A 56,269-nucleotide genomic window follows, 5' to 3' on the forward strand; every position below is an offset into this window, starting at 1 on the left:
AGCGTTCGTTCTGAGCCAGGATCAAACTCTCAGGTTGAAACCGAGCCGAAGCTCAGTCCATCTGACGTCTTGGACCTGCATGTCATTACTTACTGGCGACCAATCCCCAACGCCGAAGCGTCGAAGTTGGCCACGTAGTACCTGCTTCATCGTCCACCAGGAGCGTACCCCCGGCTTCCTCAGCAGGCGACATGCAGACCTCAAACCGTCAGGAATATCCCAACAACCCGAACCGTCCGCACGTCCCTTCCAGAACCCGCAATGTCAAAGAGCCCGGCGACAACCCATCCCCCCGTTCCTTTCGGAACGTCCAGGACGCTCGCGGCTGCCGCTGAACCGTCCGAGAAGCGCAGCCCCTCGTCGGTGAGCGGGTATCTAGGGGGTTTCGGAGAGGGCGTCAACAGCCCCTCGTCAGAAAAGTGTCACGGCCGCCCGTTTCACGCCAAGATGCTGCGTGCGTTGCGTCAATCGCTTCGGCGCCTGCTCAGGAGCCCCCCGAATCCGGGCGTGAACGGCGGTTTTCGAAGCCCTGAAAGGCGAATCCGGGCCTCCAGGCGACGTAAAATCCCGAATATGACGTGGCGGCGCCTCCGCTTGAGGCGCCCGGACGGGCCCTGAAGGCCCGATTCCGCCCCATTCTGACGTTGCGTCGCGACAAAGGTGACGTGGCGGACCCCGCCGAATCCGGTCCGGAAACGAGTCGGGGGCGAGTCGGTCGCCCGACTCGCCCCCGGTTTCCGCCGCCCGAGGCGCGATCAGTGCAGGGTCGCCCCCGCCTCGGCCGAGGCGCCGCGCGCGCGGTCGCCGATCAGCAGGCCGTCGGGACCGCAGCCCACCGGCACCTCCTCGCCGTCGCGGATCGTGCCGGCCAGCAGACGCTCGGCCAGCGGGTCCTGCAGGGCCCTCTGGATCACCCGCTTCAGCGGGCGCGCGCCATAGACCGGGTCGTAGCCGCGATCCGCCAGCCAGGTCCGGGCCTCGGGCGCGAGCTCGAGGTGGATCTTGCGATCCGCCAGCCGCGCCTCCAGCCCCTTGAGCTGGATGGTGACGATGCCGTCCATATGCTCCCGGCTCAGCCGCTCGAAGAGGACGATCTCGTCGAGACGGTTCAGGAACTCCGGCCGGAAGTGCGCGCGCACCGCGCCCATCACCGCGTCCCGCGCATCCGAGGCGGCCGCGCCGTCGGGAAGCGAGGTCAGGAACTCGGCCCCCAGGTTCGAGGTCAGGATCACCAGCGTGTTGCGGAAATCCACCGTGCGGCCCTGGCCGTCGGTCAGCCGACCCTCGTCCAGCACCTGCAGGAGGACGTTGAACACGTCCGGATGCGCCTTCTCGACCTCGTCGAAGAGGACCACCTGGTAGGGACGCCGACGCACCGCCTCGGTCAGGACGCCGCCCTCGTCATAGCCGACGTAGCCCGGCGGGGCGCCGATCAGGCGGCTGACGGCGTGCTTCTCCATGAACTCGGACATGTCGATGCGCACCATCGCCTGGTCGTCGTCGAACAGGAACTCGGCCAGCGCCTTGGTGAGCTCCGTCTTGCCCACGCCGGTCGGGCCGAGGAACAGGAACGAGCCGATCGGCCGGTTGGGGTCGTTCAGACCCGCCCGGGCGCGCCGGACCGCGTTGGAGACGGCGCGCACCGCCTCCTCCTGGCCGACCACGCGGGCGCCGATGACCTCCTCCATCCGCAGGAGCTTGTCGCGCTCGCCCTCCAGCATCTTGTCCACCGGCACGCCGGTCCAGCGGGAGACGACGGCGGCGACGTGCTCGGGCAGCACGGCCTCCTCGACCATGACGTCCTTGGACTCCTGGCTCTCGGCTTCCGCCAGGCGCTTCTCGAGATCCGGGATCACGCCGTAGGCGAGCTCGCCGGCCTTGGCGAGGTCGCCGCGGCGCTTGGCGTTCTCCAGCTCCACCCGGGCGCCGTCCAGCTGCTCCTTCAGGTCGCGCGAGCCCTGCAGCTTGTCGCGCTCCGCCTGCCAGCGGGCGGTCATCGCGGCGGACTGCTCCTGCAGCTGGGCGAGATCCTGGGTGATCTTCGCCAGCCGGTCCTGGGAGGCCTGGTCGGTCTCCTTCTTCAGAGCCTCGGCCTCGATCTGCTTCTGGAGGATGTCGCGGTCGAGCTGGTCGAGCTCCTCGGGCTTGCTGTCCACCTCCATGCGCAGGCGCGAGGCGGCCTCGTCCATCAGGTCGATGGCCTTGTCGGGCAGGAAGCGGTCGGAGATGTAGCGGTTCGACAGCGTCGCCGCCGCCACCAGCGCGGCGTCGGAGATCCGCACGCCGTGGTGCACCTCGTACTTCTCCTTGATGCCGCGCAGGATCGAGATCGCGTCCTCGACCGAGGGCTCGGTCACGAAGACGGGCTGGAAGCGGCGGGCGAGGGCGGCGTCCTTCTCCACATGCTTGCGGTATTCATCCAGCGTGGTGGCGCCGACGCAGTGAAGCTCCCCGCGCGCGAGGGCGGGCTTCAGGAGGTTGGAGGCGTCCATCGCGCCGTCGCCCTTCCCGGCGCCGACCAGCGTGTGCATCTCGTCGATGAACAGGATGATCTCGCCGTCCGAGGAGGTGACCTCGTTCAGCACGCCCTTCAGCCGCTCCTCGAACTCGCCGCGATACTTCGCGCCGGCGATGAGCGAGCCCATGTCGAGGCTGAGCAGCTTCTTGTCCTGCAGGCTCTCGGGCACGTCGCCGTTGACGATGCGCATCGCGAGGCCCTCGGCGATGGCGGTCTTGCCGACGCCGGGCTCGCCGATCAGGACGGGGTTGTTCTTGGTGCGGCGGGAGAGGACCTGCACGCAGCGGCGGATCTCCTCGTCGCGGCCGATGACCGGGTCGATCTTGCCCTCGCGGGCCGCCTCGGTCAGGTCGCGGGCGTATTTCTTGAGGGCCTCGAACTGGTCCTCGGCGCCGGCGCTGTCGGCGGTGCGTCCCTTGCGCATGTCCTCGATGGCCTTGTTGAGGGCCTGGGCGGTGACGCCGCCGTCGGCCAGCGCCTTGGAGGCGTCGGATTTCTGGATGGCGAGCGCGGTCAGCAGGCGCTCGACGGTGACGAAGCTGTCGGAGGCCTTCTTGGCCAGCTGCTCGGCCTGGTCGACCACCTGGGCGAAGGACTGGTCGAGATAGACCTGCCCGCCCTGCACCTTGGGCAGCTTGGCGACCGAGAGGTCGTTCGCCGCGCGCACCTTCTGCGCGTCGCCGCCCGCGCGCCCGATCAGGGCGGTGGCGAAGCCCTGGTCGTCGTCGAGCAGGGCCTTGAGAAGGTGGTCGGGGGTGAGCCGCTGATGGCTCTCGCGCATCGCGATGGTCTGGGCCGCCTGGACGAACCCGCGTGCGCGGTCGGTGAACTTTTCCAAGTTCATGCTCGCTCTCCTTTCAGCGCCGCGTCAGGGCGCCCTCGGAGAGGCCCGCCCGGCCCGGCCTGTGATATGGATCGGACCGCCCGCAAGGCACGCCCCGATTTCGGTTTCGATATGGGCGGCGCCGGGGGGCCTCACAAGACCTTGAGCTTGCGGTTTCGCGCCGGCGCGCGTATCGCCGGGGAACCCCGTCAGACCGATGATCCAAGGAGCCGCGCCATGTCCGTCGCCCCCTTCCCCGCGCGCAAACCCGCGACCGGCGCGGACCCGCGCGACCGCCTGATCGTAGCGCTCGACGTGTCCGACGGGGCGACCGCCATGCAGCTCGCCGAGCGGCTGGGCGAGAACGTGACCTTCTACAAGATCGGGCTGGGAATGCTGACCACCGGCGGGCTGGCGGCGGCGATGGAGCTCAAGGACCAGGGCAAGCGCGTGTTCCTGGACATGAAGCTCTTCGACATCCCCGCCACGATCGAGCACGCGGTGAGGCGGCTGGCGGCCTTCGACCTCGATTTCCTGACCGTGCATGGCGACCCCAGCGTGGTGAAGGCCGCCGCCGCCGGCGCCGCGGGCACGGGGATGAAGATCCTGGGCGTCACGGTGCTGACCTCGTCCGACCGCGGCGACCTCGACGCGGCGCTGATCCGGGCGGGCGACGTCTCCGAGCTGGTGGCCGAGCGCGCGGCCCGGGCCTGGGAGGCGGGGGCCGACGGGGTCATCGCCTCGGCCCAGGAGGCGGCGGCGCTGCGGGCCCTGCCCGAGAGCATGGGAAAACTGATCGTGACGCCGGGAATCCGGCCGGCGGGGGCGTCGGTCGACGACCAGAAGCGGATCTCGACGCCGGGCGCGGCGGTCGGCGCGGGGGCGGATCATATCGTCGTCGGCCGGCCCGTGTGGCAGGCGAGCGACCCGGCCGCGGCCGCGCGCGCCATCCAGGCGGAACTGCCCTGAGGCGAGCGGAGCCTCGCGAGACGGGGCTCGCTCGGGGCTGCGCTTCGCGCGGAAGGCCGCTCCGGACTCACCAGGGAACAAGGCCGCGCCTGTTCCCCGGATCCGTCCATCGCTGAAGATGCCTGAGCGACTCGGCCGGAGGGGTCAAGGACAAGCCGCGCTTTGCGCGGTCGCTTCGCGATCCTTGACCCCTCCGGCCGAGTCGCTCTGATCGGCATCAGCGATGGACGGCTCCGGGGAACAGGCGCTCCGCGGGCGTGGTCGGCGTCGCGCCGGGCGCTCAGCCGGCCAGGGCGGCCTGGAATTCGCGCCATTCGCCCGCAGACATGCCGCTGTTCTCCTGGGTGACCGTCTCTCCGGCCAGCATCCGGCGCAGGCAGGACATCGCCGAGGAGGAGAACTGCACGGCCCCGAGGCGGTATTCCTCGAAGGCCTCGTAGGCCGCGGGGACCCAGGCCTTGGCGATCTCGCACATCGCGTCCGCGTAGACGCGGATCTCGTACTGCGCGTGCGGGTCGGCGCGCAGGCGCAGGAAGTGGAAGAGGTTGTGCAGGTCGATCTTCCAGTACCACTGCGTGTAGACGTTCGAGGTCAGGTTCATCCGCGCGAGCTCGCGCGCGAGGCCGGCGCGGCCCTCGTCCGCCGGCGCGCCGTCCGGCCCCTCGTTCAGCATCCACTGGTAGTTGTCGTAGCCGCGGGTCGAATCCTCGCGCAGCAGGCGCAGCACCGTCTCAGCCTCCTCCCCCTGCAGGACCGAGCCGCGGCCCTGGCGGTTGGACCGGCTCTGGGCGGCGAGCTGCTCGGGCTGGGGGATGTAGAACTCCCGGTCCAGGATCGAGTAGCGGGCGGAGTATTCGTTCACGTTCGCGGTGCGGTGACGGATCCACTGGCGGGCCACGAAGATCGGCAGCTTCACGTGCAGCTTGATCTCGCACATCTCGAACGGCGTGGAGTGCCAGTGGCGCATCAGGTAGCGGATCAGCCCGCGGTCGTCGCGCGCCTTGCGGGTGCCGGCGCCGTAGCTGACGCGCGCCGCCTGGACGATGGCCGCGTCGTCGCCCATGTAGTCGACCACCCGCACGAAGCCGTGGTCCAGCACCGGGATCGCGGAATAGAGCAGCGCCTCGATCCCCTCGGACACCGGGCGCAGCGTCGGGCGGGTTTCGGCCCGCGCGGCGTCGATTTCGGCCTGTTGTTCCGGGCTGAGCGTCATAAGTTGTCCCCGAGGCATAACGAGCGGCGCTCGGCGCGAGCCGAGTCGCAACCATCCATATCTGGTGCCCAAGACAGAAGGAACCCCCAGATGCAGATCAAATACCTCCACACCATGGTCCGCGTTAAGGATATAGAAGCCTCGAAGGCGTTCTACTGCGACCTGCTGGGCCTGACGGAGGTGCGCCGCATCGACAACGAGGCCGGCAAGTTCACCCTCGTGTTCCTGGCCGCCCCGGGGCAGGAGGACGTCGCGGTCGAACTGACCTACAACTGGGGATCGGACGAGGATTACGGCTCCGGCCGCAACTTCGGCCACCTCGCCTACGAGGTCGAGGACATCTACGCCATGTGCGAGAAACTGCAGGCCGCCGGCGTGACCATCAACCGCCCCCCGCGCGAGGGTCGGATGGCCTTCGTCAAAAGCCCCGACGGCGTCTCCATCGAGCTGCTGCAGATGGGCGACGCCAAGCCGGTCCAGGAGCCCTGGGCCAGCATGGAGAACACCGGAACCTGGTGACCTGCCGATGACATGCGCGCCCCTTCGCCTCGCCGCCCTCCGCCCCGTCGCCAGACGGGGGACGCCGCTCGGCCGCGGACCCGGGCGGGCGAGGCGAAGAAGGGGCGCCGCGGCGCTCGCGGCGCTCGCCGCGGGCGCCTGGATGTTCGGGGCGGGGCCGGCCTCGGCCGCGTGCGCGCTGGGGCTGGCGCTGGCGCTGGACGTCTCCTCCTCGGTGGACGAGGGGGAATATGCGCTGCAGTCCCAGGGCCTCGCCGACGCGCTGGAGGATCCGGACGTCAAGGAGGCGCTGCTCGACCCCGGCACGGGGGAGGTGCGGATCGCCGTCTACGAATGGTCCGGGCGCTGGCAGCACGCGCTGGTCGCCGACTGGCGGCCGATGACCAGCCCGCAGGCCATCGACGCGCTGGCGGCCCGGGTGCGGACCGCGGCGCGCAGCCACTCCGACTATCCCACCGCGCTCGGCCACGCGATCGGCTTCGCCGCCCGCCTGCTGGAGGACGTGCGGGATTGCGAGCGGCGGGTGCTCGACGTCTCCGGCGACGGCGCCAACAACGACGGCTACGAGCCGACGACCGCCTATTCCAGCTTCCCGATGGACGACGTGACGGTGAACGCGCTGGTCGTCGGCGGCGTCGCCCGCCCGCAGCTGGTGCGCTATTTCGAGACGATGGTGATCCGCGGCGTCGGCGCCTTCACCGAGGTCGCCGAGGACTACGGCGACTACGCCCGCGCCATGAAGCGCAAGCTGCTGCGCGAGATCCGCCCCCCCATGGCGATCGGCGCGCTGGAAGCCCCGACGCCCGAGATGCAACCGCCCGGCTGAGGCGGAACAAGAGACCCGAGGGAGAGCCCATGCAGGACGCGCCCCCCGCGCCCGACGCCCCGCCGCGGACCGGCGAGTCCTTTCATCTCCACGGACTGCACGTGGACCTGCACGGCCCGCGGGAGGAGACGCAGGCGCCGCCCCTCCTCCTGATCCACGGCTTCATGGCGAGCCGCGCCCAGTGGCATGGCAACGTCGAGCGCCTCTCGCGCCGGCGCCGGGTGGCGGTGGTGGAGCTGCTGGGCCACGGCCGCGCCCACGCCCCCGCCGACCCCGAGGCCTATACGATCCCGCGCTACGTCGAGACGCTGGAGGCGCTGCGCGAACGGCTGGGCGTGCGCCGCTGGCATGTCTGCGGGCAGAGCCTGGGGGCCGGGATCTCGGTCGCCTACGTGCTGGCGAAGCCCGGGGCGGCGATCGCGCAGGCCTTCACCAACTCCGGCGCGGTGATGACCCGCCCCGACGACGCGGCGAAGGTGCGGGAGCGGCGCGCGACCGCCGCCCAGATCCGCGCCGGCGGCCGCGCGAAGCTGCCGGAGGCGCGCGTCCATCCCGCCCGGGCCACCCGCTACCCGCCCGAGACCAAGGCCCGGCTGATGGCCGACGCCGCGCTGCTGGACCCCGAGGCGATGGCCCGCGCCATGGAGATCACCGTGGCCGGAACCGCCGCCATGCACCGGCTGCACGAGCTGCGCCTGCCCACGCTGCTGATCAACGGCCGCTGGGAGAAGCGCTTCCAGGCCCACCTGCCCGCGCTCCGCGCCGGCATCCCGCACCTGGAGGTGGTGGACCTGGAGGGCGGCCACTCGATCAACGCCGAGCAGCCGGAGGGGTTCGACAACGCCCTCGAGGCGTTCCTCGACCGTCACCCGGGGCCCTGATGCGGCTCGGCGACGACGACCTCGCCCGCCTGCGCGCGGCCCTGGCCGGCCGGCCGCCCGGAGAGTTCCACCTGCCCGAGATCTGGGGCGAGGACTGGGGCCGGCTGTGGATCGGGGAGCGGGTGCAGGCGGGCCACGCCTTCCTCGACGCGGTGCGCGCCGGGCGGCTGGCGGGGGTCGAGGACACGGGGCGCAAGGCCGGGGGCGGGCGGGTCTACGCCTGGCGGGGCGGGTAGCGCCCCCCTCCCGCGGCGCGCGGCCGGCCGGCGGCGGGAGGCCCCGGGTCGAGCCCGGGGCGCCTGCGGGGCCGGCCGGGCCGCCGGAAAGACCCGTCGTCGCGCCGGCCCCATATCTCGCGGTTTTTGCGCTGCACCCGTCCAGATGCGGGCCATGCCGCCACGCCGCCCATTGAATTCCCGCCCCGGCGCGCGCGATACTGCGCGCTCAACGAACACGAACCGAGCAGGACCCCCGCCATGGCCGAGCCCGCGCGCAAGACCGCCGGCAAGACTGCGGGCGAAGATCTCTTCGCCTCCAACGACGCCGCCGAGTCCTACGACGCCTCCTCGATCGAGGTGCTCGAGGGGCTGGAGCCGGTCCGCAAGCGCCCCGGCATGTATGTGGGCGGCACCGACGAGCGCGCGCTGCACCACCTGGTCGCCGAGGTGCTGGACAACTCGATGGACGAGGCGGTGGCCGGCCACGCCTCCCGGATCGAGATGGAGCTCGCCGCCGACGGGACCTGCACCATCCGCGACAACGGCCGCGGCATCCCCGTTGACCCCCACCCCCGCTTCCCCGACAAGTCGGCGCTGGAGGTGATCCTGTGCACGCTCCACGCCGGCGGCAAGTTCGGCGGCAAGGCCTACCAGACCTCGGGCGGTCTGCACGGGGTGGGCATCTCGGTGGTGAACGCGCTGTCGGACGCGGTGACGGTCGAGGTGGCGCGCAACAAGATCCTGTGGCGGCAGTCCTTCTCGAAGGGCAAGCCGCTGGGCCCGGTGGAGCAGGCCGGCCAGGCCCCCAACCGCCGCGGCACCACCGTCAGCTTCCACCCGGACCCCGAGATCTTCGGCCCCCGCGCCATGCTGAAACCGGCGCGGCTGATGAAGATGGCGCGCTCGAAGGCCTATCTGTTCTCCGGCGTCGAGATCCGCTGGAAATGCGATCCCGCCCTGCTGAAGGACGGCGACGACACGCCGGCGGAGGCCACGTTCCACTTCCCCGGCGGCCTCGCCGACTACCTCGCCGAAAGCCTCGCGGGCGCGCCCTGCTGCGCCGACCAGCCTTTCGCGGGCAAGGTGGATTTCGTCGAGAAATACGGCGCGGACACCGCCGGCTCCGTCGAATGGGCGGTGAACTGGACGCCGGCGCGCGACGGCTTCGTCTCCTCCTACTGCAACACGGTCCCCACGCCCGAGGGCGGCACCCATGAGCAGGGCTTCTGGGCCGCCGTGCTCAAGGGCCTGCGCGCCTATGGCGAGCTCGCCTCGGTGAAGAAGGCCGCGATGCTGACGCGCGAGGACGTGCAGGGCGCCGCCTGCGCGATGATCTCGATCTTCATCCGGGAACCCGAGTTCGTCGGCCAGACCAAGGACCGCCTCGCCACCACCGAAGCGGCCCGCCTCGCCGAGGGCGCCGTGCGCGACCGCTTCGACACCTGGCTCGCCGCCGACCCCAAGCGGGCCGGCGCGATCCTCGACTTCGCCCTGCTGCGCGCCGAGGAGCGCGTGCGCCGCCGGCAGGAGAAGGAGACGCAGCGCAAGACCGCCACCAAGAAGCTGCGCCTTCCGGGCAAGCTCGCGGACTGTTCCGACAGCGCGCGCAACAACTCCGAGATCTTCCTGGTGGAGGGCGACAGCGCGGGCGGCTCGGCCAAGCAGGCGCGCAACCGCAAGACCCAGGCCGTGCTGCCGCTGCGGGGCAAGATCCTCAACGTGGCCAACGCCTCCGTCGAGAAGCTGGCCCAGAACCAGGAGCTCCAGGACCTCTGCCAGGCGCTCGGCGTCAACCCGGGCTCGCGCTTCAACCTCGAGGATCTGCGCTACGAGCGGGTCATCATCATGACCGACGCCGACGTCGACGGCGCGCATATCGCGTCTCTGCTGATGACCTTCTTCTTCCGCCAGATGCGCCCGCTGGTCGATGCGGGCAGGCTGTTCCTGGCCGCGCCGCCCCTCTACCGGATGACGCAGGGTGGCCGCACCCTCTACGCCCGCGACGACGCCCACCGCGAGGAGCTGATCGAGACGGTCTTCTCCAAGGGCCGCGGCAAGGTCGAGGTCGGCCGCTTCAAGGGCCTGGGCGAGATGATGCCGCGGCAGCTGAAGGAGACCACGATGGACCCGACCACCCGGACCCTGATCCGGGTGACCATCGACGAGGACGAGCCCGGCGAGCAGGGCGAGACCTCGGCCCTGGTGGAACGCCTGATGGGCCGCAAGGCCGAGCTGCGCTTCCAGTTCATCCAGGAGAACGCCCGCTTCGCGGAAGACCTGGATGTCTGATCCCCGCCCCGCCCCGCGCCGCCGGCGGCGCAGGCTGGCCGCCGCGCTGCTGGCGACGGCGGCGATGGGCGGGGCGACGGCGGCCTGCGACGGCGAATCGGGCGACGTCGCGGTGTTCGGCATCGAGCTGAGCCCGGAATACGACCCCTCGCTGCTCCGCCCCGGGCGGGTGGCGGTCGAGGCGCACAACGCGCCCCTGCCCGAAATGACCCCCGCCGAGGTGGCGGGCCTGTTCCGCCTCCCCGAGGGCCTGCCCGAGGCGCTGGACCTGCCGGCCGTCGCGCCCGGCGGCTGGGCGCGCTCGGAGCACGGGCGCCTGCTCCGGCTCGCGATCGTGTTCAACGCCGACCCGCCGCCCGAGGGGAACGCGCTCTGCGCCGCCGAGGCGCCGATCGCCGCGCCCCCGCCGCTCGACGACCGATACGAGGCGATGCTGGCCCTGTGCCTGCGCGACCAGGCGCTGGCCGAGGGGCGGATCCGCGCCCGTCGCTCGGGCGCGCTCGATGCGGAATGGGCGGCGCAGACCCTGGCCGAGCTGCTGGCCGCCGTGCTGCGCCCCGACGGCGCCGCGCCCGAGACGCCGGGCGGCGCATCCCCCCGGCCTCCGCAGGAAGGAGATCCCGACGATGCCCCGACGTGAGGCCCGCACCCTGGCGCCCGTCGCCCTCGCCGCGCTGCTGGCCCTGGCCGGCTGCGCCGGACAGCCCGGCGCGGAGGGCTACACCTCGGTCACCACGCCGATGCACGACACCGCCTACGACCCGCGGCAGATCTTCAACGGCGTGCCGATGCCGCTCGAGGTGCACGGGACCCCGCCGGACGGCGCCTCGCCCGCGCAGGTCGCCGCCGGCATGACCCTGCCCGCGCGCTTCGGCTCCAGCCCCTTCGAGCTGGGCGAGAACCTGCGCGAGGAGACGCGGGTGGTGATCGCCTTCGCCCCGGCCAACAGGCTCGACGGCTGCCGGGGCCCGGCCTCGACCGGGGCCGGGCGCGCCGACGGGGCGCTGGAGGCGCTGATCGCCTACTGCCGCGGCCGGCGCGAGCTGAGCTCGGTCCTGGTGCGCAGCACCGCCACCCGCGGACCCGGCGACGCCGGCTTCGCGAAGGCGATGAACCAGGCCTTCCTCACCCTGCTGCCCAACCGCGGCCCCGACGAGCAGGGCGAGCGCCGCCGCCGCCGCTGAGCCCCGCCACCTCCCCCGACGGGCGGCGGCGCCCGGTCGAGACCCGGCAAGGCGTGGCGAATTGCCACTGTAGAGTTGCCGTAGGGGCGAAACCGACCGATCATCTCCCCGGACCGTGCCGTCGGCGAGCGCGAAGACCCATTCGCCCGCCGCGCCCCTTCCTCGGCCTGGTCGCACAGGGTCGCCGCTCGGCGACCTCCTGAGGGATCAGGTCGTCCCGAAGGCGGCTTCAACTCGCCAATACCCGCAGGGCGTCGGCCGGGCGCCCCGACGTGCACGCATGATCGACCCGAAGCGAAATCCAGGCGCGCGCCGCGACGGGGGACCCGCCCAGCCGGCTCCGCCCCCGCGCCCGGCGCGCCTCCGCGCCCCCGAGGCGCGGTCATGAGCGACGGCGCCGGCATCGGCGACGTGGGAGACGGCGGCGGCGGCGGCGGCGGGCGCGCGCTCGCCCAGGCGGCCGCGGCTCTGCTGGGGGCGCGGGCCGTGCGCTGGCGGCGGCTGCCGGGGGGCGACCTCAGCCGCGTGGTGTTCGCCGAGCTCGACGACGGACGCGAGATCGTGGCCAAGACCGGCCCCGCCCCCCCGACCGAGGCGCGGATGCTCGACGCCCTGCGCGCCGCCGGCGCGCCGACGCCGCGGGTGCTCGCCGCTTCCGCGGCGGTGCTGGCGCTGGAGAGCCTGCCGGAGTCGGGCGCCATCTCCGCCGCCGGCTGGCGGGAGCTGGGCGAGATCCTGCGCCGGGTGCACGAGACGCCCGGCCCCGCCTACGGCTGGCCCGAGCCCTACGCCTTCGGCGACGTCGCGATCCCCGGCAACGCCGACCCCGCGCTCGACTGGCCGGGGTTCTGGGGGGAGCTGCGGCTGCTCTCGGAGGTCGACCGCCTGCCCGCCGCCCTCGCCCGGCGGCTGGAGCGGCTGGCCGCCGACCTGCCCAACCGCCTGCCCGCCCGTCCCCTGCCCGGCCTGCGCCACGGCGACCTGTGGAGCGGCAACCTGCTGATCCACGGCGGCCGGCCGGTCGGGCTGGTCGACCCCGCCTGCGCCTATGGCGACGGCGAGGCGGACCTGGCGATGCTGACCCTGTTCGGCGCCCCCGGCCCCAGCTTCGTCGAGGGCTACGGCCCGCTGGAGCCCGGCGCCGCGGCGCGCCGGCCGATCTACCAGCTCTGGCCCGCCATCGTGCACCTGCGCCTGTTCGGCGGCGGCTACCGCGGCCTGGTCGAGGGGCTGCTCGACCAGGCGGGCGCCTAGCGCATCCGCCGCTTGATCGCGCGCATCAGCAGCCAGACCCCCGCGAAGACCGCGAGCGCGAGGCCGGAGAAGAGCCACCCCTTCTCCACCCCCGCGGCGCTCGCGGCCGGGGTCAGCAGGTAGCCCAGCAGGCTGACCGCGTAATAGGCGATGGCCACCACCGACAGCCCCTCGACCGTGTGCTGCAGGCGCAGCTGCAGGTCCGCCCGCCGGTCCATCGAGGCGAGCAGCGCCTGGTTCTGGGCGGATCGCTCGACGTCCACCCGGGTGCGCAGCAGCTCGGCGGCGCGGGCGGCGCGGCCGGCCATCTGCTCGATCCGGCGGTCGGCGGAATGGGCGGTGCGCATGGCCGGGTCGAAGCGGCGCTGCATGAATTCGCCGAACGTCTGGCGGCCGCGGAAGCGATCCTCGCGCAGCGCCTCGATGCGCTGGGCCACGATCGCCTCGTAGGCCCAGGTGGCGCCGAAACGAAACGAGTGGCGGGCGGCCAGCGCCTCCAGCTCCGCCGAGATGCCCAGCAGGTCGTGCAGCGTCTCCTCGGCGCCCTTGCCGTCCTGGGACATCGAGGCGACCAGCGCCGACAGCCGCGGATCCAGCGCGTTCAGCGTCGCCGTCAGCTCCCGCGCCCGGGCGAGGCCGAGCATGGCCATGGCGCGGTAGATCTCGATCTCGACGACCTGATGGACGATGCGGCCCACCCGCCGCTCGCCCACCCCTTCGCGCACGAAGACCGCGACGCGCATGAAGCCGGCGGGGTCGAGACGAAAGTCGCTCGCCACCGCCGCGTCCCCGCCCAGCGCCCAGGAGACGGCGAGGCTGTCGGGGCTGAGCCAGTCCTCGAGCCGCGCGACCACGCCCGCCTCGCCGTCCTCGGGCAGCGCCTCGACGCGCACCTGCACGGCGGCGATGCGCCGGCCGGGGGCGGCCTCCTGCCAGGCGGTCGGAAAGACCTCGGCGTCGGCGGGGTCGAAGGCGCGGGCGGAGGGGCCGTCGGTGAAGGCGGCGTAGGTGACGAACTCGGTATGGCTCTCCCATTTCAGGGTGGCGCGGCCCATCTGCGTCGTGAAATGCCCCACCCCGTCGGCCGGCGACTGGCCGCCCTGGGCCGCCACCAGCGCGCGCAGCTGGGCGATGTCGCCCGCCCGGTCGCGCTGCGCCGCGTCCGCCGGCGGCAGCAGCGCCAGATACACGGCCCGGCAGGGCGCGCGCAGCGTCGGGAACGGGCGCGCGTGCAGCTCGTTCACCATCTCCTGGCGTCTCGGGTGATCCTCGGCCATCGCTGCCTCCGGTCGGCTCGCACTCTCGCGCAATAATCTTGCGCAAACGCCGCTGCGCAATGAGGCGAATTGCGCGCACCTGCTGCCGCTTCCCCGCGGAGCCAGCCGGCGCTAGGGTCTGGGCCGAGGAGGATCGCCATGGCCAGCGCGACGCCCAAGGGCCCGGAGCCGGTCGCCGGCGGACTGACGGACGCGGCCTGGATGGACGTGCTCCACGCCGTCGACCGCACCTACGCCGAACTCGTCGACTACCAGGAGCAGCTCGAGCGCCAGAACGCCGAGACCGCGATGCTGCGCCGGTTCATGGAATCGGTGCTGGGCTCCGTCTCCGACGCGCTGATCGTGGTGGACCGCCAGGGCCGGGTGGAGGAGGCGAGCCGCTCGCTCTCCGTCCTGCTGGGCCGCGAGCGGGCCGAGACCCTGGGCCGGCCCCTCGCCGACCTGCTGCCGCAGGCGAGCCGCGCCCCGCTGGCGGAGGTGGTCGAGCGGGTGATCGCCGCCCGCCGCCCCGACACGGCGGAGGCGGACCTGCTGACCTCGGACGGGCCCGCGCCCTTCGAATTCTCGGTCACCCCGCGCCTCGACGAGCGCGGCCGCGGCGTCGGCGCGGTGCTGACCGGCCGCCCGCTGGGCGAGCTGCGCCGGGCCTATGCGGAGCTGGAGGAGTCCCACCGCCAGATGCAGCTCACCCAGGCCCACCTGGTGCGCTCGGAGAAGCTGGCGTCGCTCGGCCGCCTGCTGGCCGGGGTGGCGCATGAGCTCAACAACCCCATCAGCTTCGTCTACGCCAACGCCCATGCCCTGGAAAAATACGCCACCCGCTTCGAGACCTATTTCGAGCGCGTGCAGGCCGGCGCCGGGCGCGAGGAGCTGATCGCGCTGCGCGCCGAACTCAGGCTCGACCGGGAGCTGCGCAACCTGCGCTCCGCCATCCAGGGCGCGCGCGACGGGGCCGAGCGGGTGCGCGACATCGTGGCGGACCTGCGCCGCCTGTCGGCCGACGGAGCCGGCGAGCGCACGCTCTTCGACCTCGCCGACACCGCGCGCACCGCCGTCGCCTGGGTCGAGCGCGGCGTGCGCCCGGGCGCGGCCGCGGTGTTCGAGGCCGACGGGCCGGTCCCGGCGCTCGGCCGCGCCGGCCACATCCAGCAGGTGGTGATGAACCTCGTGCAGAACGCCTTCGACGCGGCCGGCTCGGGCGCGGTGCGGGTGCGCGTCCGCGCCGAGGGCGACCGCGCGGTCCTCGAGGTCTCCGACGACGGCCCCGGCGTGCCCGCGGAGCTCCAGCACGCCATCTTCGACCCGTTCTTCACCACCAAGGCGGTGGGCAAGGGCACGGGCCTCGGCCTCGCGATCTCCGCCAAGATCGCCGAGGAGCATGGGGGGCGCCTGTCGCTGGAGCCGTCCGAGCATGGCGCCCGCTTCCGCCTCGACCTGCCCGCCCGCGCCGACGTCGCCGGAGACGCCCCATGAACCTCCTCTGGCTCCAGTCCGCCGGCTGCGGCGGCTGCACCATGTCGCTGCTCTGCGCCGAGGGGCCCAACGCGCTGGAGCTGCTGGAGGGGGCGGGGATCGACCTTCTCTGGCACCCCACCGTCAGCCAGGCCTCCGGCCACGAGGTGCGCGAGCTGCTCGCGAAGATCCTGGCCGAAGACGTCCCGCTGGACCTCCTCTGCGTCGAGGGCGCCATTCCGCGGGGGCCGCGGGGCACCGGGCGCTATCACATGCTGGCGGGCACCGGCCGGCCGATGCTGGACTGGGTGCGCGACCTCTCGGCCGTCGCCCGCCACGTGGTGGCCGTGGGGACCTGCGCGACCTACGGGGGCATGACCACGGCGGGCGAGAACCCCTCCGACTCCGCCGGGCTGCAATACGAGGGGCGCCTGAGGGGCGGCATTCTGCCCGCCGATTTCCGCGGCCGCGGCGGCCTGCCGGTGATCAACGTCGCCGGCTGCCCCACCCATCCCGACTGGGTGACCGAGACCCTGCTGATGCTGGCCCAGGACGCGCTGGGCGAGGCCGACCTCGACGCCCTCGCCCGCCCCCTGTTCTATGCCGAGCACCTGGTCCACCACGGCTGCTCGCGCAACGAGTTCTACGAATACAAGGCCAGCGCCGAGCGGCTCTCCGACCTCGGCTGCATGATGGAGCATCTGGGCTGCGTCGGCACCCAGGCCGTGGGCGACTGCAACATCCGCCCCTGGAACGGGCTGGGCTCCTGCACCTCCGGCGGCTATCCCTGCATCGCCTGCACCGCGCCGGAGTTCGAGGAACCCCGCCACGCCTTCACCGAGACCCCGAAAGTGGCCGGCATCCCCGTCGGCCTGCCCTCGGACATGCCGAAAGCCTGGTTCATGGCGCTGGCCTCGCTCTCCAAGGCCGCGACGCCGAAGCGGATCGCCGCCAACGCCACCGCCGACCGCATCGCCGTGCCGCCGACCCTGCGGGGCCGCAAGCCGTGACCACGCTGCTCGCCGGACCGTTCAACCGGGTCGAGGGCGACCTGGAGATATGGCTCGACATCGCCGACGGCCGGGTGACGGCGGCCCGGGTGAACTCGCCCCTCTACCGCGGGTTCGAGCGGATGCTGATCGGCAAGGACCCGCGCGACGCGCTGACCATCACGCCGCGGATCTGCGGGATCTGCTCGATCAGCCAGTCCGCCGCCGCCGCCCTGGCGCTGGCGGATCTGGCGGGGGCCGAGCCCGCCCCGATGGGCGCCCAGGCCGCCCGCCTGCTGCACGCGGTCGAGAACGTCTCCGACCACCTGACCCATTTCAACGTCTTCTTCATGCCGGACTTCGCCCGGCCCGACTACGACGCCCGCCCCTGGCATCCGCGAGCGGTCGAGCGCTTCACGGCCGCCCAGGGGGGGGCCGTGCGCGCGGCGATCGAGGCCCGCGCCCGCCTCATCCACATCGTCGGCCTGCTGGGCGGCAAGTGGCCCCACACGCTCGCCATCCAGCCCGGCGGCGTCACCCGCGCGCCGACGCTGCGCGACCGCATCCGCATCGAGGCCGACCTGCGCGCCTTCCGCCGATACCTCGAAACCCAGCTCTTCGGCGCCGAGATCGAGGCTTTCGCCGCCCTCTCCACGCCGGACGAGCTTGCCGACTGGTCCACCGGCGACGCCGCCCTGTTCCTGGAGATCGCCGAGGATCTGGCGCTGGCCGACCTCGGCCGCGGCGGGGGCCGGTTCCTCTCCTTCGGCGCCTACCCCGGCCCCGACGGCCCGGCCTTCGCCCGCGGAACCTGGACGCCCGAGGGTCCGGCCCCCCTGGACCCCTCCCGGATCGTCGAGGACGTGTCCCACGCCTGGATGCTCGGCCCCGCCGCCCACCCCTCCGCCGGCGAGACCACCCCCGACGAGGAGATGCGCGCCTCCGCCTATTCCTGGTGCAAGGCCCCCCGCCTCGCCGGCCGGCCCTACGAGACCGGCGCCCTCGCCCGCCAGGCCGTCCACGGCCACCCGCTGGCCCGCGCCCTCGCGGCCCAAGGCGGAGACGTCCACGCCCGCGTCGCCGGCCGCCTGCTGGAGATCGCCCTCACCCAGCTGCTGATGGAGGACTGGGCCCGCCGCCTCGACCCCGCCGCCCCCTGCATGCGCGCCGTCCGCCTGCCGGACGAGGGCGAGGGCGCGGGCCTTCTCGAGGCCGCCCGCGGCGCGCTCGGCCACTGGATCCGCGTCGAGGGCGGCCGCATCGCCGGCTACCAGATCGTCGCCCCGACCACCTGGAATTTCTCGCCGCGCGACGCCTCCGGCGCCCCCGGCCCCTGCGAGGCCGCCCTCGTCGGCGCCCCGGCGCCCGCGGACCAGCCCACGCCGCTCGCCGTCCAGCACGTGGTCCGCAGCTTCGACCCCTGCATGGTCTGCACGGTCCACTAGGGTGGAGAGCCGCCGCATCCGCGTCCGCGGCCAGGTGCAGGGCGTCGGCTTCCGCCCGTTCGTCTGGCAGCTCGCCCGCCGGCACGGCGTCTCCGGCGAGGTGCTCAACGACCCCGAGGGCGTGCTGATCCTCGCCGCCGGCCCCGCCCTCGACGCCTTCGAGGCCGCCCTGCGCGCCGAGGCCCCGCCGCTCGCCCGCGTCGACGCCATCGAAAGCGCCCCGCACGGCTTCGCCGCCCCTCCCGAGGGCTTCCGCATCGCCCCCAGCCGCGGCGCCGGGGCCGAGACCCGCGTCGCCCCCGACGCCGCAACCTGCCCGGCGTGCCTTGCGGAAATCCGCTCCCCCGGACGCCGGCAGGGCTACGCCTTCGCCAACTGCACCCACTGCGGCCCGCGCTTCACGATCCTGCGCGCGCTGCCCTACGATCGCGCGAAGACCACCATGGCGGCCTTCCCGATGTGCCCCGCCTGCCGGGCCGAATACGAAGACCCCGCCGACCGCCGCTTCCACGCCCAACCCATCGCCTGCCCCGACTGCGGCCCCCGCCTGACGCTGGAGGTCGAGGGCCGCCCTCTCCCCGGCGACCCCATCGCCGAAACCGCCCGCCTTCTTCGCGAGGGCCGCATCGTCGCCATCAAGGCGTTGGGAGGCTTCCACCTGGCCTGCGACGCCGCCAACCCGGCCGCCCTCCGCACCCTGCGGGAGCGCAAACGCCGCCCTGCAAAACCCTTCGCCCTGATGGGCCCGCTGGAGACCATCCGCCGCCACGCGCATGTCTCCGAGGCCGAGGCGGAGCTGCTGATGGACCCGGCCGCGCCCGTGGTCCTGCTCTCGACCCTGGGCGACGGCCTCGCCCCCCTGCCGGCGGCGGTCGCGCCCGGCATGTCGAGCCTCGGCTGGATGCTGCCCGCGACGCCGCTGCACCACCTGCTGCTGGACGCCTTCGGGGGCCCGCTGGTGATGACCTCCGGCAATCTCTCGGGCGAGCCGCAGGCGATCGGCGACGCCGAGGCGCGCGAGACGCTGGGCGCCATCGCCGACGCCTTCCTGCTGCATGACCGCGAGATCGCGCGCCGCCTCGACGACGGGGTGGAGCGGATGACGGCGCTCGGCCCCATGACCCTGCGCCGCGCCCGCGGCCGGGCGCCCGGCACGCTGCCGCTGCCGCCGGGGTTCGAGGGGACGCCCCAGGTCCTCGCCTGCGGCGGCCAGCTGAAGTCCGCGATCTGCCTGACCAAGAACGGCCAGGCGCTGCTGAGCCACCATCTCGGCGACCTCGACGACGCGCTGACCTGGGATGAGTTCCGCAGGGCCGACGCCGACATGGCGGCGCTCTTCGACCACCGCCCCGCCGCCATCGGCTGCGACCTGCACCCGGACTTCCGCGCCTCGCGCCACGCCGCGGCGCGGGCGGAGGCGGCGGCGCTCCCCCTGCTCCCCATCCAGCACCACCACGCCCACCTCGCCGCCTGCCTGGGCGAGAACGCGCACCCGCTGGAGGGCGCGCCGGTGGCCGGCATCGTCCTCGACGGCCTGGGGCTGGGCGATGACGGCACGGTCTGGGGCGGGGAACTGCTGCTGGGCGATTACCGGGGCTTCGAGCGCGCAGCCCACCTGCGACCCGCCCCCCTGCCCGGCGGCGACGGCGCGCAGCGGGAGCCGTGGCGCAACCTGCTGGTGCGGCTCGACCAGGCGGGGATGGAGGGGGCGGCGGACGAGATGCTCTCCGCCCACCCCCTCGCGCTGCTGCGCCAGGCGGCTGCGAGGGGCGTGAACGCGCCGCTCTCCTCCTCCGCCGGCCGGCTCTTCGACGCCTTCGCCTCGGCGCTGGAGCTTGTCGAAGGGGCGCAATCCTACGAGGGGGAGGCGGCGATGCGGCTCGAGGCGCTGGCGCTCCGCGCCCCCGCCGAGGCCGCCCGCCCCTACCCGTTCGGCCGGATTGACGACCAGATCGACCCCGCGCCGATGTTCGAGGCCTGGCTGGGGGACCGGGAAACCGGCGCCTCGCCGGCCGCCATGGCGATGCGCTTCCATGCCGGCTTGGCGAGGGCCTTCGCGACGCCCGCCCGCGCGCTGGTGGAAAGCGGCCGCGCCTGCGCCGTGGCGCTGACCGGCGGCTGCTTCCAGAACGCCCTGCTGCTGGAGCTGACGGCGGCGGCGCTGGAGGGGCTCCCGCTGATGGTCCATCGCGCCGTGCCGGCCAACGACGGGGGACTCGCTTTCGGGCAGGCGCTGGTCGCGGCGGCGCGGGCGTTGGGCGGCGGAGCGGAAAGCGGCTGACCACCCGCCGCAGCCGGCCGGTCGCGCCGTGACCGGGCCCGCCGCCGCCGCCACCCGCCGACCCGCAGCCATCCCCCTGATCTCAATAAGAAAACCGCCCCTCCGACGCCATCGCACAAAGCGGCGCGCATCGCGTTGAACCGCCCCCTTCCGCCGCTGCATTCCACGGCATGCGAAACCGCGGCCAGCGCGGGAGTCAGCCAGGGAGGGCGTCTTGGAACCGATCGAGACCTTCTACGAGGTCATGCGCAAGCAGGGGATCACCCGGCGCAGCTTCATCAAGTACTGCTCGCTGACCGCCTCGGCGCTCGGCCTCGGGCCGGCCTTCGTGCCCAGGATCGCCCACGCGATGGAGACCAAGCCCCGCACCCCGGTGATCTGGGTGAACGGGCTGGAGTGCACCTGCTGCTCGGAGTCGTTCATCCGCGGCGCGCATCCGCTGGCGAAAGACGTGGTCCTGTCGATGATCTCGCTGGACTACTCCCACACGCTGATGGCCGCCGCCGGCCACCACGCCGAGGCGGCGCTGGAAGAGACCATCCAGAAATACAAGGGCGAGTACATCCTTGCCGTGGAGGGCAACCCGCCGCTGAACGAGGACGGGATGTTCTGCATCGTCGGCGGCAAGCCCTTCGTCGAGCAGCTGAGGCATGCCGCGAAGGACGCCAAGGCGATCATCTCCTGGGGGGCCTGCGCCTCCTACGGCTGCGTGCAGGCGGCGAAGCCCAACCCCACCCAGGCGACGCCGGTGCACAAGGTCATCACCGACAAGCCGATCATCAAGGTCCCCGGCTGCCCGCCCATCGCCGAGGTGATGACCGGCGTGATCACCTACATGCTGACCTTCGACCGGCTGCCCGAGCTCGACCGCCAGGGGCGGCCCGCGATGTTCTACGGCCAGCGCATCCACGACAAATGCTACCGCCGCCCCCATTTCGACGCCGGCCAGTTCGTCGAGGCCTGGGACGACGAGAACGCGCGCAAGGGCTACTGCCTCTACAAGATGGGCTGCAAGGGCCCGACCACCTACAACGCCTGCTCGACCGTGCGCTGGAACGAGGGGCTGAGCTTCCCGATCCAGGCCGGCCACGGCTGCATCGGCTGCTCGGAGGACGGGTTCTGGGACCAGGGCTCGTTCTATGACCGGGTGACGGACCTGACCCAGTTCGGGGTGGAATCGAACGCCGACCAGGTGGGGATGGCCGCCGCCGGCGTGGTGGGCGCGAGCGTCGCGGTCCATGCCGCCGTCTCCGCCCTCAAGGCCGCCCAGAAGAAAAGCCAGACGAAGCCTAGTGCATCTGGGCCCACCCAGCCCGTGCGGGAGGACGCGTAAGCCATGAACATGACCCCCAACGGCTTCGACCTCGACGCCTCCGGCCGCCGCATCGTCGTGGACCCCGTGACCCGGATCGAGGGCCACATGCGCTGCGAGGTGAACGTCGACGACCAGGGCGTGATCCGCAACGCCGTCTCCACCGGCACCATGTGGCGGGGACTGGAGGTGATCCTCAAGGGCCGCGACCCCCGCGACGCCTGGGCCTTCACCGAGCGGATCTGCGGCGTGTGCACCGGCACCCACGCGCTGACGAGCGTGAGGGCGGTCGAGGATGCGCTGGGGATCACGATCCCCGACAACGCCAACTCGATCCGCAACCTGATGCAGCTGGCGCTGGAGATCCACGACCACGTCGTCCACTTCTACCACCTGCACGCGCTGGACTGGGTGAACCCGGTCAACGCGCTGAAGGCCGACCCCAAGGCGACCTCCGAGCTGCAGCAGAGGGTCGGGCCGAACCACCCGATGTCCTCGCCCGGCTATTTCCGGGACGTGCAGAACCGCCTGAAGAAGTTCGTGGACTCCGGCCAGCTGGGCATCTTCGCCAACGGCTACTGGTCGAACCCCGCCTACCGTCTGCCGCCCGAGGCGGACCTGATGGCGACGACCCACTACCTCGAGGCGCTGGACCTCCAGAAGGAGATCGTGAAGATCCACACGATCTTCGGGGGCAAGAACCCGCACCCGAACTGGCTGGTGGGCGGCGTGCCCTGCCCGATCAACGTCCACTCGACGGGTGCGGTCGGCGCGATCAACATGACCCAGCTGAACCATGTCGGGTCGATCATCGACCAGACCTACGACTTCGTGCAGAACGTCTACATCCCGGACGTCATCGCCATCGGCTCGTTCTACAAGACCTGGCTCTATGGCGGCGGGCTCTCGGGCCAGGCGGTGATGGCCTACGGGGACATCCCCGAGCACGCCAACGATTTTTCCCCCGGCCAGCTGCACCTTCCGCGGGGCGCGATCATCAACGGGAACCTCAACGAGGTCCATGACGTCGACGTCCGCGACCCCGAGCAGGTGCAGGAGTTCGTCGACCACTCCTGGTACGAATACGCCGAGACGGGCCGCGGCCTGCATCCCTGGGACGGCGAGACCTCCCCGAAATACGAGCTGGGGCCGAACGCCAAGGGCACGCGCACCTCGATCGAGGAGATCGACGAGGCCGCCAAGTATTCCTGGATCAAGGCCCCCCGCTGGCGGGGTCACGCGATGGAGGTGGGCCCGCTCGCCCGCTACGTCGTCGGCTACGCCCAGGGGCACGAGGACATCAAGGGCCAGGTCGACGGGCTGCTGCGCGCGCTCGACCTGCCGTTCGAGGCGATCTTCTCCACGCTCGGCCGCACCGCGGCCCGCGCGCTGGAGTCGGAATACTGCGGCCGGCTGCAGAAGCACTTCCTGCAGAAGCTGATCGCCAACATCAGGAACGGCGACGAGAGCACCGCGAACATCGCCAAGTGGGATCCCTCGACCTGGCCGAAGGAGGCCAGGGGCGTGGGCATGACCGAGGCGCCGCGCGGCGCGCTGGGCCACTGGATCAAGGTGAAGGACGGGCGGATCGAGAACTACCAGTGCGTGGTCCCCACCACCTGGAACGGCTCTCCGCGGGACGCCCAGGGCAACATCGGCGCCTTCGAGGCCAGCCTGATGAACACGAAGATGGAACGGCCCGAGGAGCCGGTCGAGATCCTGCGCACCCTGCACAGCTTCGACCCCTGCCTCGCCTGCTCGACCCATGTGATGAGCCCCGAGGGCCAGGAACTGACCACCGTCAAGGTGCGCTGAGGGAGGATGCCCGGATGAAGATCACCAGGACCACGGCCGCCGTCTGGGGTGCGGCCGTCGCCGGGGCGACGGCGGGGGGGCTGTTCCCCGCGTCCGCCGTCGCCCACCCCGGCCACGACGCCGCCTGGGACCACTTCCACGGCCCCGAGGCGCTGCTCTGGCTGGCGCTGGCCGCGGCGCTCGTCGGCGCGGCGGCGCTGCTGGCGCGTCGGGGATGAGGGCGGGACCATGCAGGACCACGTCTCGGCCCACGGCCTTCACGACCTGAGCGAGACCGAGGCGCACGCCGCCTCGGTCCAGACCAGCGTCTACGTCTACGAGGCGCCGGTGCGGATCTGGCACTGGATCAACGCCGCGGCGATCCTGACGCTGTGCCTGACGGGCTATTTCATCGGCTCGCCCCCGCCGTCGATGCAGATCGCCGAGGCGACGCACCAGTTCGTCTTCGGCTACATCCGCTTCGCCCATTTCGCCGCCGGCCTGGTGCTGACGGTGGGCTTCCTGGGCCGGATCTACTGGGCGATCTTCGGCAACCACCATGCCCGGCAGCTGTTCTACGTGCCGGTCTGGAGCGGCCGCTGGTGGCGCGAGGTCGTCTTCGAGATCCGCTGGTATCTGTTCCTCGCCCGCGAGCCGAAGAAATACGTGGGCCACAACCCGCTGGCCCAGCTCGCGATGTTCTTCTTCATCACGCTGGGCGTCAGCTTCATGATCGTCACCGGCCTCGCCCTCTATTCCGAGGGGCTGGGACACGGCTCGATCCTCTACGCGATGTTCGGCTGGGTGTTCGACCTGGCGGGCGGGAACTCCCACGTGGTGCACACCGTCCACCACCTGGGCATGTGGTGGATCGTGATCTTCATGATCGTCCACATCTACGTGGCGATCCGCGAGGACATCATGAGCCGGCAGTCCATCGTCTCGACGATGATTTCGGGCCACCGGACCTTCAAGGACGACCGTCCCGACTGACCTTTCCCTTTCGGCGTCGAAACGGCCCCGCGGGGCCCGGAGCGATCCGGGCCCCGCGTTCGCTTTCCGCTCCGACGGGGAAGCGGCAGGTTCCCTTGCGGACCGCGCGATTCGCCGATCCACGCGCGGGGACGGCGATGGACATCAACTTTCCAACTCATCGCCGAACCGGAAAGAATCCGCACATGCCACCCTCGCCCTCTCAGCCGTTTTCACCATATTTTTCAGTCCGGTAATCCCGTTTCATCGAAACCCTTCCGGAACGGACATTCGGCGGACGACCGTCCCCTCCATCGGTATCTTTCCTTCCAGCCAGATCGGGGAGCGGGAGCCCCGGCAGCCGAGGGAGGAAGAGCGAATGGCGCCGCGAACGCTGGTTCTGGGCATCGGCAACGTGCTCTGGGCCGACGAGGGTTTCGGCGTGCGCTGCGTCGAGCGCCTGGCCGGGCTGTGGTCCTTCGGGCCCGAGGTTCAGCTGCTCGACGGCGGCACCCAGGGCCTCTACCTGCTCCACCACGTCCAGGACGCGCAGGCGCTGATCGTCTTCGACGCCGTGGACTACGGGCTCGCGCCCGGAACCCTGAAGGTGGTCGAGGGCGACGAGGTCCCCGCCTTCATGGGCGCCAAGAAGATGTCCCTCCACCAGACCGGCTTCCAGGAGGTGCTCGCCGCCGCCCAGCTGACCGGCCGCCATCCCGAGACGGTTGTCCTGATCGGCTGCCAGCCCGAGGAGCTGGAGGACTACGGCGGCGGCCTGCGCGCCCCCGTCGCCGCCCAGATCCCCGCTGCGCTGGACGTGGCGCTGGCCTGGCTGCGCCAGCTCGGCCACGACCCGCGCGCGGAGGCCATGCCCGAAAAGGCCCGCGCCGACGCCCTCGCCGCCCCCGCCCTGCGCATGGACGCCTACGAGGGCGGCCGCCCCTCGGCCGAGGCCGCCTGCCGGATTGGGGACGAGCGCTTCCTGCCTTCCCAGGCGCCGCACCCAGCTCTGAAGGCGACCGCCTGATGTGCGTCGGCGTGCCCATGCGGATCCTGTCGCGCGAGGGCCTCGTCGCCCGCGCCGTCGACGCCGAGGGCCGCGAGGAGACCCTCGACCTCGCCCTCACCGGCCCCATCGAGCCGGGCGAGTGGGCGCTGACCTTCCTCGGCGCCGCGCGCGGGGCGATCTCGGCCGAGCAGGCCGCGCGGACCTCCGCCGCGCTCGCCGCCCTCCGCTCCGCCATGCTGGGCGGGGGGCTGGGCGACGCCTTCGCGGACCTCGAGGCCTCCGGCCCCTCGCTTCCCCCCCATCTCGCCGCTGCCGCCGCGGCCGGCCGCGACATCGCCTGAGGACGCCACATGACCCTCGCCGCCCCCGTGATCCCCGCCGGCATCGGGCATCCGCTGGTCGCGCGCCTGATCTCCGACCTGCGCTGGCCCCTGCTGGCCGACGAGGCCGCGCTGGCCGCCTTCGCCGCCCGCCCCGGCGCCCATTGCGTGTTCCTGCCCGGCGCCGACCGGCCGAACCCCGAGACGCCGGATGTGGCCGTGATCCTCCCCGAGCTCGCCCAGGCCTTCCAGGGCGCCTTCGACTGCGCCGTCGCCGGCCCCGCCGCCGAGGCCGCCGCGAAGCTCGCGGTCGAGGTCCACAAGACCCCCAACCTCGCCTTCTGGCGGGACGGGGCGGTGGTGGGCTGCCTGCCTCGGGTCCGCGACTGGTCCGACTACATGGCCGCGATCCCGCGCCTGCTGGCCGCCGCGACGGCGCTCTGAACGGGGAAACCTGATGTCCAACAGCATCTTCACTCTGCCCCCGACGGGTTTCGGCCCCGGCTCGCAGCCCCTGCAGGCCGACGACGAGCTCGACTACATGTCCATGCCCCAGGGCATGCGCACCTATTCCCAGCACACGCCCGAGATCGACGACCTCGCCCGCGTCCCCCAGGGCGCCGCCCTGATGCGCGCCGTCGCCGAGGCCTGCGGGCGGGTGGCCAGGGGCGGCGCAGGCGAGCAGTTCGACCTCTCCCCCCTCCCCCCCGCCGATCGCGCCTTCGTGGTGGACGTGCTGGGCGAGGGCGAGGTCTCGATCCGCATCCGCGGCGTCCCGGCCGTGGCGGTGCAGGAGAGCGTCTTCGCCGGCGTCTGGGCCCTGAAGGGCGTCGGGGTCGACGCGATCGAGGTGGCCCCGATCCCCGCCCTCGCCGTCTCCCGCGCCGCCCAGCCCGTGCGCCCTGCGCTGGGGCTGAAGGCTGCGAAGCCCGCGGACCTGGCCAACGCTCCCTCGATGCTGACGGAATTGCAGGACCTCTCCGCCCGCCCCCGCGCGCCCGGCGACCTGCCTCAGGTCATCAACCTCTCGCTCCTGCCCCACACCGAGGGCGACCTCGCCTTCCTCGCCGAGGCGGTCGGCGAGGGCGCGACCACGATCCTGTCCCGCGGCTACGGCGCCTGCCGCATCGAGGCGACGGCGCTCCCCAACATCTGGCGGGTGCGCTTTTTCAACGCCATGGACACGCTGATCCTCGACACGTTCGAGGCCACCGTGACCCCCGAGGCGGCGCTGGCCGCCCCCGAGGACCTGGCCGACTCCGCCGAGCGCATCCTCGACGTGCTGGAGACCCTGCGATGACCGGTTTCGAAGGCTCGTATCTCGGCGCGGCGGACAAGATCTCCGCCCGCGCGATCATGGAATGCAAGGTCTGCTGGACCCCCTACGACCCCGCCGACGGCGACGAGACCCGGATGATCGACCCCGGGACCTCCTTCCTCGCCCTGCCCGAGGACTGGGTCTGTCCCAACTGCTCCGCCCCCAAGGCGCAGTTCCTGGTGCAGTCCGATCCGGGCTCGGAGGAGGCCGCCACCCGCGCCTGGCTCGACGCCCGCGCCGCCGACCTGGAGGCGGACTTCCGCGAGATCTGGCACTCCCGCATGCGCGACGTGCCGCTGGTCAACGCCGCCCTGCATATCGAGGCGATCGGCTTCGCCCTCCACGACGGCCGCCCGCTGGGCGTGCTGATCTCGCCCTGGTTCATGAACCTCATCGAGCTGCCGGGCCGCGACGAGGACTGGTCCGCCTTCAAACCCGGCGAGAAGGAGGACCGCGCCTTCGCCTCCGGCGACTACGAGTTCACCCGCAACGCCCGCCCCCAGACCGGTCCCTACCGCGCCTGCTCGCTGTTCTCGCCGATGGGCGATTTCTCCACCCAGGACCAGGCCCGCGAGGTGGCCCGCGCCGTCCTGCTGGCGATCCACGACCCCGCCAACCGGGCCGAGACCGACCGCGCCGCCGACATCCGCGCCACCCGCGAGGCGGAAGCCGAGGCCGCCGCCCAGGCCGAAGCCGAGGCCGATGCCCGCGCCGAGGACCTCGCCGCCCCCTCTCGCCGCGGCCTGATCACCGGCGGCCTGGGTTGAGACCATGCTGGCCGCGCGTCCCCAGCTCCGCGCCCGCCCCACCCGGCTGCTGCCGGTCGAACCCCTGCTGCTCGGCCGCGCGCCGGAGGAGGCGGCGCGCGTGCTGGCCGACGTCATCGCCCTTTGCGGCGGCGCCCAGGCCTGCGCCGCCCGCGCAGCCTTCGGCCTGCCCGCGCGCCCCGAGGACGAGGCGACGCGGCGCGCCGAGATCCGCCGCGACCACCTCGCCCGCCTGCTGGTCCTGTGGCCCGCCCGCCTCGGCCTCCCGCCCTGCCCCCTCCCCGCCGACCGGCTGGAGGGCGGCCCGCTGACCCGCCAGGCCCTGTTCGGCGGCCCGCCCCCCGCGACGGAGGCAGAGATGCTCGACTTCCTCGCCTCTCCGCGCGGCGTCGCCCCGGTCTTCGCGGCCCTCGCCGCCCGCTTCGCCGCGGGCGAAGCCGCCGTGCACCTGCCGCTGGTCTGCCCGTCCTCCGCCTTCCAACGCGAGGCCCGCGTCGAGAACTCCGTCGCCGCCCGCCGCGCCGCCGACCCCGCCTTGCAGGCCGTCGAATTCCGCCACGGCCGCGGCCCCCTGTGGCGCGCCGCCGCCCGCCTGGTCGACCTGGCCGCCGAGCTCGACCTCCCCGCCGGCCGCCCTGCGCCGCCGCCGGAGGGGCGCCCGGATCCCGGGCCGGGCGGGGTGGGTGGGCGGGAGCCCGGCCCGGGATCCGGGCGCCTGCCCCACGTCCGACCCCATGGAGGTTCCGCGCTGGTCGAGGCCGCCCGGGGCCTGTATGCCGTAAGGGCGCGCGTCGAGGACGGCCGCGTCGCCGCCTTCGAGCGCGTGACCCCCACCGACCACCTGACCGCCCCCGGCGGCGTGCTGGAGCGCAGCCTCGCCACCCTCGGACCGGATGCCGAGACCAGGGCGGAGCTGCTGCTCGCCATCCTCGACCCCTGCGCGCCGGTCGCGCTGGAGCCGACCGGACCGGAGGCCGCGTGATGCACGAAATGTCCCTCTGCGAAGGCATCCGCGAAGTGATCGTAGGCGAGGCCACCCGCCATTCGGTCGCGCGCATCTCCCGCGTGCGCCTCGAGATCGGCCGCTTCTCGGGCGTCGAGAAGCCGGCGCTCGAATTCGCCTTCGACGTGGTCATGCGCGGCACGCCGGCCGAGGGCGCGGCGCTGGAATTCATCGACATTCCCGGCCGCGGCTGGTGCTACGACTGCATGAAGGACGTGACGATAGACGACCGGCTCTCCCCCTGCCCCGAGTGCGGCGGCGGGAAAGTCCTCGCCACCGGCGGGGACGAGCTGAGGATCAAGGACATGGAGGCGCAGTGATGTGCACCGTCTGCGGCTGCGGCGACGCGAAACTGGAAGGTCATTCCCACGCCCACGGGCATGACCACCCCCACGGGCACGACCACGTCCACGGCCCCGACTGCGGCTGCGGGACCGAGGTCCACGTGCACCGCCCCGACCCTGCCGCGGGCCGCGACGGCGGCGCCCTGCATTTCGGCCAGGGTTCCGCGGGGGTCGAGGTCGCGGGCATGTCCCAGGCCCGCCTGATCGAGATCGAGACCGACGTGCTCGCCAAGAACGACGGCTACGCCGCCGTCAACCGCCGCCTGCTCAAGGCGCTGGGGGTGCTGGCGCTGAACCTCGTCTCCTCGCCCGGCTCGGGCAAGACCACGCTGCTGGTGAAAACCATCGAAGCGCTGACCGCCCGCGAGACCGCCCGCTCCGTGACCGTCATCGAGGGCGACCAGCAGACCTCCAACGACGCCGACCGGATCCGCGCGACCGGCGCGCCGGCGGTGCAGGTGAACACCGGCAAGGGCTGCCACCTCGACGCCCACATGGTCCAGCACGCGCTGGAGCGGCTGCCGCTGGCCCCCGGCGGCGTGCTCTTCATCGAGAACGTCGGCAACCTCGTCTGCCCGGCGGCCTTCGACCTCGGCGAGGCCGCCAAGGTCGCCATCCTCTCGGTCACCGAGGGCGAGGACAAGCCGCTGAAATACCCCGACATGTTCGCCGCCGCCCGGCTGGCGATCGTCAACAAGACCGACCTCGCCCCCCATTGCGACGTCGACCTCGACCTGATCGAGACGAACCTGCGCCGGGTGAACCCCGCCATCGAGGTCCTCCGCCTCTCCGCCCGCACCGGCGAGGGGATGGAGGCCTGGCTCGCCTGGCTCGACGCCGAGGCCGAGCGCGCCTCGCCGCTGGCCGCGGAATGACCCCATGACCTCCGCGCCCCTGCCCACCCTGCTGCTGGTCGACGACGAGCCTCACTCGCTCGCCGCCATGCGCATGGCGCTGGAGGACGAGTTCGACTGCCTCGAGGCCGCGGACGCCGAGCAGGCGATGGCCTGCATGCAGGACAACTACGTCCAGGCGATCTTCTGCGACCAGCGGATGCCCGGGCGCACGGGCGCGGAGTTCCTGGCCGAATGCCGCGAGCGCTGGCCGGAGACGGTGCGCATCATCATCACCGGCTACACCGAGACCTCGGACATGATCTCGGCGATCAACGAGGCCGGCATCTACCAGTTCATCCCCAAGCCCTGGCACCCGGATCAACTGCTGATGGCGGCCCGCAACGCCGTCCACCTGTTCCGCCTCTCCCGCGATCACGAGCGCATGTCGCTGGAGATGCGATACCTTTCCTCGGCCGCGGACTCGAAACTCGAAAAACGCCGCAAGGCCCTGCGCGAGGGGCTCGGCTTCGACCACATCCTGCGCGCACCGAATTCCCCCCTGAACGCCGTCATCGGCGCCGCGCGGCGCCACGCCAGCTTCGACATCCCCGTTCTGCTGACCGGCGAGCCCGGCGTCGGCAAGGCCGAGATCGCGCGGGCGATGCACTACGCCTCGCTCCGCTCCGACCGCCCGTTCTTCGCGCTGAACTGCGCCGGGATGACGGACGAGATGCTGGAGGCGGAGCTCTTCGGCATCCGCCGCGGCGCCGCCGCCGGCGTGCAGTCCACCCGCATCGGCCTCTTCCAGAAAGCCGACCGCGGCACGCTGTTCCTCAACGGCGTCGACAGCCTCAGTCCCCGGATGCAGATCGCCCTCCTGCGCGTCGCCGCCGAAGGGGCCTTCGCCCAGGTCGGCGCGATGGAGACGCAGACCACCCGCCTTCGCCTGATCTGCGGCGCCCATCGCGATCTGAAGACGATGGTGGCCGAGGGCGCCTTCCGCTCCGACCTCTACTTCGCCCTGGCGGTCGCCGAGATCGCGGTCCCGCCCCTGCGCGCCCGCCCCGGCGACGTCTCGGTCCTGGCGCAGAGCCTGCTGGCGGACCTCTCCGCCCGCCACGGCAAGCCGGTTCGCGGGATTTCCGACGCCGCGCTGGAGTTCCTCGAGGGCTACGACTGGCCCGGCAACCTGCGCGAGCTGGAAAACGAGATCACCCGGATGCTGGTGGCAGCCCAAGGCCCGGTGCTGGGCCCCGAGCTGATCTCCCGCCCCATCCTGCAGGCCGAGCCCGGCCAGGACCCCGACGACCGCCGCGCCTCGGAGGTGATGGTCGCCGAGGGCGCCCTGAAGGACCGCATCGAGCTGATGGAGATGCGCATCCTGCGCGAGACCCTGACCCGCCTGCGCTGGAACAAGAGCCGGGCGGCGGCGGAGCTGGGCCTTTCCCGCGTCGGCCTGCGCGCGAAGCTCGACCGCTACGGGCTGGCGCCGCCCGCCCCCGTCGGCGCCGAAGAGGAGGACTGACCCCATGTGTCTCGGCATCCCCGGCCGCATCGTCGCGATCACCGACGAGGCCCGCCAGATGGCCATGGCCGACGTCTCGGGCGTGCGCCGCGAGGTCTCGGTCGCCTGCGTGGTGGACGGGCCGCTCGACGCCCTCGTCGGCGAATGGGTCCTGATCCACGTCGGCTTCGCCATGTCCCGGATCAACGAGGACGAGGCCGCCCGCACCCTCGACGCCCTGCGCGAGCTGGGCGAGGCGCAGGAGGCGCTCGACGCCATGGCCGAGGGCGCGAAGTCCCTGGAGGGGATGTCATGAGGTATGTGGAAGAGTTCCGCGATCCGAAAGCCGCCCGCGCCCTGATCGCCCGCATCGCCGAGGTCGCCGACGCCATCGGCGCCACGAAGGACGAGCCGGTCCGCATCATGGAGATCTGCGGCGGCCACACCCACGCGATCTTCCGCTACGGGCTCGACAAGCTGGTGCACGAGGGGATCGAGTTCATCCACGGCCCCGGCTGCCCGGTCTGCGTCCTGCCCATGGCCCGCGTCGACGAATGCGTCGAGATCGCCGAGCGTCCCGGCGTGATCTTCACCACCTTCGGCGACGCCATGCGGGTGCCTGGCACGAAGGGCTCCCTGATGCAGGCCAAGGCCCGGGGCGCCGACGTGCGCATGGTCTACTCGCCCCTCGACGCGCTGGAGCTGGCGCGGCGCAACCCCGACCGCGAGGTGGTGTTCTTCGGCCTCGGGTTCGAGACCACCACCCCCTCCACCGCCCTGACCCTGCTTCAGGCGGCCCGCGAGCAGATCCCGAATTTCTCCATCTTCTGCAACCACATCACCGTCCCGCCGCCGCTGAAGGCGCTGCTGGACGACCCCTGGATGATGCTGGATGGGTTCGTCGGCCCGGGCCATGTCTCGATGGTCATCGGCGTGCACGCTTACGACTTCATCGCCGCCGACTACGGCAAGCCCATCGTGGTGGCGGGGTTCGAGCCGCTGGACCTGCTGCAATCCGTGCTGATGGTCCTCGAACAGATCCGCTACGGCCGCGCCGAGGTCGAGAACCAGTACGCCCGCGTGGTCCCCGAGCACGGCAACCCCATCTCGCTGAAAGCCATCGACGAGGTCTACGAACCCCGCCCCAGCTTCGAATGGCGGGGCCTGGGGGAGATCGACGCCTCCGGCCTGCGCATCCGCCCGGCCTTCGCCGCCTGGGATGCCGAGGAGAAGTTCGGCATCGGCTACGCCGCCGGCCCCCGCCATGTCGCCGAACCCGAGGGCTGCGCCTGCGGCCAGGTGATGACCGGCCGCATCAAGCCCACCGCCTGCCCGCGCTTCGGCGCCGGCTGCAGCCCGGAGACCCCGCTCGGCGCCCTGATGGTCAGCTCCGAGGGGGCCTGCGCGGCCTACTGGCAATACGGCGGCGCCCGCGTCGCCGCAGAATGAGGGGAACGCCATGAAGGACGGTCTGCGCCCCGCCCGCACGCTCCGCGACGAGCGGGTCACCCTCGCCCACGGCGGCGGCGGCCGCGCCATGCGCGACCTGGTGGAATCGGTCTTCACCGCCGCCTTCGAGCCGCCGGGGATGGAGGACCAGGCCCGCCTGACCTCCGCCGCCCTCGCCGAGCCCGGCGCCCGCCTCGCCTTCACCACCGACAGCTTCGTGGTGACCCCGGTCGAGTTCCCCGGCGGCGACATCGGCAAGCTGGCGGTCTGCGGCACGGTCAACGACCTCGCCGTGGGCGGCGCCCGCCCCCTGTGGCTCTCGGCCGCCTTCATCATCGAGGAGGGCTGCGAGGTCGCCCTCCTCCGCCGGATCGCCGCCACCATGCGCGCCGAGGCCGACCGCGCCGGCGTGCGCATCGTCACCGGCGACACCAAGGTGGTGCAGCGCGGCGCGGCCGACCGGGTCTACGTCACCACTTCGGGCGTCGGCGTGATCCCGCCGGGGCGCGAGATGGCGGCCGGGAACGTGCGCCCCGGCGACGTCGCCCTCGTCAACGGCGTGCTGGGCGACCACGGCGCCGCGATCCTCGCCGCCCGAGGGGATCTCGCGCTCTCGACGGACCTGCAGTCCGACTGCGCCTCCCTCGACCGGCTGATCGAGGCGACGCTGGCCGCCGCCCCCGGCCTGCGCTGCGCCCGCGACGCCACCCGCGGCGGCATCGCTTCGGCCCTCAACGAGATCGCCGAGGCCTCGGCCCTGAGCATCGAGCTGGACGAAACCGCCCTCCCGCTGCGCCCGGAAGTGAAGGGGATGTGCGAGATCCTGGGCCTCGACCCGCTCTACCTCGCCAACGAGGGCACGCTGGTCGCCTTCGTCCCCGAGGACCAGGCCGACGCGGCGCTCGCCGCCATGCGCGCGCTGCCGGAGGGCGCCGGCGCCGTCGCCATCGGCCGCGCGCAGGCGGGCGAGCCCGGCCGCGTCACGATGCGCACCGCCTTCGGCGGCCGTCGCATCGTCGACATGCTGGTGGGCGAGCAGCTGCCGCGGATCTGCTGACCCCCGCGCCGCGGATGCCCGCGCCTGCGACCTACGTCGAATACAGTCCCGGGCCGGCCCGGCCCTAGGCTGGGCTCATGCGCCCGCCCCGTCTCCCCCTCCGAGCCTGTCTCGCCCTGATGGGCTCCGCCCTGCCGGCCGCGGCCGATCCCCTGCCGCGCGAGGCGCTGGCCGAACTGGTGGTCCCGCCCTACAGCCTCGGCGAGCCGGTGGACCCGCGGGGCGTCTGGACGATCCTGAATTCCGGCGGCGCGCCGGCGGGATACGTGTTCCAGACCGAGCCGCTCGCCCCCCTGCCCGGCTTCTCCGGCGCGCCCATCGACGCGCTGGTCACGCTGGACGCGCAGGGGCGCTTCCTCGACGTGCGGCTGCTGTCGCATAACGAGCCGATCTTCGTCTCGGGCCTCGGGCAGGCGCCGTTCCATGCCTTTTTCGAGCAGTATCGCGGCGAGAGCATCGCCTCGACCCTGGTGGTGGGCACGCCCTACGGGGCGCCGGACGCGGCGTCCTCGCTGGTTTATCTCGACGGGGTGTCCAAGGCGACCGCCTCGGTGCGGATCGCTCACGAGAGCGTGCTGGCCGCGGCGCACGCCGTCGCGCGCGACCATCTCCAGGGCGTCGCCCGGCCGCCCGCCGCGGCCCCCGATCCCGACCACGACGAACCGCTCGACTGGGCGGAGATGGCGCGCACCGGCGTCGTCTCCCGCCACGTCATGACCGAGGGCGAGGTGCAGGCGCTCTTCGCCGGCTCGCTGTGGGAGGACGACGGGCCCGAGGCCGACCCCGACGCGCCCTTCCTCGACCTGTGGATCGCCGACCTCGGCCCCCGCGCCATCGCCCGCGCGGCGCTTGCGCCCGAGACGCTGGCCGAGCTCGACGCCTTCCGCGAGATCTCGCCCCACGACGAGCCGATCCTGCTGATCGAGGCCGGGCGGCACGGGCTCGTCACCGAGGACTTCGTGCGCAACACCGCGCCCGACCTGATCTCGGCCAGCCAGGACGGTCTGCCGGTGGCGCTGCGCGACGCGGACCTTTATGTCGAGACCGCCCCCGGCGCGCCCGAGGGCCGCGCCATGATCCTGCGCGCCGACCGCAGGCTGGGCTTCGACCCCTCCCGCCCCTGGACTCTGGAGCTGCTGGCGGTGCGCGCGCACGGCTCCTTCCAGCCGCAGCTCGGGACCCGCGCCCTGACGGTGGAGCACGCCACGCACGAGCGGTTCTTCATCCGCCCCGCCGCCTCCCGCGCGCTGCCCCCCTGGGCCGAGGCGCTGCGCGGCCGGGCCGCGGACCTGGGGGCGCTGGCGCTGGGGCTCGCGGGCCTGGGCGTCGCGCTGGGGCCGGGGATGCGGCGGCTGGCGGGGACGCCGCGCTGCACCCCGATCCGGCTGGCGATCCTCGCCGTCGTCGTCGGCTTCGTGGGCTGGTGGGGGCAGGGGCAGCTCTCGATCGTCACGGTGCTGGGCGTGATCCGCACGGCGTGGGAGGGGGGCGACTTCGGCTTCCTGCTCTACGACCCGTTCTCGCTGCTGGTCTGGGCCGCGGCCATCGCGGGCTTCGTCGCCTTCGGCCGCGGCCTGTTCTGCGGCTGGCTCTGCCCGTTCGGCGCGATGCAGGAGTTCGCCCACCACCTCGGCCGCCGCCTGCGCCTGCCGCGGATCGAGCCTTCGGCCCGCTGGGACCGCCGACTGAAGGCCCTGAAGTACCTGCTGCTCGCGGGCCTCGTCGCGGCCGTCTTCCTCGATCCCGCGCGGGTGGAGACCTATGCCGAGATCGAGCCGTTCAAGACCGCGGTCACCACCGGCTTCGACCGCGAGTGGATCTACGTGGCCTACGCCGCCGCCTGGCTGCTTCTGGGCACGATGCTGTTCAAGGGCTTCTGCCGCTACGTCTGCCCGCTGGGCGCGGTGATGGCCATCGGCGGGCTGCTTCGGGCGCGCGACTGGATCCCGCGGCGGGCGCAGTGCGGCTCGCCCTGCCAGCTCTGCCGGGTGCGCTGCCCCTACGGGGCCATCGGGAAGACCGGCGAGATCGCGTATTCCGAGTGCTTCCAGTGCCTCGACTGCGTGACGATCCACGACGACCCGCGCCAGTGCGTGCCGCTGGTGCTGGCCGGCCGCGCCCCGCGCCCCGACCGCCGCCCCCTGCCTCGGCCGGAGCCGGTCGCATGAGGCGCCGGCGGTTCCTGGCCCTGGCGGCGGCCGGCGCAGGCGCCGTCGCCCTGCGCGGCGCCCTGCGCCCCGAGGTCACGACCTGGCGCGGCCACGCGCTGGGCGCCGAGGCCGCGATCCGCCTGCGCGGCCCCGCCCGCCTCGCCGAGCCGGCGCTGGCCGCCGCCCGCGCCGAGCTGGCCCGCGCGGAGGCCCTGTTCTCCCTCCACCGTCCCGACAGCGCCCTGTCGCGCCTGAACCGGGAGGGCGTGCTGACCGCGCCGCCCGGGGCGTTCCTCGCGGTGGCGGCCCTGGCGGGGCGGGTGCACCGGGCGACCGGCGGGCTCTTCGACCCCTCGGTCCAGGCGCTGTGGGCGCTGCACGCGCGCGGGGCGCCCTCGCCGGCCGCGCTCGCCCAGGCGCTGGAGCGCACCGGGTGGAAGCGAGTCTCCCTCTCGCCCGAGGCGATCCGCCTGCCCCCCGGCATGGCGCTGACCTTCAACGGGCTGGCGCAGGGCTGGGCCGCCGACCGGGTGGCGGAGGCGCTCGCCGCCCACGGCTTTCCCGACGCGCTGGTCGACGCCGGAGAGCTCCGCGCCGGGGCCGGGACCTGGCGGGTGGGGATCGCCGCGCCCGACGGGCGGCTGCTGGAGACGCGCCGGATCGCGCGAACGGCGCTCGCCACCTCCTCCCCCGGCGCCCTGCGCTTCGCCAATGGCGCCGGGCACATCCTGCACCCCGCGGTCCCGGAGCTGGCCGCGCCCTGGACCACCGTCTGCGCCGAGGCCTCCACCGCCGCGCTGGCCGACGCCGTCTCCACCGCGCTCGTGTTCCTGACCGAGGCGGAGGCCCGCCGCCTGCCCGACCGCCTGCCCGGCCTGCGCCGCCTGTTGCTGGCGGGGCCCGGGGGCGCGCTGCGCATCGGCTAGGCGATTGACGCGCGGGCCCCGCCCGTGCGGTCATGGCCCATGACCCGCCCGCCTCCCCGCGGCTTCCCCGAGGCCGAGCACCGCGCCCGCCTGGCCCTGGTCCAGGCCGCCATGGCCGCCGAGGGCCTCGCCGCCCTGCTGCTGACCACCGAGCCCGAGATCCGCTGGATCACCGGCTTCCTCACCCGCTTCTGGGAGAGCCCGACCCGGCCCTGGTTCCTGGTGGTCCCCGCGCAGGGCGATCCGGTGGCCGTGATCCCCTCCATCGGGGCCGAGCTGATGCGCGCGACCTGGATCCGGGACGTGTGGACCTGGTCCTCGCCCGACTACGCCGACGACGGGGTCTCCCTGCTCGCCGCCACGCTCGCCGAGCGCACGCCGCCCGACGCCGGGATCGGCACGCCCATGGGGCGCGAGAGCCTGCTGCGCATGCCGCTCGGCGACTGGCACGCGTTGGCGGACCGGATCGGGCGGCGGCGGTTCCGCGACGACCGCGGGATCATGCGCGCCCTGCGGATGGTGAAGTCGGAGGCGGAGATCGACAAGATCGCCGCCGCCTGCGCCGTCGCCGGCCGCGCCTTCGCCCGCGCGCCCGAAATCCTGATCCCCGGCCGGCCGTTGTCGGAGGTCTTCCGCCGCTTCCAGATCCTGTGCCTCGAGGAAGGCGCCGACCAGGTCCCCTACCTCGCCGGCGGCGCGGCGCCGGGGGGTTACGGCGACGTGATTTCGCCCGCCTCGGACCGGCCGCTGGAGCGCGGCGACGTGGCGATGCTCGACGCCGGCCTGTCGCGCGACGGCTATTTCGCGGATTTCGACCGCAACTGGTCGCTGGGCCCGCCCGCCCCCGAGGTCGCGGAGGCCCATGCCCGGCTGGTCGAGGCGGCCGACGCGGCCGCCGGCCTCGCCCGCCCCGGGGCCACGCCCGCCGACCTGTTCCACGCCATGCGCGCGGTGCTGGGCGGCGGGGAGCTGGACGTGGGCCGCCTCGGCCACGGACTGGGCATGCAGCTCACCGAGCCGCCCTCGCTGATCGCCGCCGACCTCACGCCCCTGAGGCCCGGAATGGTGCTGACGCTGGAACCCTCGATCCCCCTCGGCCCCGGCCGGATGCTGGTGCACGAGGAGGTGATCGTGGTGCGCGAGGACGGTCCGCGGTTCCTCTCGCCCCGCATCGGGCCGGAGATCCCGGCGATCTGACGACGTCAGCCCTCGGCCAGGTGCTCGGCCAGGATCGAGGCGCCGAGCGCGATCAGCGCCAGCCCTCCCAGGACGCCCACGATCCGCCCCAGGCGGCGGCCCAGCAGGCGGCCGGCGAGCACGCCGGTGGTGCTCATCGCCAGGGTGGCGAGGCCCACGGCGGCCGCCACCGCCAGGATGTTCACCTGCAGAAAGGCCAGCGACACCCCCACCGCCATCGCGTCGATCGAGGAGCCGACCGCCGTCGCCACCGTGCCCCAGAGCGACGCCGGGCGCGGCGCCTCGGGGCGCGCGGTCAGGGCGTGGAAGGTCATGTGCAGGCCCGCCGCGCCCAGCAGGGTGAAGGCGACCCAGTGGTCGACCGCGGCGACGTGCTGGCTCGCCGCCACGCCCAGGCCCCAGCCGATCAGGGGGGTCAGCGCCTCGATCGCGCCGAAGATCGCGCCGGTGCGCAGGGCGCGCGCCCAGCCCGCCGGCCGCTCGACCGCGCCGCGGCCCAGGGCGGCGACGAAGGCGTCGAGCGAGAGGGTCAGCGCCAGGATCCCGATGGCGGTGGGGGACATGGCCGCCCTCCTGCGGACGTCGGACCGGCGGTCAGGGGCGCCCCGTCCGCCGGGTCGCCGCGCCAAAGAATCCGGGCGGAGGGGCGGCATCGCTCCACCTCCGCGCGGGACGGGCGAGATAGGTGCGCGGGAGCGGAAAGTAAAGCGGAATCATGCACTTGAACTTGAGACGCATTTGCAGTCGGGCGCTGCGTCAGGCGCCTGGGACGCAAAATGGGGCGGCCCGCGAAGGACCGCCCCAGGCAAGGACCCTGAGCTGGGGGAGGAGGATCAGCCGCAGGCCGCGACCGCGCGCCGGGTCAGCACCCCGACCAGGTGCGCGCGATACCGGGGCGACCCGTGCAGGTCGCCGATCATGCCCTCGGCCGGATGGGACATCCCGTCCAGCGCCGAAAGGGAGAAGTCGGCCGACAGCGCCTGCTCGGCCTCGGCCCAGCGGAACACGCCGCCCTCCGATGCGCCGGTGACGGCGACCCGCGCGCCGTCCGCGAAGCGGGCGACGAAGACCCCGACCAGGGCGAAGCGCGAGGCCGGCTGCTCGAATTTCTGGTAGTCGGCGGCGAGCGGCACAGGAAACGCCGCCGCCGTCAGCAGTTCGCGCTCCTCCAGGGCGGTTTCGAACAGGCCCAGGAAAAAATCGTCCGCGGCGATGGCGCGCCCGGCGGAGGTGTGCAGCGTCGCCCCCAGGCCCAGCGCCGCCGAGGGGTAGCAGGCCGCGGGGTCGTTGTTGGCCAGGCTGCCGCCGATCGTCCCGCGGTTCCTCACCGCCGGGTCCCCGATCTTGCCGGCGAGCGCGGCCAGCGCCGGGATCGCGCCCTGCACCTCGGCCGAGCCCGCCACGTCGGCGTGGCGCGTGGCGCCGCCGATGCGCAGCACGTCGCCGGAGCGGGAAATCCCCTTCAGCTCGGCGATGCCGGTCAGGTCGACCAGCGTGCCGGGCGCCCCCAGCCGCGCCTTCAGCGTCGGGATCAGGGTCTGGCCGCCGGAGAGGGGCTGCGCCTCCTCGGCCTGCATCGCCTCGACGGCCTCGGGCAGGCTGCGGGGGCGGGCGAGTTGGAAATCGTACATCGTGGGTCCTCCCGTCTGCGTCCCCTCCCGCCGGGGCGGGAGCGGAGGGGGTTCACTCGGCCGCGGCCGCGGGGCGGGCGGCGTCGATGGCCTCCCAGACCTTCGAGGGGGTCAGCGGCATGTCGAGATGCGCGATCCCGTAGGGCGAGAGCGCGTCCAGCACCGCGTTGACCAGCGCCGGCGGGCTGCCGATGGCCCCCGCCTCGCCGCAGCCCTTCACCCCCAGCGGGTTGTGCGTGCAGGGCGTGCAGGCGGAGTTGTCGACGGTGAAGCTGGGCAGGTCCCGCGCCAGCGGCATGGCGTAGTCCATGTAGGAGGCGGTCAGCAGCTGGCCGCTCTCGTCATAGACGCAGCCCTCCATCAGCGCCTGGCCGATGCCCTGGGCGAGGCCGCCATGCACCTGGCCCTCGACGATCATCGGGTTGACCACGTTGCCGAAATCGTCGGCGGCGGCGAAGGACATCACCTGCACCTTGCCGGTGTCGGGATCCACCTCGACCTCGCAGACATAGGCGCCCGAGGGGTAGGTGAAGTTGGCCGGGTCGTAGAAGGAGGTCTCCTCCAGCCCCGGCTCGATGGCGTCCAGCGGGTAGTTGTGGGGGACGTAGGCGGCGAGGCAGACCTCCGCCCAGGCGACGGAGCGGTCGGTGCCGGAGACGGAGAATTTTCCATCTTCGAAGGCGATGTCCGCTTCCGACGCCTCCAGCAGGTGCGCCGCGATCTTCTTGGCCTTGGCCACGATCTTGTCGACCGACTTCACGATGGCCGAGCCGCCGACCGCGAGGCTGCGTGACCCGTAGGTCCCCATCCCGAACGGCACCTTGGAAGTGTCGCCGTGGACGATGTCGACGGCCCCCTCCTCGATCCCCAGCCTGTCCGCGACCACCTGGGCGAAGGTCGTCTCGTGCCCCTGCCCGTGGGAATGCGAGCCGGTGAAGACCGAGACGGAGCCCGTCGGGTTCACCCGCACCGTGGCGGCCTCATAGAGCCCCGCCCGGGCGCCCAGCGCGCCCACCAGCGAAGAGGGCGCGATCCCGCAGGCCTCGATGTAATGCGCGAGCCCGAAGCCGCGCAGCTTGCCGCGGGCGGCGCTCTCGGCGCGGCGCGCCTCGAAGCCGGCGCGGTCGGCGACCTGCAGGACCTTGTCCAGCGTCGCGTTGTAGTCGCCGGAGTCGTATTCGACGGCGACGGGGGTCTGGTAGGGGAACTGGGTGATGAAGTTGCGCCGGCGCAGCTCGGCGGGGTCCATGCCGATCTCGCGGGCGGCTTTGTCGACCACGCGCTCGATCAGGTAGGTGGCCTCCGGCCGGCCGGCGCCGCGGTAGGCGTCGACGGGGACGGTGTTGGTGAAGACCGCGCGGACGTTGGTGAAGATCAGCGGGGTCTTGTAGTTGCCCGCCAGCAGGGTGCCGTGCAGCCAGGTCGGGATGCAGGGCGCGAAGGTGCTGAGGTAGGCCCCCATGTTCGCCAGCGTGGTGGAGCGGAGCGCCAGGAAATGGCCCTCGGCGTCCATCGCCAGCTCCACCTTGCAGACGTGGTCGCGGCCGTGGGCGTCGGACATGAAGGCCTCGGCCCGGTCGGAGGTCCATTTGACGGGGCGGTTCACCACCTTGGCGGCGAAGGTGACGAAGGCCTCCTCGGCGTAGTGGTAGATCTTGGAGCCGAAGCCCCCGCCCACGTCCGGCGCCACCACCCGCAGCTTGTGCTCGGGCAGGCCGAGGACGAAGGCGCCCATCAGCAGACGGATCACATGCGGGTTCTGGGAGGTGGTCCAGAGCGTGTGCATGTCGTCGGCGTCGTCGTATTCGCCCAGCGCCGCGCGCGGCTCCATCGGGTTGGCGACGAGCCGGTTGTTGCGCAGCTCCAGCACGGTGACGTGGTGGGCGTTGCGGATCGCCTCATCGACGGCGTCCTTGCTCTCGGCCGGGAAGTCCCAGTCGTAGCAGAGGTTGTCCGGCGCCTCGTCATGCACCTGCGGGCCGCCCGCGACGGCGGCGCGCATGTCGATGGCGGCGGGGAGTTCCTCGAGCTCCAGCTCCACCAGCTCGGCGGCGTCCTTCGCCTGGGCGCGGGTCTCGGCGACCACGGCGACGATCGGGTCGCCGACGTGGCGCACCTTGCCCTCGGCGAGGATCGGGTGCTTGGGCTCCTTCATCGGCTGCCCATGCCTGTCGGTGATCAGCCAGCCGCAGGGGATGCCGCCGACGCCCTCGAAATCCTTCGCGGTGAACACCTTGATCACCCCCGGCGCAGCCTCCGCCGCCGAGACGTCGAGCGAGACGATCCGCCCGTGCGCCATGTCCGAGCGCAGGAAGTGCACATGCGCCTGGCCGGGGCGGTTCATGTCGTCGACATAGCGGCCCTTGCCGGTCAGGAACCGCTTGTCCTCGCGCCGCTTGGAGCTGGCGCCGATGCCGGTGATCTTGGTCATCTCCGCCCCCTCACTCGGCCGCGACGGGCTGCGCGCGCAGCTCGGCGGCGGCGGCCAGCGCCGCCTTGACGATGTTGTGGTAGCCCGTGCAGCGGCAGATGTTGCCCTTGAGCCATTCGCGGACCTGCGCCTCGGAAGGCTCGGCGTTCACCCGCAGCAGGTCGGTGATCGACATCACCATCCCCGGGGTGCAGAAGCCGCACTGCAGGCCGTGATGCTCCTGGAAGGCGGCCTGGACGACGGACATCGCGCCGCCCTTCGCCTCGCCCTCGATGGTGCGCACCTGCGCGCCGTCGGCGGTCGCGGCGAGCATCGTGCAGGCCTTCACGCTCTCGCCGTTCACCAGCACCGTGCAGGCGCCGCATTGCGAGGTGTCGCAGCCCACATGGGTTCCGGTCAGGCCGAGGTCCTCGCGCAGGAACTGCACCAGCAGGGTGCGCCCCTCGACCTCGCCCGAGACGGGCTTTCCGTTCACGGTCATCGAAATGCCGGGCATCTGATCCTCCCCTGGCGATGTTCTGGCTTGGCTTGCGGCGCGCGCTCCCGTCCGCGCGCCGGACGTGGCGGTCAGGAGAGAAGGCGGCGCAGCCAGCCCTTCTTCTCCCGGTCCGGGGCAGGCGCCGGCGCGGGCGTCGCGCCCGCCATCTCGGGCTCCCTGGCCGGCGCGGCGTCGGGCAGCGCCCAGGCCGCCTCGTCCCGGGCGGGGGGCGGCGGGGCCGCGCCCTCCACCTGCGCCTGGAACAGGGCGAAGAACTCGTCTGCCATCTTGCGCGCGAACCCGTCGATCAGGCGCGAGCCGAGCTGGGCGAGCTTGCCGCCCACCCGCGCCTCGGCCGTGTAGGTCAGGCGCGTGCCGTCGGGGTGATCCTCCAGCGCCACCCGCGCGCCGCCCTTGGCGAAGCCCGCGGCGCCGCCCTTGCCCTCGCCCGAGAGGAGATAACCCTCGGCCGGGCGCACGTCCTCGAGCGTCACGTTCCCTTTGAACTTCGCCTTCACCGGGCCGACCTTCTGGGTGACCTCGGCCTCCATCTCGGTCTCCGAGAGCTTCTCCAGCCGCTCGCAGCCGGGGATGCAGGCCCTGAGCACCTCGGGGTCGTTCAGCGCCGCCCACACCGTGGCGCGGTCCGCCCGGATGATCCGTTCGCCGGTGAGTTCCATTGCAGGCGTCTCCTGTCGGGGTCTTGTCGTTGGGGGGAGGGTAGGAGGGCGCGGGCGGCCCGCGCCATTCGACCTTAGGCGGGGGCCTCAGTCGGCGGGCGGGGTCCAGCTCAGGCCATGGGCCTCGAAGATCGCGGCGAGCCGCCCGTCCTCGACCGCCGCCGTCACCGCGTCGCCCACCGCATAGGCCAGCGGCCGCCAGGAGTGGCGGACCGCCGCCCCCAGCGTCCAGGCCCCGCGCGAGAGCCCCGGCAGGGGCGGCGAGTGCACGGCCAGCCCGGAGGTCAGCCCCCATTCCAGCTCGTGCAGCGGGCCCATGGCGGCCTTGGTCTCGCCGCGGGCCAGCGCCTGCATGGCGGCGGGGGTGGAGGGATATCGGCGGATGTTCGCCCGCAGCATCCCGGCGCCGATGGACGAGAGGTGGAAGTCCGCGAGGCTGTCGTTCTCCACCGCCACCGTGTCGAAGCGGAAATAGGCCGGGACCGGGGGATCCTCGGGATAGGCGTCGCGCCGGTAGGCGATGGCCAGATGCGTGTCGAAGTAGCGGCCGGTGAAGACCACCTGCTCGACCCGGCAGGCGTAGTCGCTGTCGTAGGGCACGTGCAGCATCACGTTCGACGCCCTGCCGTTCACCACCGGACCCTTCCAGACGTGGTTGCGCAGGTCGTCGTCGAGCGTCTCGCCCGCGGTCACGAAGGTGAAGCGGGGGGCCACGCCCAGGCTCTCGGCGATGATCCGGCCCAGCGCCACGTCGACGCCCATGGGCTCGCCGTCCTCTTCCCACGACCAGGGCGGGAAATCCTCGTAGACGGCGATGTCGATCCAGCCGCGGGCCTGGATGTCGTCGAGGCTCTGGCCCACGACGTCGCGCGAGGCGTTCTGCGGCCGCGCCTGGGGGGTCCAGTCCTCGCAACGCGCCGCGGCCGGGTCCGGGAGGAGAAGGAGGACCCAGGCCGCGGCGGCCGCGAACGTCGCCGGAGCGGAACGACGGCGCGGCATCTCAGTGCGCGGCGCTCAGGCCGATGGTCAGCGTCTCGGCCGCGCGCGCGGGGTCCGCGCGTTCCCCCGAGAGCTGGCGGGCGGCGCGGAAGGCGATCGAATCCGCCACCGGCGCGCCCGAGGCGGTCTCGATCCGCCCGGCGATCTCCTGCAGCTCGCTGGCGACGGCGGCCACCTGCTCGGCGTCGGCCTGCCCGGCGGCCATGGCGGCGAGCTGGTCGCGGATCTCCTTCAGTCGGGCGGCGTGCTCTTCGAGCGAGTCGCCGTCGGGCCGGGTCTCGATATAGGTGCGGATCGCCCAGGCGGCCTTCTGGCCCAGCAGCTCGCCGAAGGCCGGCATCTTGGTGACGCCGTTCTGGGTGTAGCCGTCGCGGAACCGCTCGGCATACCACTCGTCGCCGTATTCCTCCGCCTCCAGGAACCGCAGGTCGGGGGCGAGACCGCCGGAGACCACGCCCAGCCCGTGGCAGCGGGCGCAGTTCTGGGTGTAGCCGCTGTCGCCGACCTCGATGGCCGCGGCCCAGACCTCGTCGCCCATGGCGCGGTAGGGGTTCTCGGTCAGCCAGTCCTCGCCCACCTCGGGCAGCGCGTCGGTGTTCACCGGCTGGGGGGCGACGTCGCCATGGGCCCAGGCGAGGCCGGCGGTCCCGGCGAGCGCAAGGGCGAGGGCGGCGGGTCTCAGGCGCGGGGTGATCATGTCGGCTCCCTGGCGGTTGGTTCTGTCGCTTAGGCAAGCGATAGCGCCGGGCCGTGGGGGGGCGGTATTCGACCTTCGGGCGATAGGCGGGCGAAACCGTCGGGCGCGGCCTCCGACCATGGTCGAATGGACGCGGCGGCCTGCCGCAGCGAGCGTCGGGGCCATGCTGCGACCGCTCGCCCTCCTGGCCTCGCTGGCCCTCGCCGTCCCCGCCTCGGCGGAGCTCGCGGTGCGCGTGGCCTGGCTGGAGCAGTCGGTGGAGCAGCCGCCGATCCTTTCGAACCTGGATCCGGTTCCGGGCGACCTCGGCCTCGCCGGGGCCCGGCTGGGGCTGGCGGACGACGCGAAGACCGGACGGTTCCTGGGCCACGCCTACGCGCTCGACGCGCATGTCGTACCCCCCGGCGGCGATTTCCTCGCGGCCGCGCGGGCCGCGCTGGCGCAGACCCCCCTGCTGGTGGCGAAGGCCCCGGCCGAGACCCTGCTGGCGCTCGCCGACCTGCCCGAGGCGCAGGGCGCGTTGATCCTCAACGCCTCCGCCCAGGACGACGCGCTGCGGGGCGAGGCCTGCCGGGCGAACCTGCTGCACGCCATCCCCAGCTACGCGATGCGGGCGGATGCGCTCTCGCAGTTCCTGACCGTGCGCCGCTGGACCGATGTCGCGCTGGTCGAGGGGACCCACCCGGGCGACCGCGCCTTCGCCGCCGCCCTGCGCCGCAGCTTCCACAAGTTCGGCCTGCGGGTGCGGGCGGACGAGACCTGGGAATGGAACGCCGACATCCGCCGCGACGCCGGCCGCGAGACGCCGCTGTTCACGCAGGGCTTCGCCGCGCACGACGTCATGGTCGTCGCCGACGAGGCCGGCGACTTCGCCCGCTACATGATGTTCAACACTTGGAGGCCCGCGATCATGGCGGGGTCCGAGGGCCTCTCCCCCATCGCCTGGTCCCCGGCGCTGGAGCAATGGGGCGCCGCCCAGCTGCAATCGCGGTTCGAGGCGCTGGCCGGCCGCGACATGCGCGCGGAGGACTACGCCGCCTGGGCCGCCGTCCGCGCGCTGGGCGAGGCCGCGACCCGCACCGGCGCCGCCGACGCGGACGCCTTGCGCGCCTACCTGCTGTCGGACGCCTTCGAGCTGGCGGGCTTCAAGGGCCGGCCGATGACCTTCCGCCCCTGGAACGGCCAGCTCCGCCAGCCGATGCCGCTGGTCCACCCCCGCGCGCTGGTCGCGCTGACCCCGCTGGAGGGGTTCCTCCACCCGCGCAGCGACCTCGACACCCTCGGCCAGGACGAGGGCGAGAGCGGCTGCCGCGCCTTCGCAAGGGACTGACCATGCGCCTCGCCCTCTGCCTCGCGCTCCTCGCCTCGCCCGCGTTCGCGGACGAGATCTGGGTGACGAACGAGAAGGACGACACGATCTCGGTGATCGACGTCGCCACGCTGGAGGTGACCCGCACGATCCCGACCGGGGAGCGGCCGCGCGGACTGACCTTCTCTCATGACTTCAGCCGGCTCTACATCTGCGCGTCGGACAGCGACGCGGTGCAGGTGATGGACCCGGTCTCGGGCGAGATCCTGCACGACCTGCCCTCGGGCGAGGACCCCGAGCAGTTCGTCCTGCATCCCGACGACCGGCGCCTCTACATCGCCAACGAGGACGACGCGATCGCCACGGTGGTCGACGTCGAGACCCGGCGCGTCATCGCCCAGATCGACGTGGGCATCGAGCCGGAGGGCATGGCCGTCTCCCCAGACGGCCGCATCGCCATCACCACCTCCGAGACCACCAACATGGCGCACTGGATCGACACCGAGACGGAGACGCTGTTCGCCAACACGCTCGTCGACTCCCGCCCCCGCCATGCCGAGTTCGCGCAAGCCGGCTCGCAGCTGTGGGTCTCGTCCGAGATCGGCGGCACGGTCACGGTCTTCGCCGTGGACGACCAGCGGGAACTCGCGAAAATCCGCTTCGCGATCCCCAACATCCACCGAGACCGCATCCAGCCCGTCGGGTTCGAGTTCTCGGCCGACGAGAAGACGGTCTTCGTCGCGCTGGGCCCCGCCAACCACCTCGCCGTGGTGAATGCCGAGACCTTCGAGGTCGAGGACTACATCCTCGTCGGCCGCCGGGTCTGGCACATGGCCTTCTCACCGGACCGGAAGCTGCTGTTCACCACCAACGGCGTCTCCGGCGACGTCACCGTGATCGACGTGGGCCGCCGCGAGGCGATCAAGACGATCAAGGTCGGCCGCTTTCCCTGGGGCGCCGCGGCCCGCCCGACCTCCGGAGGCTGACATGCGCCGCGCCCTGACCGCCCTTCTCTGCCTCGCCGCCCTGCCCGCCTCCGCCGAGGGCTTCGGCCTCGCCGGCGTGCTGTCGGCGAAGAACCGGCAGGACCTGCCGCCGATCGCCCTCTCGGCCGGAATGCCGCTGGCGGACGCGCCGCTGGTCCTGAAATCCGGGACCTACTACGAGATCGAGATCATCGCCGACGGCTCCGCCGAGCTGGCCCTGACCGGCCCGGAGTTCTTCCGCGCCATCTGGATCGACGAGATCGTCATAGAGGGCCTGGAGATCCGCCCGCTGGGCCTCGACAGCGTGGAGTTCGACGAGGCGGGGACGATGGAGATCGGCTTCCTCGCCATCAAGCCCGGCCGCTACGTCCTGCAGGTCCCCGGCGTCGCCGGCGACCTGATGCGGCTGGAGGTGAGCATCGAATGACCCCCGGCCTGCGGATCGAGGACGTCCGCTTCGCCTACGGGGCGAAGACCGCGCTGGACGGCGTCTCCTTCACCGTCGAGCAAGGCGCCTTCTGCGCCCTGCTCGGCCCCAACGGCGCGGGCAAGTCGACGCTGTTCTCGCTGCTGACCGGTTTGATGCGGGCGCCCCACGGCCGGCTCGAGGCCGCCGGCCACGACCTCGGCCGCGCCCCCCGCAGGGCGCTGGCCTGCATCGGGGCGGTGTTCCAGCAGCCCACCCTGGACCTGGACCTGAGCGTCCTGCGCAACCTGACCTACTTCGCCGCCCTCCACGGCATTCCGCGTCGCGAGGCCGAGGGCCGCGCCCGCACCGCCCTCGCGCGCCTGTCGATGGAGGAGCGCGCCCACGAACGCGCCCGGGACCTCAACGGCGGCCACCGCCGTCGGGCCGAGATCGCCCGCGCGCTGATGCACGACCCCGCGGTGCTGCTGCTGGACGAGCCGACGGTGGGGCTCGACGCGCAGGCCCGGGCGGCGCTGACCGCCCATGTGCACGATCTGGCGCGGGACGCGGGGCTGACGGTGCTCTGGGCCACGCACCTGGTGGACGAGGTGCGGCCCGCCGACCAGGTGGTGATCCTCCACCGGGGCCGGGTGGTCGCCGACGGCGCCGCGTCGGTCATCGCCGGCCCGCGGCCGCTGACCGACGTGTTCCTCTCGATGACCTCGAGGCGCGCCGCATGAGCCCGCATCTCGTCGCCCTGGAAGCCATCGTCACCCGCGAGGCCCTGCGCTTCGTCCACCAGCGAGAGCGCTTCGTCGCCGCCCTGGTCCGCCCGCTGGTCTGGCTGGTGGTCTTCGCCGCCGGCTTCCGCGCCGCGCTGGGCCTCTCGATCACGCCGCCCTACGAGACCTACATCGCCTACGAGGTCTACATCGTCCCCGGCCTCTGCGGCATGATCCAGCTGTTCAACGGCATGCAGAGCTCCCTGAGCCTCGTCTACGACCGCGAGATGGGCTCGATGCGCCTGCTTCTGACCTCGCCGCTGCCGCGCGGGTGGCTGTTGTTCTGCAAGCTGGCGGCGGGCGCCGCGATCGGCGTGATCCAGGTCTACGCCTTCCTTGGCCTCGCCGCCGCCTTCGGCATCGTGATGCCGTGGGAGGGATACTTGCTGGCCGCCCCCGCGCTGGCGATCACCGGCCTGATGCTGGGCGCGCTGGGGCTGCTGCTCAGCTCCTTCATCCGGCAGCTGGAGAACTTCGCGGGGGTGATGAACTTCGTGATCTTCCCGATGTTCTTCCTTTCAACCGCGCTCTACCCGCTGTGGAAGATGGCCGAGTCCTCGCCGCTGCTGCGCGACCTCTGCGCGCTGAACCCGTTTTCCCATGCGGTCGAGCTGATCCGCTTCGCGCTCTACGCGAAACCGAACCCCGAGGCGCTCGGCTGGACCCTGCTGGCGCTGGCGGTCTTCGCGGGGCTGGCGCTGCGCGGCTACGACCCCGCCCGCGGCCTGATCGGCCGCAAGGCCTGAGGCCGCCCGGACCGGCCCGCGCCCCGCCTCCGCGGGGCGCCTTCGCGCGTGAAATCCCAATCATCGCAGCGCGATGGCCTCTCCGACCAAGGTGCAATTTCCGCAGCGTCCCGCGCTGCCGATACTCGCCCCAGAGCCGGCGAACGGCTTGCCCCGCATCCCAGGGAGGGACCGATGAGACGACTGCTCCTGAGCGCGACCGCCTCGCTGCTCGCCATCACCGCGGCCCACGCCGAGGTCACCGAGGACGACATCGCCAACGACGCGACCCTCACCGAACAGGTGGTCACCAACGGCATGGGCCGCCACCTGCAGCGCTTCAGCCCGCTCGACGCGATCAACCGCGAGAACGTGGCGAAGATGGTCCCGGCCTGGGCCTTCAGCCTGGGCGGCGAGAAGCAGCGCGGCCAGGAATCGCAGCCGCTGGTCAAGGACGGGGTGATGTACGTCACCGGCTCCTACAGCCGGATCTGGGCCATCGAGTCGGCCACCGGGCGCGAGATCTGGCAGTATGACGCCCGCCTGCCGGAGGGCATCCTGCCGTGCTGCGACGTGATCAACCGCGGCGCCGCGCTCTATGGCGACAAGGTCTATTTCGGCACGCTGGACGCGCGGCTGGTGGCGCTGAACGCCAAGACCGGCGACGTGGTGTGGAACAAGAAGATCGCCGACTACAAGGCCGGCTACTCCTACACCGCCGCCCCCCTGATCGTGAACGGGCTGGTGATCACCGGCAACTCCGGCGGCGAGTTCGGCGTGGTCGGCGAGGTGCAGGCCCGCGACGCCGAGACCGGAGAGCTGGTCTGGACCCGCCCGGTCATCGAGGGCCACATGGGCACGCTGAACGGTCAGCCCTCGACGATGACCGGCACGCTGAACGCCACCTGGCCCGGCGACATGTGGAAGACCGGCGGCGGGGCCACCTGGCTCGGCGGCTCCTACGACGCGGACACCGACACGCTGGTCTTCGGGACCGGCAACCCGGCGCCCTGGAACTCGCACCTGCGCAACGCCGGGACCCCGACCGAGGGCAATGCGGGCGACAACCTCTACGCCGCCTCGCGTCTCGGGATCGACCCGGCCACCGGCGAGATCAAGTGGCACTTCCAGACCACCCCGCGGGAGGGCTGGGACTTCGACGGCGTCAACGAGGTCGTGGCCTTCGAGGACCGCGAGGGCAACAAGCGCTTCGCCACCGCCGACCGCAACGGCTTCTTCTACGTGCTCAACCGCGAGGACGGCGCCTTCGTCGACGCCTTCCCCTTCGTCAGCGAGATCTCCTGGGCCTCCGGCATCGACGACACGGGCCGGCCGATCTTCAACGAGGCGAACCGCCCCGGCGATCCGACGGCGGCGGCCGACGGCAAGAAGGGCGACACGATCTTCGCCGTCCCGGGCTTCCTGGGCGGCAAGAACTGGATGCCGATGGCGCACAGCCCCAGGACCGGCCTCTTCTACGTCCCCTCCAACGAATGGGGCATGGACATCTGGAACGAGCCGATCAGCTACAAGAAGGGCGCGGCCTATCTGGGCGCCGGCTTCACCATCAAGCCGATCTTCGAGGACCACATCGGATCCCTCAAGGCGATCGACCCGATGACCGGCGAGATCAGGTGGGAATACAAGAACGACGCCCCCCTCTGGGGCGGGGTGATGGCCACCGCCGGCGGCCTGGTCTTCACCGGCACGCCCGAGGGCGAGTTCAAGGCCTTCGACGACGAGACCGGCGAGGAGCTGTGGTCCTTCCAGCTCGGCTCCGGCATCGTCGGCCAGCCGATCACCTGGCTGCAGGACGGCAAGCAGTACGTCTCGGTCCTCTCGGGCTGGGGGGGCGCGGTGCCGCTGTGGGGCGGCGAGGTCGCCAAGAAGGTCAACTACCTCAACCAGGGCGGCATGGTCTGGACGTTCCGCGTCCCCGACCAGCTCGCCGCGAACTGAGCCGAAACCGGCCCGGCGCTCCCTGCAGGGCGCCGGGCCTCCGCGCCTCCGGCCCCGTCGGGCGCCGGGTTCATGCTTCGGCCCGCCGCTGCGGCATCGCCTGCCGGCCCGCCCGGAGCTAGAGTGAGAGGGAAACCGGCATGACGCCTGCGATGGAGCCAGCCATGACCGCCAGCCCCGCGCCCCCCGCCCCGCCGCCCCGCGCGCCGCAGGATGCCGACGCCGGCCGCGGGACGGCCGCGCCCTTCGCCTCGGCGCTGGTGATCGACGACCACCCGCTGTTCTGCGAGGCGCTCTCGGGGATGCTGCGCGAGATGGGGGTGGCGCGGATCGAGACCGCCGACCGCCTCGCCCGCGCCTACGAGCGGCTCGCATCCGGCCCGGCGCCGGAGGTGATCCTGCTCGACCTCACCCTGCCCGACGTCGAGGGGATGGAGGGGCTGCTGCGCATCCGCCGGCTGGCGCGCGACACCCCGGTGGTGGTGATCTCCTCGCTGGAGGAGAACCGGATCGTGGGCTCGGCCCTGCGCTCGGGCGCCTCGGGCTTCGTGCCCAAGCAGAGCCCGCGCGACGTCTTCGCCCGCGCCTTCGCCGCCATCGCCGCCGGCGAGACCTTCCGCCCCGACGGCTTCGTCGAGGGCGACGAGACCCCCTCCGAGACCGAGCAGGCGATCGAACGGCTGGCGCTGCTCACCCCCCAGCAGGCCCGGATCCTGGAGCTGGTCTGCGAGGGCCAGCTGAACAAGCAGATCGCCTGGGAGCTGAGCATCGCCGAGACCACGGTGAAGGCCCATATCACCGCGATCCTGCGCAAGCTGAACGTCCGCTCGCGCACGCAGGCGGTGCTGCTCGCGCAGAACGCGCGCTACCGCAAGATATTGCACGACGCCTCGGGCGCGACCTAGCCTGAGCGGAGACCGGCAGGGAGGCCCCCGCCAGCGGGGGCGCCGGATGAGAAGGGAGGAGAGCCCATGGACGGGGCTCATGCCGCCGGGACCCGCACGGGGCCCCGGCCGAACGCATCCGCGGGCCGGCGCGACCTGCGGACCGCCGCCGCGCCCGCCGACGACCCCGCCGCCGCGATCGCGGCCCTGCGCGCCGCGCTCGGCCCCGGGCCGCTGGCGCTGGCCGCGCTCTTCGTCTCGCCCCACGCCGACCTCGAGGCGGTGGCCCGCCTCGCCTCCGCCGCCTTCGGCGACACGCCGGTGATCGGCTGCACCACCGCCGGAGAGATCGGGCCCGCCGGCTATGCCGACGGCAGCATCGCCGCCGCCGGCTTCCCGGCGGAGCTGTTCTCGGCCCAGGTCTGCTTCGTGGGGGACCTCACCGGCCTCGACCGCGTCGGCGCGGCCGAGCGGGTGCAGGGCCGCCGCGCCGCGCTGCGCGCCGCCGCCCCCGACTGGGGGAACGAGTTCGCCTTCCTGATGGTCGACGGCATGTCGCGGATGGAGGAGCAGTTGGTCGCCACTCTCGCCGCCGCCCTCGACGGGATGCCGCTGTTCGGCGGCTCCGCCGGCGACGCGCTCGACTTCGGCCGCGCCTTCGTCCTGCACGAGGGGCGGTTTCACGCCGACGCCGCGGTGCTGGCGCTGATCCGCACCGCCTGCCGCGTGCAGGTCTTCAACTTCGACAACCTGCGCCCGGCCGAGGCCAAGATGGTCGTCACCGGCGCCGACCCCGACCGCCGCCTGGTGCGCGAGATCAACGGCGAGCCGGCGGCCCGCGAATACGCGCGCCTGCTGGGCCTCGATCCCGCGCAGCTCTCGCCCTTCACCTTCTCGGCCCACCCGGTGATGGTCCGCGTCGGCGGCCGCCACCACGTCCGCGCCATCCAGAAGGTGGAGCCCAACGGCGACCTCACCTTCTTCTGCGCCATCGACGAGGGCCTGGTGCTGACGCTGGCCGAGCCGACGGACGCGGCCGAGCATCTCTCGCAATCGCTCGACGGCCTCTCCGCCGCCGGCGCGCCTTCGGGCATCCTCGCCTGCGACTGCGTCCTGCGCCGGGTGGCGGCGGAGCGGGACCAGAGCGTGCGCGCCCTCTCGGCGATCCTGGCGCGCAACGAGGTGGTCGGCTTCTCGACCTACGGCGAGCAGATCAACGGCGTGCACGTCAACCAGACCCTGACCGGCGTCGCCCTCTACCCGCCCGAGGAGCCGGCATGACCGTCTTCGACGCCCGCACCCTCGTCGACCCGACCGAGAGCCTGGAGCGGCAGAACGCCAAGCTCGCCAAGATCGCCGGCGTGCTGATGCGGCGGGTCGAGCAGGCGACCGACGCCGACGGCGCCGCCTACGCCCATTTCCAGCGGGCGCTGACGCTGGAGGGCGAGGTGCGCGCCCGCACCTCTGAGCTCGAGCGCGCGCTGTCGCTGCTCAACGACACCAACCTGCGCCTGACCGAGGCCAACCGCGCCGCCGACCGCGCCCGCGCCGACCTCGCCAACGCCATCGAGGCGGTGCAGGAAGGCTTCGCGCTGTTCGATGCAGACGACCGGCTGGTGATGTTCAACTCCCGCTTCGGGATGGGCATGCCGGACATGCGCCGGTTCCTGCGACCGGGCCTGCCTTTCGCCGACTACGTGGCGCGCGTCGCGGCGTCTCCGTCCCTGTCCCTGCCGAAGGGCGAGACCCCGCGCGACTGGGTCGCCGCCCGCCTCCAGCGCCACCGCGAGACCAAGGCGATCTTCAACGTGCGGCTGGTGGGGGACCGCTGGATCCAGGTTTCGGAATACCGCACGCCCGAGGGCGGCACCGCGATCCTGCAGACCGACGTCACCGACTGGATCCGGCTGGAGCGGCAGGAACGCGAGCGGATGCTCGACGACCAGGCCCGCTTCATCCGCGCCACGCTGGACCACATCAACCAGGGCGTCTCGATCTTCGACGGGCACGAGCGGCTTGTCGGCTGGAACATCCGCCTCGACGAGCTGCTCTCGCCCCCCGCGGGCCTGCTGCGGGTGGGCCGCAGCTTCGATACGCTCTTCGACCGGTTCTCGCCCGAGATGGCCTTCCGCGACCCCGACGGCGCCGACCGGCTGATGGCCTGGGTCAAGGGCGGCCTGCGCCGCCCGCCCCTGAAGCTGGAGGTCACGCACCGCGGCGCCCGCATCTTCGACGTCTTCGCCCAGGAGATGCCCGACCAGGGTTTCGTCGTCTCCTTCACCGACGTGACCGCCGAGCGCCGGGCCATCGACGCGATGGCCGAGGCCAATGAGACCCTGGAGCTGCGCGTCCACGAACGCACCCTCGCGCTGGCCGCCGCCGCGGCCGAGGCCGACCGCGCCAACGCCTCCAAGTCCCGCTTCGTCGCCGCCGCCTCCCACGACCTGCTGCAACCGCTGTCGGCGGCGAAACTGTTCCTGAGCTCCCTCAACAGCCTCGACCTCGACCCCGAGCCCCGCCGCATGGCCGAGCGCGCCCAGAACGCCCTGAAAAGCGTCGAGGCGATCCTGGGCAGCCTGCTGGACATTTCGAGATTGGACAGCGGCCTGGCGGCGGTGGAGATCTCCACCTTCCCCGTCTCCCGCATCCTCCGCCCGCTGCGGGAGGAATTCCAGCCGCTGGCCCGCGCCCGGGGGCTGGAGCTGCAGGTGATCGACAGCGGCGCCTGGGTCCGCTCGGACCCCTCGCACCTGCGCCGGATCCTGCAGAACCTGATCGCCAACGCCATCCGCTACACCCCCTCGGGCCGGGTGCTGGTCGGCGCGCGCCGTCGCGGCGGCGGCCTGCGCATCGAGGTCTGGGACACCGGCCCCGGCATCGAGGAGGACAAGCGCGAGCTGATCTTCAAGGAGTTCCACCGCATCGACAAACCCGGCATGACCGCCGAGGGCGTGGGCCTCGGCCTCGCCATCGTCGAGCGGGCCTGCCAGCTCCTCGACCACCGCCTCGACCTCGAGACCGAGCCCGGCCGCGGCGCCGGCTTCCTGGTGACCGTGCCCCTTGCGCCGCCCCGCGCCCCCGAGCCCCCCGCGCGCGAGGCCGCAGGGCAGGAGGGGGGCGCCCGCGACCTCGACGACGTGATCGTGCTGGTGATCGAGAACGACGCCGAGGTGCGCCAGGCCATGGCCACCCTGCTGGAACGCTGGGGCGTCTCCTGCTTCGACGTCGCGGGCGAGGACGCCGCCCTGGAGTTGATCGACGAGGTGGGCGTGGCCCCGGACGTGATGCTGGTGGACTACCATCTCGACGACGGGCGCCACGGCATCGACGCGGTCGCCGCCGTGCGCCGCCGCTGCGGGCCGACGCCGGCCGCGATCCTCTCGGCCGACCGCACGCCCGAGCTGCGCGCCGCCTGCCACGCCGCCGAGATCGCCTACCTGGAGAAACCCGTCGACCCCGACCGCCTGATGCGCTTCCTCGCCGAGATCCGCGCCGCCCCCCTCGGCTGGGGCCCTCTCTCCGGCCCGGCGGTCTGAGCCGCCACGCCGGCCGCGCGCCGTGCCCCGGGCCTGACCCGGGGCCTCTCACGGCCCGCATCGGGGCGCCCCCTGTCGGCGATCGCGCCACGGACTGCATACAGTCGCATGCAATTTTCTTGACGCAGAGGCCCCCCGGGCGCATGGACCGTCCATCGCCCCTTCCCGGAGGCCCCGATGGACGCGTTCGCCCTGCTGCCGGCCGATCTGCCGCCCCTGACGCTGGCGCTGGTCTCGGCGGCCTCGTTCTGCACGTCCTTCGTCACCGCGGCCTTCGGCATCGGCGGCGGGATGGCGATGCTGGCGATCCTCGCCTCGCTGCTGCCGCCCGCGGCGCTGATCCCGGTGCACGGGCTGGTGCAGTTCGCCTCCAACGCCGGGCGCGCGGCGCTGTTGCGCGGGCATGTTCAGCGGGGGCCGCTGCTGCCCTTCCTGGCCGGATCGGCGCTGGGCGCCGCGCTCGGCGGGCTGGTCGCGGTCGAGCTGCCCCCTGCGGCGGTCGAGATCGCCATCGGGATCTTCGTGCTGTGGTCCGCGCTGGCCTCGCCGCCCCGGGTCATGCGGGCGGGCGCGGGTCCGGCGGGCTTCGTCTCGACGCTGCTGACGATGTTCTTCGGGGCCACCGGGCCGTTCGTGGCCGCCTATGTGAAGACGCTCGCCCTGGGGC

52 protein-coding genes (1 of these 52 cut by a window edge) are annotated in these 56,269 nt (G+C 72.8%); 42 read left to right on the plus strand and 10 right to left on the minus strand.

Going from position 1 to position 56,269, the window contains the following annotated elements:
- Positions 1-755: 755 nt before the first annotated feature.
- A complete protein-coding gene (gene clpB, locus BM064_RS15420; RefSeq protein WP_092860872.1) occupies positions 756-3,362 on the minus strand; it encodes an ATP-dependent chaperone ClpB in 2,607 nt (868 codons plus the stop codon).
- Positions 3,363-3,578: 216 nt separating this feature from the next.
- On the opposite strand from clpB, the gene pyrF reads away from it, so the two are divergent.
- On the plus strand, positions 3,579-4,310 hold the full coding sequence (gene pyrF / locus BM064_RS15425) for an orotidine-5'-phosphate decarboxylase (RefSeq protein WP_177236280.1): 732 nt from the start codon (positions 3,579-3,581) through the stop codon (positions 4,308-4,310).
- A 280-nt stretch (positions 4,311-4,590) separates the two neighbouring features.
- Here pyrF and thyX read toward each other — a convergent pair whose 3' ends face one another.
- Positions 4,591-5,523: an FAD-dependent thymidylate synthase gene (gene thyX, locus BM064_RS15430; RefSeq protein ID WP_092860876.1), complete on the minus strand. Its 933-nt coding sequence runs from the start codon at positions 5,521-5,523 to the stop codon at positions 4,591-4,593.
- 90 nt (positions 5,524-5,613) lie between these two features.
- On the opposite strand from thyX, the gene BM064_RS15435 reads away from it, so the two are divergent.
- The 8 genes from BM064_RS15435 (at position 5,614) to BM064_RS15470 (ending at position 12,694) form a co-directional block, all read left to right on the plus strand.
- Entirely contained in the window at positions 5,614-6,042 is a 429-nt protein-coding gene (locus BM064_RS15435; RefSeq protein ID WP_218161054.1) for a VOC family protein, read from the plus strand.
- 142 nt (positions 6,043-6,184) lie between these two features.
- Positions 6,185-6,868: a DUF1194 domain-containing protein gene (locus tag BM064_RS15440; RefSeq protein ID WP_092860878.1), complete on the plus strand. Its 684-nt coding sequence runs from the start codon at positions 6,185-6,187 to the stop codon at positions 6,866-6,868.
- A gap of 29 nt (positions 6,869-6,897) precedes the next feature.
- Positions 6,898-7,749 (plus strand): alpha/beta fold hydrolase, encoded by an 852-nt coding sequence (locus BM064_RS15445; protein WP_092860880.1) that lies wholly within the window; start codon positions 6,898-6,900, stop codon positions 7,747-7,749.
- Positions 7,749-7,985, plus strand: a complete 237-nt coding sequence (locus BM064_RS15450; RefSeq protein WP_092860882.1) for a DUF1413 domain-containing protein — start codon at positions 7,749-7,751, stop codon at positions 7,983-7,985. Before BM064_RS15445 ends, BM064_RS15450 begins: the two co-directional genes overlap by 1 nt.
- Positions 7,986-8,225: 240 nt before the next feature.
- Positions 8,226-10,256: a DNA topoisomerase IV subunit B gene (gene parE / locus BM064_RS15455; RefSeq protein WP_092860884.1), complete on the plus strand. Its 2,031-nt coding sequence runs from the start codon at positions 8,226-8,228 to the stop codon at positions 10,254-10,256.
- Entirely contained in the window at positions 10,249-10,896 is a 648-nt protein-coding gene (locus BM064_RS15460) for a hypothetical protein (RefSeq protein ID WP_092860886.1), read from the plus strand. The genes parE and BM064_RS15460 overlap by 8 nt, the downstream gene beginning before the upstream one ends.
- Positions 10,883-11,440: a hypothetical protein gene (locus BM064_RS15465; protein ID WP_092860888.1), complete on the plus strand. Its 558-nt coding sequence runs from the start codon at positions 10,883-10,885 to the stop codon at positions 11,438-11,440. The genes BM064_RS15460 and BM064_RS15465 overlap by 14 nt, the downstream gene beginning before the upstream one ends.
- A 384-nt stretch (positions 11,441-11,824) precedes the next feature.
- Positions 11,825-12,694, plus strand: a complete 870-nt coding sequence (locus BM064_RS15470; protein ID WP_092860890.1) for a fructosamine kinase family protein — start codon at positions 11,825-11,827, stop codon at positions 12,692-12,694.
- Here the strand turns inward: BM064_RS15470 and BM064_RS15475 are convergent.
- The gene (locus BM064_RS15475) at positions 12,691-13,971 is read right to left on the minus strand and encodes a DUF3422 family protein (protein WP_092860892.1); all 1,281 of its coding nucleotides are present in this window, start codon (positions 13,969-13,971) and stop codon (positions 12,691-12,693) included. The two genes, BM064_RS15470 and BM064_RS15475, sit on opposite strands and share 4 nt — an antisense overlap.
- A 138-nt stretch (positions 13,972-14,109) precedes the next feature.
- Here BM064_RS15475 and BM064_RS15480 point away from each other — a divergent pair, with 138 nt between their 5' ends.
- From BM064_RS15480 to BM064_RS15590, 23 genes are all read left to right on the plus strand, one after another.
- Positions 14,110-15,444 carry a sensor histidine kinase gene (locus BM064_RS15480; RefSeq protein WP_092860894.1) on the plus strand — a complete coding sequence of 445 codons (1,335 nt, stop codon included), beginning with the start codon at positions 14,110-14,112 and terminating at the stop codon, positions 15,442-15,444.
- Complete coding sequence (locus tag BM064_RS15485) at positions 15,441-16,433, plus strand: NADH-quinone oxidoreductase subunit B family protein (RefSeq protein WP_092860896.1); 993 nt, start codon at positions 15,441-15,443, stop codon at positions 16,431-16,433. Before BM064_RS15480 ends, BM064_RS15485 begins: the two co-directional genes overlap by 4 nt.
- Positions 16,430-17,857 carry a nickel-dependent hydrogenase large subunit gene (locus tag BM064_RS15490; RefSeq protein ID WP_092860898.1) on the plus strand — a complete coding sequence of 476 codons (1,428 nt, stop codon included), beginning with the start codon at positions 16,430-16,432 and terminating at the stop codon, positions 17,855-17,857. The genes BM064_RS15485 and BM064_RS15490 overlap by 4 nt, the downstream gene beginning before the upstream one ends.
- A gap of 1 nt (position 17,858) precedes the next feature.
- Positions 17,859-20,138 (plus strand): carbamoyltransferase HypF, encoded by a 2,280-nt coding sequence (hypF, locus tag BM064_RS15495; RefSeq protein ID WP_092860900.1) that lies wholly within the window; start codon positions 17,859-17,861, stop codon positions 20,136-20,138.
- Positions 20,139-20,352: 214 nt separating this feature from the next.
- On the plus strand, positions 20,353-21,471 hold the full coding sequence (locus tag BM064_RS15500) for a hydrogenase small subunit (RefSeq protein ID WP_092860902.1): 1,119 nt from the start codon (positions 20,353-20,355) through the stop codon (positions 21,469-21,471).
- Positions 21,472-21,474: 3 nt separating this feature from the next.
- Complete coding sequence (locus tag BM064_RS15505; RefSeq protein WP_092860904.1) at positions 21,475-23,265, plus strand: nickel-dependent hydrogenase large subunit; 1,791 nt, start codon at positions 21,475-21,477, stop codon at positions 23,263-23,265.
- 14 nt (positions 23,266-23,279) lie between these two features.
- The gene (locus tag BM064_RS15510; protein WP_092860906.1) at positions 23,280-23,483 is read left to right on the plus strand and encodes a hypothetical protein; all 204 of its coding nucleotides are present in this window, start codon (positions 23,280-23,282) and stop codon (positions 23,481-23,483) included.
- 10 nt (positions 23,484-23,493) lie between these two features.
- A complete protein-coding gene (gene cybH, locus BM064_RS15515) occupies positions 23,494-24,237 on the plus strand; it encodes a Ni/Fe-hydrogenase, b-type cytochrome subunit (RefSeq protein WP_092860908.1) in 744 nt (247 codons plus the stop codon).
- 358 nt (positions 24,238-24,595) lie between these two features.
- Complete coding sequence (locus BM064_RS15520) at positions 24,596-25,243, plus strand: HyaD/HybD family hydrogenase maturation endopeptidase (RefSeq protein WP_092860910.1); 648 nt, start codon at positions 24,596-24,598, stop codon at positions 25,241-25,243.
- Complete coding sequence (locus tag BM064_RS15525; protein WP_092860912.1) at positions 25,243-25,566, plus strand: HypC/HybG/HupF family hydrogenase formation chaperone; 324 nt, start codon at positions 25,243-25,245, stop codon at positions 25,564-25,566. The genes BM064_RS15520 and BM064_RS15525 overlap by 1 nt, the downstream gene beginning before the upstream one ends.
- A 9-nt stretch (positions 25,567-25,575) precedes the next feature.
- On the plus strand, positions 25,576-25,989 hold the full coding sequence (locus BM064_RS15530; RefSeq protein WP_245779184.1) for a thioredoxin domain-containing protein: 414 nt from the start codon (positions 25,576-25,578) through the stop codon (positions 25,987-25,989).
- Between the two features lie 13 nt (positions 25,990-26,002).
- Positions 26,003-26,845: a hydrogenase expression/formation protein gene (locus BM064_RS15535; protein WP_092860914.1), complete on the plus strand. Its 843-nt coding sequence runs from the start codon at positions 26,003-26,005 to the stop codon at positions 26,843-26,845.
- Positions 26,842-27,630, plus strand: a complete 789-nt coding sequence (gene hybE / locus BM064_RS15540) for a [NiFe]-hydrogenase assembly chaperone HybE (RefSeq protein ID WP_092860916.1) — start codon at positions 26,842-26,844, stop codon at positions 27,628-27,630. The genes BM064_RS15535 and hybE overlap by 4 nt, the downstream gene beginning before the upstream one ends.
- 4 nt (positions 27,631-27,634) lie before the next feature.
- Positions 27,635-28,612 carry a hypothetical protein gene (locus BM064_RS15545; RefSeq protein WP_092860918.1) on the plus strand — a complete coding sequence of 326 codons (978 nt, stop codon included), beginning with the start codon at positions 27,635-27,637 and terminating at the stop codon, positions 28,610-28,612.
- Positions 28,612-28,953 (plus strand): hydrogenase maturation nickel metallochaperone HypA, encoded by a 342-nt coding sequence (gene hypA, locus BM064_RS15550; RefSeq protein WP_092860920.1) that lies wholly within the window; start codon positions 28,612-28,614, stop codon positions 28,951-28,953. The genes BM064_RS15545 and hypA overlap by 1 nt, the downstream gene beginning before the upstream one ends.
- A complete protein-coding gene (gene hypB, locus BM064_RS15555; protein ID WP_092860922.1) occupies positions 28,953-29,852 on the plus strand; it encodes a hydrogenase nickel incorporation protein HypB in 900 nt (299 codons plus the stop codon). Before hypA ends, hypB begins: the two co-directional genes overlap by 1 nt.
- A 4-nt stretch (positions 29,853-29,856) precedes the next feature.
- Positions 29,857-31,338, plus strand: coding sequence for a sigma-54-dependent transcriptional regulator (locus BM064_RS15560; RefSeq protein ID WP_092860924.1), 1,482 nt, complete (start codon positions 29,857-29,859; stop codon positions 31,336-31,338).
- A gap of 4 nt (positions 31,339-31,342) precedes the next feature.
- Positions 31,343-31,633, plus strand: coding sequence for a HypC/HybG/HupF family hydrogenase formation chaperone (locus BM064_RS15565; protein WP_092860926.1), 291 nt, complete (start codon positions 31,343-31,345; stop codon positions 31,631-31,633).
- Positions 31,630-32,766 (plus strand): hydrogenase formation protein HypD, encoded by a 1,137-nt coding sequence (hypD, locus tag BM064_RS15570; RefSeq protein WP_092860928.1) that lies wholly within the window; start codon positions 31,630-31,632, stop codon positions 32,764-32,766. Before BM064_RS15565 ends, hypD begins: the two co-directional genes overlap by 4 nt.
- A gap of 10 nt (positions 32,767-32,776) precedes the next feature.
- Positions 32,777-33,823 carry a hydrogenase expression/formation protein HypE gene (gene hypE / locus BM064_RS15575; protein WP_092860930.1) on the plus strand — a complete coding sequence of 349 codons (1,047 nt, stop codon included), beginning with the start codon at positions 32,777-32,779 and terminating at the stop codon, positions 33,821-33,823.
- A 119-nt stretch (positions 33,824-33,942) separates the two neighbouring features.
- The gene (locus tag BM064_RS15580; RefSeq protein WP_245779185.1) at positions 33,943-35,991 is read left to right on the plus strand and encodes a 4Fe-4S binding protein; all 2,049 of its coding nucleotides are present in this window, start codon (positions 33,943-33,945) and stop codon (positions 35,989-35,991) included.
- A complete protein-coding gene (locus BM064_RS15585; RefSeq protein WP_092860934.1) occupies positions 35,988-36,899 on the plus strand; it encodes an FAD:protein FMN transferase in 912 nt (303 codons plus the stop codon). Before BM064_RS15580 ends, BM064_RS15585 begins: the two co-directional genes overlap by 4 nt.
- Before the next feature lie 39 nt (positions 36,900-36,938).
- Positions 36,939-38,096 (plus strand): M24 family metallopeptidase, encoded by a 1,158-nt coding sequence (locus tag BM064_RS15590; protein ID WP_092860936.1) that lies wholly within the window; start codon positions 36,939-36,941, stop codon positions 38,094-38,096.
- A 5-nt stretch (positions 38,097-38,101) separates the two neighbouring features.
- Here BM064_RS15590 and BM064_RS15595 read toward each other — a convergent pair whose 3' ends face one another.
- The 7 genes from BM064_RS15595 to pedF form a co-directional block, all read right to left on the minus strand.
- Positions 38,102-38,659, minus strand: a complete 558-nt coding sequence (locus BM064_RS15595) for a manganese efflux pump MntP (RefSeq protein ID WP_092860938.1) — start codon at positions 38,657-38,659, stop codon at positions 38,102-38,104.
- A 270-nt stretch (positions 38,660-38,929) separates the two neighbouring features.
- On the minus strand, positions 38,930-39,727 hold the full coding sequence (locus BM064_RS15600; protein WP_092860940.1) for an FAD binding domain-containing protein: 798 nt from the start codon (positions 39,725-39,727) through the stop codon (positions 38,930-38,932).
- A 52-nt stretch (positions 39,728-39,779) separates the two neighbouring features.
- Positions 39,780-42,158, minus strand: a complete 2,379-nt coding sequence (locus tag BM064_RS15605; RefSeq protein ID WP_092860942.1) for a xanthine dehydrogenase family protein molybdopterin-binding subunit — start codon at positions 42,156-42,158, stop codon at positions 39,780-39,782.
- 10 nt (positions 42,159-42,168) lie between these two features.
- On the minus strand, positions 42,169-42,654 hold the full coding sequence (locus BM064_RS15610; protein WP_092860944.1) for a (2Fe-2S)-binding protein: 486 nt from the start codon (positions 42,652-42,654) through the stop codon (positions 42,169-42,171).
- Positions 42,655-42,725: 71 nt separating this feature from the next.
- Positions 42,726-43,316, minus strand: coding sequence for an SRPBCC family protein (locus BM064_RS15615; protein ID WP_092860946.1), 591 nt, complete (start codon positions 43,314-43,316; stop codon positions 42,726-42,728).
- A gap of 87 nt (positions 43,317-43,403) precedes the next feature.
- Positions 43,404-44,177, minus strand: a complete 774-nt coding sequence (locus tag BM064_RS15620) for a substrate-binding periplasmic protein (RefSeq protein ID WP_245779186.1) — start codon at positions 44,175-44,177, stop codon at positions 43,404-43,406.
- Positions 44,178-44,316: 139 nt separating this feature from the next.
- A complete protein-coding gene (pedF, locus tag BM064_RS15625) occupies positions 44,317-45,012 on the minus strand; it encodes a cytochrome c-550 PedF (protein ID WP_092860950.1) in 696 nt (231 codons plus the stop codon).
- Positions 45,013-45,175: 163 nt separating this feature from the next.
- On the opposite strand from pedF, the gene BM064_RS15630 reads away from it, so the two are divergent.
- The 10 genes from BM064_RS15630 to BM064_RS15675 form a co-directional block, all read left to right on the plus strand.
- Complete coding sequence (locus BM064_RS15630; protein ID WP_092860952.1) at positions 45,176-46,342, plus strand: ABC transporter substrate-binding protein; 1,167 nt, start codon at positions 45,176-45,178, stop codon at positions 46,340-46,342.
- A gap of 2 nt (positions 46,343-46,344) precedes the next feature.
- On the plus strand, positions 46,345-47,307 hold the full coding sequence (locus tag BM064_RS15635) for a YVTN family beta-propeller repeat protein (RefSeq protein ID WP_092860954.1): 963 nt from the start codon (positions 46,345-46,347) through the stop codon (positions 47,305-47,307).
- 1 nt (position 47,308) lies between these two features.
- The gene (locus tag BM064_RS15640) at positions 47,309-47,734 is read left to right on the plus strand and encodes a hypothetical protein (RefSeq protein ID WP_092860956.1); all 426 of its coding nucleotides are present in this window, start codon (positions 47,309-47,311) and stop codon (positions 47,732-47,734) included.
- Complete coding sequence (locus BM064_RS15645) at positions 47,731-48,456, plus strand: ABC transporter ATP-binding protein (protein ID WP_092860958.1); 726 nt, start codon at positions 47,731-47,733, stop codon at positions 48,454-48,456. The genes BM064_RS15640 and BM064_RS15645 overlap by 4 nt, the downstream gene beginning before the upstream one ends.
- Complete coding sequence (locus BM064_RS15650) at positions 48,453-49,244, plus strand: ABC transporter permease (protein WP_092860960.1); 792 nt, start codon at positions 48,453-48,455, stop codon at positions 49,242-49,244. The genes BM064_RS15645 and BM064_RS15650 overlap by 4 nt, the downstream gene beginning before the upstream one ends.
- Positions 49,245-49,418: 174 nt before the next feature.
- Positions 49,419-51,182: a PQQ-dependent methanol/ethanol family dehydrogenase gene (locus tag BM064_RS15655; RefSeq protein WP_092860962.1), complete on the plus strand. Its 1,764-nt coding sequence runs from the start codon at positions 49,419-49,421 to the stop codon at positions 51,180-51,182.
- Between the two features lie 164 nt (positions 51,183-51,346).
- Complete coding sequence (locus BM064_RS15660; RefSeq protein WP_092860964.1) at positions 51,347-52,087, plus strand: response regulator; 741 nt, start codon at positions 51,347-51,349, stop codon at positions 52,085-52,087.
- Positions 52,088-52,153: 66 nt separating this feature from the next.
- The gene (locus tag BM064_RS15665) at positions 52,154-53,347 is read left to right on the plus strand and encodes an FIST N-terminal domain-containing protein (RefSeq protein WP_092860966.1); all 1,194 of its coding nucleotides are present in this window, start codon (positions 52,154-52,156) and stop codon (positions 53,345-53,347) included.
- Positions 53,344-55,602, plus strand: coding sequence for a hybrid sensor histidine kinase/response regulator (locus BM064_RS15670; protein WP_092860968.1), 2,259 nt, complete (start codon positions 53,344-53,346; stop codon positions 55,600-55,602). The genes BM064_RS15665 and BM064_RS15670 overlap by 4 nt, the downstream gene beginning before the upstream one ends.
- 177 nt (positions 55,603-55,779) lie before the next feature.
- On the plus strand, positions 55,780-56,269 hold the 5' portion of the coding sequence (locus BM064_RS15675) for a sulfite exporter TauE/SafE family protein (protein ID WP_092860970.1). It continues 263 nt past the right edge of the window; only the first 490 of its 753 coding nucleotides appear in the window; the start codon lies at positions 55,780-55,782; the stop codon falls past the right edge of the window.

It is taken from the genome of Albimonas pacifica, assembly GCF_900113695.1.
In the GTDB taxonomy this organism is placed as follows: domain Bacteria; phylum Pseudomonadota; class Alphaproteobacteria; order Rhodobacterales; family Rhodobacteraceae; genus Albimonas; species Albimonas pacifica.

Excerpts from the sequence above, each read along its gene's own strand:
- clpB (WP_092860872.1), bottom strand. The coding sequence starts at position 3,362 with ATGAACTTGGAAAAGTTCACCGACCGCGCACGCGGGTTCGTCCAGGCG.
- pyrF (WP_177236280.1), top strand. The coding sequence starts at position 3,579 with ATGTCCGTCGCCCCCTTCCCCGCGCGCAAACCCGCGACCGGCGCGGAC.
- thyX (WP_092860876.1), bottom strand. The coding sequence starts at position 5,523 with ATGACGCTCAGCCCGGAACAACAGGCCGAAATCGACGCCGCGCGGGCC.
- BM064_RS15435 (WP_218161054.1), top strand. The coding sequence starts at position 5,614 with ATGCAGATCAAATACCTCCACACCATGGTCCGCGTTAAGGATATAGAA.
- BM064_RS15440 (WP_092860878.1), top strand. The coding sequence starts at position 6,185 with ATGTTCGGGGCGGGGCCGGCCTCGGCCGCGTGCGCGCTGGGGCTGGCG.
- BM064_RS15445 (WP_092860880.1), top strand. The coding sequence starts at position 6,898 with ATGCAGGACGCGCCCCCCGCGCCCGACGCCCCGCCGCGGACCGGCGAG.
- BM064_RS15450 (WP_092860882.1), top strand. The coding sequence starts at position 7,749 with ATGCGGCTCGGCGACGACGACCTCGCCCGCCTGCGCGCGGCCCTGGCC.
- parE (WP_092860884.1), top strand. The coding sequence starts at position 8,226 with ATGGCCGAGCCCGCGCGCAAGACCGCCGGCAAGACTGCGGGCGAAGAT.
- BM064_RS15460 (WP_092860886.1), top strand. The coding sequence starts at position 10,249 with ATGTCTGATCCCCGCCCCGCCCCGCGCCGCCGGCGGCGCAGGCTGGCC.
- BM064_RS15465 (WP_092860888.1), top strand. The coding sequence starts at position 10,883 with ATGCCCCGACGTGAGGCCCGCACCCTGGCGCCCGTCGCCCTCGCCGCG.
- BM064_RS15470 (WP_092860890.1), top strand. The coding sequence starts at position 11,825 with ATGAGCGACGGCGCCGGCATCGGCGACGTGGGAGACGGCGGCGGCGGC.
- BM064_RS15475 (WP_092860892.1), bottom strand. The coding sequence starts at position 13,971 with ATGGCCGAGGATCACCCGAGACGCCAGGAGATGGTGAACGAGCTGCAC.
- BM064_RS15480 (WP_092860894.1), top strand. The coding sequence starts at position 14,110 with ATGGCCAGCGCGACGCCCAAGGGCCCGGAGCCGGTCGCCGGCGGACTG.
- BM064_RS15485 (WP_092860896.1), top strand. The coding sequence starts at position 15,441 with ATGAACCTCCTCTGGCTCCAGTCCGCCGGCTGCGGCGGCTGCACCATG.
- BM064_RS15505 (WP_092860904.1), top strand. The coding sequence starts at position 21,475 with ATGAACATGACCCCCAACGGCTTCGACCTCGACGCCTCCGGCCGCCGC.
- BM064_RS15510 (WP_092860906.1), top strand. The coding sequence starts at position 23,280 with ATGAAGATCACCAGGACCACGGCCGCCGTCTGGGGTGCGGCCGTCGCC.
- cybH (WP_092860908.1), top strand. The coding sequence starts at position 23,494 with ATGCAGGACCACGTCTCGGCCCACGGCCTTCACGACCTGAGCGAGACC.
- BM064_RS15520 (WP_092860910.1), top strand. The coding sequence starts at position 24,596 with ATGGCGCCGCGAACGCTGGTTCTGGGCATCGGCAACGTGCTCTGGGCC.
- BM064_RS15525 (WP_092860912.1), top strand. The coding sequence starts at position 25,243 with ATGTGCGTCGGCGTGCCCATGCGGATCCTGTCGCGCGAGGGCCTCGTC.
- BM064_RS15530 (WP_245779184.1), top strand. The coding sequence starts at position 25,576 with ATGACCCTCGCCGCCCCCGTGATCCCCGCCGGCATCGGGCATCCGCTG.
- BM064_RS15535 (WP_092860914.1), top strand. The coding sequence starts at position 26,003 with ATGTCCAACAGCATCTTCACTCTGCCCCCGACGGGTTTCGGCCCCGGC.
- hybE (WP_092860916.1), top strand. The coding sequence starts at position 26,842 with ATGACCGGTTTCGAAGGCTCGTATCTCGGCGCGGCGGACAAGATCTCC.
- BM064_RS15545 (WP_092860918.1), top strand. The coding sequence starts at position 27,635 with ATGCTGGCCGCGCGTCCCCAGCTCCGCGCCCGCCCCACCCGGCTGCTG.
- hypA (WP_092860920.1), top strand. The coding sequence starts at position 28,612 with ATGCACGAAATGTCCCTCTGCGAAGGCATCCGCGAAGTGATCGTAGGC.
- hypB (WP_092860922.1), top strand. The coding sequence starts at position 28,953 with ATGTGCACCGTCTGCGGCTGCGGCGACGCGAAACTGGAAGGTCATTCC.
- BM064_RS15560 (WP_092860924.1), top strand. The coding sequence starts at position 29,857 with ATGACCTCCGCGCCCCTGCCCACCCTGCTGCTGGTCGACGACGAGCCT.
- BM064_RS15565 (WP_092860926.1), top strand. The coding sequence starts at position 31,343 with ATGTGTCTCGGCATCCCCGGCCGCATCGTCGCGATCACCGACGAGGCC.
- hypD (WP_092860928.1), top strand. The coding sequence starts at position 31,630 with ATGAGGTATGTGGAAGAGTTCCGCGATCCGAAAGCCGCCCGCGCCCTG.
- hypE (WP_092860930.1), top strand. The coding sequence starts at position 32,777 with ATGAAGGACGGTCTGCGCCCCGCCCGCACGCTCCGCGACGAGCGGGTC.
- BM064_RS15580 (WP_245779185.1), top strand. The coding sequence starts at position 33,943 with ATGGGCTCCGCCCTGCCGGCCGCGGCCGATCCCCTGCCGCGCGAGGCG.
- BM064_RS15585 (WP_092860934.1), top strand. The coding sequence starts at position 35,988 with ATGAGGCGCCGGCGGTTCCTGGCCCTGGCGGCGGCCGGCGCAGGCGCC.
- BM064_RS15590 (WP_092860936.1), top strand. The coding sequence starts at position 36,939 with ATGACCCGCCCGCCTCCCCGCGGCTTCCCCGAGGCCGAGCACCGCGCC.
- BM064_RS15595 (WP_092860938.1), bottom strand. The coding sequence starts at position 38,659 with ATGTCCCCCACCGCCATCGGGATCCTGGCGCTGACCCTCTCGCTCGAC.
- BM064_RS15600 (WP_092860940.1), bottom strand. The coding sequence starts at position 39,727 with ATGTACGATTTCCAACTCGCCCGCCCCCGCAGCCTGCCCGAGGCCGTC.
- BM064_RS15605 (WP_092860942.1), bottom strand. The coding sequence starts at position 42,158 with ATGACCAAGATCACCGGCATCGGCGCCAGCTCCAAGCGGCGCGAGGAC.
- BM064_RS15610 (WP_092860944.1), bottom strand. The coding sequence starts at position 42,654 with ATGCCCGGCATTTCGATGACCGTGAACGGAAAGCCCGTCTCGGGCGAG.
- BM064_RS15615 (WP_092860946.1), bottom strand. The coding sequence starts at position 43,316 with ATGGAACTCACCGGCGAACGGATCATCCGGGCGGACCGCGCCACGGTG.
- pedF (WP_092860950.1), bottom strand. The coding sequence starts at position 45,012 with ATGATCACCCCGCGCCTGAGACCCGCCGCCCTCGCCCTTGCGCTCGCC.
- BM064_RS15630 (WP_092860952.1), top strand. The coding sequence starts at position 45,176 with ATGCTGCGACCGCTCGCCCTCCTGGCCTCGCTGGCCCTCGCCGTCCCC.
- BM064_RS15635 (WP_092860954.1), top strand. The coding sequence starts at position 46,345 with ATGCGCCTCGCCCTCTGCCTCGCGCTCCTCGCCTCGCCCGCGTTCGCG.
- BM064_RS15640 (WP_092860956.1), top strand. The coding sequence starts at position 47,309 with ATGCGCCGCGCCCTGACCGCCCTTCTCTGCCTCGCCGCCCTGCCCGCC.
- BM064_RS15645 (WP_092860958.1), top strand. The coding sequence starts at position 47,731 with ATGACCCCCGGCCTGCGGATCGAGGACGTCCGCTTCGCCTACGGGGCG.
- BM064_RS15650 (WP_092860960.1), top strand. The coding sequence starts at position 48,453 with ATGAGCCCGCATCTCGTCGCCCTGGAAGCCATCGTCACCCGCGAGGCC.
- BM064_RS15655 (WP_092860962.1), top strand. The coding sequence starts at position 49,419 with ATGAGACGACTGCTCCTGAGCGCGACCGCCTCGCTGCTCGCCATCACC.
- BM064_RS15660 (WP_092860964.1), top strand. The coding sequence starts at position 51,347 with ATGACCGCCAGCCCCGCGCCCCCCGCCCCGCCGCCCCGCGCGCCGCAG.
- BM064_RS15665 (WP_092860966.1), top strand. The coding sequence starts at position 52,154 with ATGGACGGGGCTCATGCCGCCGGGACCCGCACGGGGCCCCGGCCGAAC.
- BM064_RS15670 (WP_092860968.1), top strand. The coding sequence starts at position 53,344 with ATGACCGTCTTCGACGCCCGCACCCTCGTCGACCCGACCGAGAGCCTG.